General features: G+C 68.4%; 60 protein-coding genes (2 of these 60 only partly in view). 20 read left to right on the top strand and 40 right to left on the bottom strand.

The window, feature by feature from the left end; genetic code table 11:
* From tkt to G474_RS0104475, 3 genes are all read left to right on the top strand, one after another.
* Window positions 1-765: the 3' end of a transketolase gene (tkt, locus tag G474_RS0104485; protein WP_026685933.1), read on the top strand. 1,239 nt of this gene lie to the left of the window's left edge; 765 of the gene's 2,004 nt are visible here — the last part of the coding sequence; its start codon lies beyond the left edge, outside the window; it ends in the stop codon at window positions 763-765.
* Between the two features lie 57 nt (window positions 766-822).
* Window positions 823-1,851, top strand: coding sequence for a type I glyceraldehyde-3-phosphate dehydrogenase (gene gap / locus G474_RS0104480; protein ID WP_026685932.1), 1,029 nt, complete (start codon window positions 823-825; stop codon window positions 1,849-1,851).
* Between the two features lie 78 nt (window positions 1,852-1,929).
* Window positions 1,930-2,646, top strand: a complete 717-nt coding sequence (locus G474_RS0104475; protein ID WP_026685931.1) for a fumarylacetoacetate hydrolase family protein — start codon at window positions 1,930-1,932, stop codon at window positions 2,644-2,646.
* A gap of 6 nt (window positions 2,647-2,652) precedes the next feature.
* On the opposite strand, the gene G474_RS21850 is transcribed toward G474_RS0104475, so the two are convergent.
* Entirely contained in the window at window positions 2,653-3,147 is a 495-nt protein-coding gene (locus tag G474_RS21850) for a hypothetical protein (protein ID WP_051281841.1), read from the bottom strand.
* 152 nt (window positions 3,148-3,299) lie between these two features.
* On the opposite strand from G474_RS21850, the gene G474_RS0104465 reads away from it, so the two are divergent.
* The 6 genes from G474_RS0104465 (at window position 3,300) to recD (ending at window position 10,635) form a co-directional block, all read left to right on the top strand.
* Window positions 3,300-4,361, top strand: coding sequence for a type I glyceraldehyde-3-phosphate dehydrogenase (locus tag G474_RS0104465; RefSeq protein ID WP_026685930.1), 1,062 nt, complete (start codon window positions 3,300-3,302; stop codon window positions 4,359-4,361).
* Window positions 4,362-4,374: 13 nt separating this feature from the next.
* Window positions 4,375-5,559 carry a phosphoglycerate kinase gene (locus G474_RS0104460; RefSeq protein ID WP_026685929.1) on the top strand — a complete coding sequence of 395 codons (1,185 nt, stop codon included), beginning with the start codon at window positions 4,375-4,377 and terminating at the stop codon, window positions 5,557-5,559.
* A 67-nt stretch (window positions 5,560-5,626) separates the two neighbouring features.
* Window positions 5,627-6,493, top strand: a complete 867-nt coding sequence (locus G474_RS0104455; RefSeq protein ID WP_026685928.1) for an alpha/beta fold hydrolase — start codon at window positions 5,627-5,629, stop codon at window positions 6,491-6,493.
* Between the two features lie 81 nt (window positions 6,494-6,574).
* Window positions 6,575-7,210, top strand: coding sequence for a YceH family protein (locus tag G474_RS0104450; RefSeq protein WP_026685927.1), 636 nt, complete (start codon window positions 6,575-6,577; stop codon window positions 7,208-7,210).
* A gap of 222 nt (window positions 7,211-7,432) precedes the next feature.
* Window positions 7,433-8,866 (top strand): pyruvate kinase, encoded by a 1,434-nt coding sequence (gene pyk, locus G474_RS0104440; protein ID WP_026685926.1) that lies wholly within the window; start codon window positions 7,433-7,435, stop codon window positions 8,864-8,866.
* A complete protein-coding gene (gene recD / locus G474_RS0104435; RefSeq protein ID WP_051281839.1) occupies window positions 8,866-10,635 on the top strand; it encodes an exodeoxyribonuclease V subunit alpha in 1,770 nt (589 codons plus the stop codon). The genes pyk and recD overlap by 1 nt, the downstream gene beginning before the upstream one ends.
* A 13-nt stretch (window positions 10,636-10,648) precedes the next feature.
* Here recD and G474_RS0104430 read toward each other — a convergent pair whose 3' ends face one another.
* Window positions 10,649-11,023, bottom strand: a complete 375-nt coding sequence (locus G474_RS0104430; RefSeq protein ID WP_026685924.1) for a nuclear transport factor 2 family protein — start codon at window positions 11,021-11,023, stop codon at window positions 10,649-10,651.
* Window positions 11,020-12,501, bottom strand: a complete 1,482-nt coding sequence (locus G474_RS19510; RefSeq protein WP_169729490.1) for an aminotransferase-like domain-containing protein — start codon at window positions 12,499-12,501, stop codon at window positions 11,020-11,022. The genes G474_RS0104430 and G474_RS19510 overlap by 4 nt, the downstream gene beginning before the upstream one ends.
* A gap of 184 nt (window positions 12,502-12,685) precedes the next feature.
* On the opposite strand from G474_RS19510, the gene G474_RS0104420 reads away from it, so the two are divergent.
* Both G474_RS0104420 and G474_RS19505 read left to right on the top strand, forming a co-directional pair.
* Entirely contained in the window at window positions 12,686-12,961 is a 276-nt protein-coding gene (locus G474_RS0104420) for a DUF2917 domain-containing protein (protein ID WP_026685923.1), read from the top strand.
* Window positions 12,942-13,892, top strand: a complete 951-nt coding sequence (locus G474_RS19505) for an alpha/beta hydrolase family protein (RefSeq protein WP_043463201.1) — start codon at window positions 12,942-12,944, stop codon at window positions 13,890-13,892. Before G474_RS0104420 ends, G474_RS19505 begins: the two co-directional genes overlap by 20 nt.
* A 6-nt stretch (window positions 13,893-13,898) precedes the next feature.
* Here the strand turns inward: G474_RS19505 and G474_RS0104410 are convergent, their stop codons facing one another.
* From G474_RS0104410 to G474_RS0104340, 15 genes are all read right to left on the bottom strand, one after another.
* Window positions 13,899-14,321, bottom strand: coding sequence for a cupin domain-containing protein (locus G474_RS0104410; protein ID WP_026685922.1), 423 nt, complete (start codon window positions 14,319-14,321; stop codon window positions 13,899-13,901).
* 101 nt (window positions 14,322-14,422) lie between these two features.
* Complete coding sequence (locus G474_RS19500; protein ID WP_043463199.1) at window positions 14,423-15,475, bottom strand: RNA methyltransferase; 1,053 nt, start codon at window positions 15,473-15,475, stop codon at window positions 14,423-14,425.
* 67 nt (window positions 15,476-15,542) lie between these two features.
* A complete protein-coding gene (locus G474_RS0104400) occupies window positions 15,543-16,475 on the bottom strand; it encodes a DHH family phosphoesterase (RefSeq protein ID WP_026685921.1) in 933 nt (310 codons plus the stop codon).
* Window positions 16,476-16,555: 80 nt separating this feature from the next.
* Window positions 16,556-18,829: an NADP-dependent malic enzyme gene (locus tag G474_RS0104395; RefSeq protein WP_026685920.1), complete on the bottom strand. Its 2,274-nt coding sequence runs from the start codon at window positions 18,827-18,829 to the stop codon at window positions 16,556-16,558.
* 139 nt (window positions 18,830-18,968) lie between these two features.
* The gene (locus G474_RS0104390; RefSeq protein WP_084513562.1) at window positions 18,969-19,787 is read right to left on the bottom strand and encodes an energy-coupling factor ABC transporter ATP-binding protein; all 819 of its coding nucleotides are present in this window, start codon (window positions 19,785-19,787) and stop codon (window positions 18,969-18,971) included.
* On the bottom strand, window positions 19,780-20,361 hold the full coding sequence (locus G474_RS0104385) for a hypothetical protein (RefSeq protein ID WP_051281835.1): 582 nt from the start codon (window positions 20,359-20,361) through the stop codon (window positions 19,780-19,782). The genes G474_RS0104390 and G474_RS0104385 overlap by 8 nt, the downstream gene beginning before the upstream one ends.
* Window positions 20,358-21,026, bottom strand: coding sequence for an energy-coupling factor ABC transporter permease (locus G474_RS0104380; RefSeq protein ID WP_026685917.1), 669 nt, complete (start codon window positions 21,024-21,026; stop codon window positions 20,358-20,360). Before G474_RS0104380 ends, G474_RS0104385 begins: the two co-directional genes overlap by 4 nt.
* 9 nt (window positions 21,027-21,035) lie before the next feature.
* Window positions 21,036-22,034: a transporter gene (locus G474_RS0104375; protein ID WP_043463196.1), complete on the bottom strand. Its 999-nt coding sequence runs from the start codon at window positions 22,032-22,034 to the stop codon at window positions 21,036-21,038.
* The gene (locus G474_RS0104370; RefSeq protein ID WP_026685915.1) at window positions 22,031-22,489 is read right to left on the bottom strand and encodes a hypothetical protein; all 459 of its coding nucleotides are present in this window, start codon (window positions 22,487-22,489) and stop codon (window positions 22,031-22,033) included. Before G474_RS0104370 ends, G474_RS0104375 begins: the two co-directional genes overlap by 4 nt.
* Window positions 22,486-23,190 (bottom strand): DUF4198 domain-containing protein, encoded by a 705-nt coding sequence (locus tag G474_RS19495; RefSeq protein WP_051281834.1) that lies wholly within the window; start codon window positions 23,188-23,190, stop codon window positions 22,486-22,488. Before G474_RS19495 ends, G474_RS0104370 begins: the two co-directional genes overlap by 4 nt.
* Before the next feature lie 132 nt (window positions 23,191-23,322).
* Window positions 23,323-24,669, bottom strand: a complete 1,347-nt coding sequence (locus G474_RS0104360) for a PAS domain-containing sensor histidine kinase (RefSeq protein ID WP_043463195.1) — start codon at window positions 24,667-24,669, stop codon at window positions 23,323-23,325.
* Window positions 24,644-25,108, bottom strand: coding sequence for a nickel-responsive transcriptional regulator NikR (nikR, locus tag G474_RS0104355; protein WP_026685913.1), 465 nt, complete (start codon window positions 25,106-25,108; stop codon window positions 24,644-24,646). The genes G474_RS0104360 and nikR overlap by 26 nt, the downstream gene beginning before the upstream one ends.
* A gap of 15 nt (window positions 25,109-25,123) precedes the next feature.
* The gene (locus G474_RS0104350; protein WP_026685912.1) at window positions 25,124-26,566 is read right to left on the bottom strand and encodes a nickel-dependent hydrogenase large subunit; all 1,443 of its coding nucleotides are present in this window, start codon (window positions 26,564-26,566) and stop codon (window positions 25,124-25,126) included.
* Window positions 26,563-27,570, bottom strand: a complete 1,008-nt coding sequence (locus tag G474_RS0104345) for an NADH-quinone oxidoreductase subunit B family protein (protein WP_245589301.1) — start codon at window positions 27,568-27,570, stop codon at window positions 26,563-26,565. Before G474_RS0104345 ends, G474_RS0104350 begins: the two co-directional genes overlap by 4 nt.
* A gap of 121 nt (window positions 27,571-27,691) precedes the next feature.
* Window positions 27,692-29,182, bottom strand: a complete 1,491-nt coding sequence (locus G474_RS0104340) for a sigma-54-dependent transcriptional regulator (protein ID WP_026685910.1) — start codon at window positions 29,180-29,182, stop codon at window positions 27,692-27,694.
* Window positions 29,183-29,402: 220 nt separating this feature from the next.
* Here G474_RS0104340 and G474_RS0104335 point away from each other — a divergent pair, with 220 nt between their 5' ends.
* Window positions 29,403-29,609 (top strand): hypothetical protein, encoded by a 207-nt coding sequence (locus G474_RS0104335; protein WP_026685909.1) that lies wholly within the window; start codon window positions 29,403-29,405, stop codon window positions 29,607-29,609.
* A 6-nt stretch (window positions 29,610-29,615) separates the two neighbouring features.
* On the opposite strand, the gene hypE is transcribed toward G474_RS0104335, so the two are convergent.
* The 14 genes from hypE to G474_RS19485 form a co-directional block, all read right to left on the bottom strand.
* Entirely contained in the window at window positions 29,616-30,671 is a 1,056-nt protein-coding gene (gene hypE, locus G474_RS0104330) for a hydrogenase expression/formation protein HypE (protein WP_026685908.1), read from the bottom strand.
* A complete protein-coding gene (gene hypD, locus G474_RS0104325) occupies window positions 30,668-31,795 on the bottom strand; it encodes a hydrogenase formation protein HypD (protein WP_026685907.1) in 1,128 nt (375 codons plus the stop codon). The genes hypE and hypD overlap by 4 nt, the downstream gene beginning before the upstream one ends.
* Window positions 31,796-31,898: 103 nt before the next feature.
* A complete protein-coding gene (locus G474_RS0104320) occupies window positions 31,899-32,126 on the bottom strand; it encodes a HypC/HybG/HupF family hydrogenase formation chaperone (protein WP_026685906.1) in 228 nt (75 codons plus the stop codon).
* Window positions 32,126-34,513, bottom strand: a complete 2,388-nt coding sequence (gene hypF / locus G474_RS0104315) for a carbamoyltransferase HypF (RefSeq protein WP_026685905.1) — start codon at window positions 34,511-34,513, stop codon at window positions 32,126-32,128. The genes G474_RS0104320 and hypF overlap by 1 nt, the downstream gene beginning before the upstream one ends.
* A gap of 1 nt (window position 34,514) precedes the next feature.
* Window positions 34,515-35,552 (bottom strand): hydrogenase nickel incorporation protein HypB, encoded by a 1,038-nt coding sequence (hypB, locus tag G474_RS0104310; RefSeq protein ID WP_026685904.1) that lies wholly within the window; start codon window positions 35,550-35,552, stop codon window positions 34,515-34,517.
* 25 nt (window positions 35,553-35,577) lie between these two features.
* Window positions 35,578-35,919: a hydrogenase maturation nickel metallochaperone HypA gene (gene hypA, locus G474_RS0104305; RefSeq protein WP_026685903.1), complete on the bottom strand. Its 342-nt coding sequence runs from the start codon at window positions 35,917-35,919 to the stop codon at window positions 35,578-35,580.
* Entirely contained in the window at window positions 35,920-36,915 is a 996-nt protein-coding gene (locus G474_RS0104300; protein ID WP_026685902.1) for a hypothetical protein, read from the bottom strand.
* On the bottom strand, window positions 36,912-37,394 hold the full coding sequence (hybE, locus tag G474_RS19490; protein ID WP_051281832.1) for a [NiFe]-hydrogenase assembly chaperone HybE: 483 nt from the start codon (window positions 37,392-37,394) through the stop codon (window positions 36,912-36,914). The genes G474_RS0104300 and hybE overlap by 4 nt, the downstream gene beginning before the upstream one ends.
* Before the next feature lie 2 nt (window positions 37,395-37,396).
* Window positions 37,397-37,612 (bottom strand): rubredoxin, encoded by a 216-nt coding sequence (locus G474_RS0104290; protein WP_026685901.1) that lies wholly within the window; start codon window positions 37,610-37,612, stop codon window positions 37,397-37,399.
* On the bottom strand, window positions 37,609-38,487 hold the full coding sequence (locus G474_RS0104285; protein ID WP_026685900.1) for a hydrogenase expression/formation protein: 879 nt from the start codon (window positions 38,485-38,487) through the stop codon (window positions 37,609-37,611). The genes G474_RS0104290 and G474_RS0104285 overlap by 4 nt, the downstream gene beginning before the upstream one ends.
* Window positions 38,484-38,945 carry a thioredoxin domain-containing protein gene (locus G474_RS0104280; RefSeq protein ID WP_026685899.1) on the bottom strand — a complete coding sequence of 154 codons (462 nt, stop codon included), beginning with the start codon at window positions 38,943-38,945 and terminating at the stop codon, window positions 38,484-38,486. The genes G474_RS0104285 and G474_RS0104280 overlap by 4 nt, the downstream gene beginning before the upstream one ends.
* The gene (locus G474_RS0104275) at window positions 38,942-39,259 is read right to left on the bottom strand and encodes a HypC/HybG/HupF family hydrogenase formation chaperone (RefSeq protein WP_026685898.1); all 318 of its coding nucleotides are present in this window, start codon (window positions 39,257-39,259) and stop codon (window positions 38,942-38,944) included. Before G474_RS0104275 ends, G474_RS0104280 begins: the two co-directional genes overlap by 4 nt.
* Before the next feature lies 1 nt (window position 39,260).
* On the bottom strand, window positions 39,261-39,926 hold the full coding sequence (locus G474_RS0104270; RefSeq protein WP_026685897.1) for a HyaD/HybD family hydrogenase maturation endopeptidase: 666 nt from the start codon (window positions 39,924-39,926) through the stop codon (window positions 39,261-39,263).
* 141 nt (window positions 39,927-40,067) lie between these two features.
* Window positions 40,068-41,306 carry an MFS transporter gene (locus G474_RS19485; RefSeq protein ID WP_043463191.1) on the bottom strand — a complete coding sequence of 413 codons (1,239 nt, stop codon included), beginning with the start codon at window positions 41,304-41,306 and terminating at the stop codon, window positions 40,068-40,070.
* 69 nt (window positions 41,307-41,375) lie between these two features.
* Between G474_RS19485 and G474_RS0104260 the strand changes: the two genes are divergently transcribed.
* Entirely contained in the window at window positions 41,376-41,603 is a 228-nt protein-coding gene (locus G474_RS0104260; protein WP_026685896.1) for a hypothetical protein, read from the top strand.
* Here G474_RS0104260 and G474_RS19480 read toward each other — a convergent pair.
* Window positions 41,600-42,004: a bacteriohemerythrin gene (locus G474_RS19480; protein WP_043463189.1), complete on the bottom strand. Its 405-nt coding sequence runs from the start codon at window positions 42,002-42,004 to the stop codon at window positions 41,600-41,602. The two genes, G474_RS0104260 and G474_RS19480, sit on opposite strands and share 4 nt — an antisense overlap.
* A 352-nt stretch (window positions 42,005-42,356) precedes the next feature.
* Between G474_RS19480 and G474_RS0104250 the strand changes: the two genes are divergently transcribed.
* Together G474_RS0104250 and G474_RS0104245 are read left to right on the top strand one after the other, a co-directional pair.
* Window positions 42,357-43,019, top strand: coding sequence for an acetate uptake transporter (locus tag G474_RS0104250; protein WP_026685895.1), 663 nt, complete (start codon window positions 42,357-42,359; stop codon window positions 43,017-43,019).
* A gap of 123 nt (window positions 43,020-43,142) precedes the next feature.
* Window positions 43,143-44,276 (top strand): hypothetical protein, encoded by a 1,134-nt coding sequence (locus G474_RS0104245; RefSeq protein ID WP_026685894.1) that lies wholly within the window; start codon window positions 43,143-43,145, stop codon window positions 44,274-44,276.
* Here the strand turns inward: G474_RS0104245 and G474_RS22400 are convergent.
* From G474_RS22400 to G474_RS0104220, 5 genes are all read right to left on the bottom strand, one after another.
* Window positions 44,230-44,604: a HigA family addiction module antitoxin gene (locus G474_RS22400; RefSeq protein WP_084513561.1), complete on the bottom strand. Its 375-nt coding sequence runs from the start codon at window positions 44,602-44,604 to the stop codon at window positions 44,230-44,232. The two genes, G474_RS0104245 and G474_RS22400, sit on opposite strands and share 47 nt — an antisense overlap.
* A gap of 15 nt (window positions 44,605-44,619) precedes the next feature.
* The gene (cybH, locus tag G474_RS0104235; protein ID WP_026685893.1) at window positions 44,620-45,324 is read right to left on the bottom strand and encodes a Ni/Fe-hydrogenase, b-type cytochrome subunit; all 705 of its coding nucleotides are present in this window, start codon (window positions 45,322-45,324) and stop codon (window positions 44,620-44,622) included.
* Window positions 45,325-45,345: 21 nt separating this feature from the next.
* Window positions 45,346-47,142 carry a nickel-dependent hydrogenase large subunit gene (locus tag G474_RS0104230; protein ID WP_026685892.1) on the bottom strand — a complete coding sequence of 599 codons (1,797 nt, stop codon included), beginning with the start codon at window positions 47,140-47,142 and terminating at the stop codon, window positions 45,346-45,348.
* Between the two features lie 4 nt (window positions 47,143-47,146).
* Window positions 47,147-48,223 (bottom strand): hydrogenase small subunit, encoded by a 1,077-nt coding sequence (locus G474_RS0104225; RefSeq protein ID WP_026685891.1) that lies wholly within the window; start codon window positions 48,221-48,223, stop codon window positions 47,147-47,149.
* Window positions 48,224-48,444: 221 nt separating this feature from the next.
* Window positions 48,445-48,792, bottom strand: a complete 348-nt coding sequence (locus G474_RS0104220; protein ID WP_026685890.1) for a carboxymuconolactone decarboxylase family protein — start codon at window positions 48,790-48,792, stop codon at window positions 48,445-48,447.
* Window positions 48,793-48,915: 123 nt separating this feature from the next.
* Here G474_RS0104220 and rfbB point away from each other — a divergent pair, with 123 nt between their 5' ends.
* Genes rfbB through G474_RS0104195 form a run of 5 tightly spaced genes read left to right on the top strand, consistent with a single transcriptional unit; the run spans window position 48,916 to window position 53,184 of the window.
* Window positions 48,916-50,013: a dTDP-glucose 4,6-dehydratase gene (gene rfbB / locus G474_RS0104215; protein ID WP_026685889.1), complete on the top strand. Its 1,098-nt coding sequence runs from the start codon at window positions 48,916-48,918 to the stop codon at window positions 50,011-50,013.
* On the top strand, window positions 50,010-50,906 hold the full coding sequence (rfbD, locus tag G474_RS0104210; RefSeq protein WP_026685888.1) for a dTDP-4-dehydrorhamnose reductase: 897 nt from the start codon (window positions 50,010-50,012) through the stop codon (window positions 50,904-50,906). The genes rfbB and rfbD overlap by 4 nt, the downstream gene beginning before the upstream one ends.
* An 8-nt stretch (window positions 50,907-50,914) precedes the next feature.
* Window positions 50,915-51,793 (top strand): glucose-1-phosphate thymidylyltransferase RfbA, encoded by an 879-nt coding sequence (gene rfbA / locus G474_RS0104205; RefSeq protein WP_043463187.1) that lies wholly within the window; start codon window positions 50,915-50,917, stop codon window positions 51,791-51,793.
* Window position 51,794: 1 nt separating this feature from the next.
* Window positions 51,795-52,343 (top strand): dTDP-4-dehydrorhamnose 3,5-epimerase, encoded by a 549-nt coding sequence (gene rfbC / locus G474_RS0104200; RefSeq protein WP_026685886.1) that lies wholly within the window; start codon window positions 51,795-51,797, stop codon window positions 52,341-52,343.
* Between the two features lie 7 nt (window positions 52,344-52,350).
* Entirely contained in the window at window positions 52,351-53,184 is an 834-nt protein-coding gene (locus G474_RS0104195; RefSeq protein ID WP_026685885.1) for a symmetrical bis(5'-nucleosyl)-tetraphosphatase, read from the top strand.
* Here the strand turns inward: G474_RS0104195 and G474_RS19470 are convergent.
* Entirely contained in the window at window positions 53,066-53,956 is an 891-nt protein-coding gene (locus tag G474_RS19470; RefSeq protein ID WP_156919145.1) for a lysophospholipid acyltransferase family protein, read from the bottom strand. The genes G474_RS0104195 and G474_RS19470 overlap by 119 nt on opposite strands.
* 2 nt (window positions 53,957-53,958) lie before the next feature.
* Window positions 53,959-54,070, bottom strand: the end of a protein-coding gene (locus G474_RS0104185; RefSeq protein ID WP_084513559.1) for a GNAT family N-acetyltransferase. Its footprint extends 662 nt past the window's final position; the window shows 112 of its 774 coding nt (coding positions 663-774); its start codon lies beyond the right edge, outside the window — the gene reads right to left on this strand; its stop codon occupies window positions 53,959-53,961.

Below are 54,070 nucleotides of genomic sequence, written 5' to 3'. Positions count from 1 at the left end.
TACGGGGTGCGCGAGTTCGGCATGACCGCCATCGCCAACGGCATCGCCCTGCACGGCGGCCTGGTGCCCTACACCGCCACCTTCCTGGTGTTCTCCGACTACGCCCGCAACGCCATCCGCATGGCGGCGCTGATGAAGCAGCGCCAGATCATGGTCTACACCCATGACTCCATCGGCCTGGGCGAGGACGGCCCCACCCACCAGCCCGTGGAGCACATCCCCAGCCTGCGCCTGATCCCCAATCTGGACGTGTGGCGCCCCTGCGACGCCACCGAAACCGCCGTGGCCTGGGCCAATGGCATCGAACGCATGGATGGGCCCAGCCTGCTGGCCCTGTCCCGCCAGAACCTGCCCACGGTCACCGGCGCCATTGCCGCCGAGACTATCCGTAAGGGCGGCTACGTGCTCTCGGACGCCGAGCATCCCAAGGCCGTGCTCATTGCCACCGGCTCCGAAGTGAAGCTGGCCCTGGACGCCCAGGCCGCCCTGGCCGCTGAAGGCATCGCCGTGCGCGTGGTCTCCATGCCCTGTACCAGCGCCTTCGACCGGCAGAGCAAGGACTACAAGCTGTCCGTGCTCGGCAGCCACGTGCGCCGCATCGCCATCGAAGCCGCCCACGGGGACGGCTGGTACAAGTACGTGGGCCTGCACGGGGCGGTAATCAGCATCAACGAATTCGGTGCCTCCGCGCCTGCCGGCAAGCTTTTCGAACATTACGGGTTCACCGTGGCCAACGTGGTGAACACCGTGAAGGCCGGGCTCTGAGCCGGGCTGCTGATTTGACGCAAACTGAACACACATTCCAATAAAGGAGAGAAGGTCATGGCTATCAAGGTCGCCATCAACGGTTTTGGTCGTATCGGTCGCTGCACCCTGCGCGCCATCTACGAACAGGGGCTGCAGAACGAGTTCGAAGTGGTTGCCATCAACGCCTCCGGCGATCTGGCCACCAATGCCCACCTGCTCAAGTACGACACCACCCATGGCCGTTTCGGCACCTCCGTGGAAACCGAAGGTGAAAACTGCATCATCATCGACGGCAAGAAGATTCCCTTCTACTCCACCAAGGACCCCAAGGGTGTGAACTGGGCCAGCCACGGCGTGGACGTCCTGCTCGAGTGCACCGGCGCCTACACCACCAAGGCCAAGGCTGCCGCCCTGCTCGAACAAGGCGCCAAGCGGGTGCTGATCTCCGCTCCCGGCGGTGACGACGTGGACGGCACCATCGTCATGGGCGTCAACGAAGGCGTGCTGACCCAGGCCATGACCGTGGTTTCCAATGCCTCCTGCACCACCAACTGCCTGGCCCCCGTGGCCAAGGTGCTGTCCGACAACATCGGCATCAAGTCCGGCCTGATGACCACGGTGCACGCCTACACCAACGACCAGGTCACGGTGGACGTGCGCCACAAGGACCTGCGCCGCGCCCGGGCCGCTGCCGCCAACATCATCCCCACCAAGACCGGTGCCGCCAAGGCCGTGGGCCTGGTGCTGCCGCAGCTGGTGGGCAAGTTCGACGGCTTCGCCCTGCGCGTGCCCACCATCAACGTCTCCCTGGTGGATCTGACCTTCACCGCCGAGCGCGCCACCACCAAGGACGAAATCAACGCCCTGATGACCGCCGCCGCCAACGGCCCCCTGAAGGGCATCATGGCCGTGAACAACGAACCCCTGGTGTCCTCCGACTTCAACCACACCACGGTTTCTTCCACCTTCGACGCGACGCAGACGCGTGTATTGAAGGCCGAAGACGGTTCCACCCTGGTGAAGGTCCTGGCCTGGTACGACAACGAGTGGGGCTACTCCTGCCGCATGCTCGACGCCGCCCGTGCCTGGATGGCCGCCAAGTAAGCCCCTGCGGGCTGAAGCAGAAACCGCCCGGTACGCCTGGCGGTTTTTTTATGACCGGTTTTCCCCCGAGGTGCTGCCATGACTTACCTGTTTCCTCCTTCACCCACGGTTTCCCTGCCCATCGTTGGCCGGGCCGAGGGCTTTCCCGTGCGCCGGGTCTATTGCGTCGGCCGCAACTACGCCGACCATGCCCGCGAGATGGGTGCCGACACCCGGGAACCTCCCTTCTTCTTCAGCAAACCCGCCGACGCCCTGGTGCCGGTGCTCGGGGAGTCGCCCCAGCCGGTGGCCTATCCTCCCGCCACCGGCAACCTGCAGCACGAAGTGGAGCTGGTGCTGGCCATCGGTCCCGGGGTGCTGGAGCTGGGAGACCGGGGCCAGGATATTCCCGTGCCGGAGGCCCTGGGGGCCGTGTTCGGTTACGCCGTGGGCTTTGATCTGACCCGCCGGGACCTGCAGCAGCGGGCCAAGGAAAAGGCCCATCCTTGGGACATGGGCAAGGGCTTCGACCAGTCCGGGCCCATCGGCCCCATCCTGCCGGCCGAGGTGGCCGGCCATCCCGAAGCGGGCAGCATCTGGCTGGAGGTGAATGGGGAGCGGCGCCAGTCCGGCGACCTGGCGCAGATGAGCTGGAAGGTGGCCGAGGTGGTGGCCAATTTGTCCACCTACCTGCGCCTGGCCCCCGGGGACCTGATCTTTACCGGGACCCCCGCCGGGGTGTCCACCGTGGTCCGGGGCGATACCCTGGTGGGAGCGGTGCAGGGCATAGGCCGGATCGCCATTACCCTGGTCTGAAGGGGCTCAGGCCTTGAGCCCGGTTTCCAGCAGGGGGAAGCTGGGCGTCTGGCTCTGCATGTAGGACTTGAGCTGGGCCTGGGTGGCATCGGAGGTGCTGCTCAGGGTGGGGCGCACTTCATCGGCCCCTTCCTGCTTCTTGCCCAGCAGCTTTTCCTTGATCCGGTCGGCAATTTCATCTTCCATGGCGGCACGTTTTTCCGGCGGCATGGCGGCAAGTTCTTCCTCGCTGATGCCCAGGTCCTTCAGCACCTGCTCGCGCATCAGTTCAGCCGGGCTCTTCTCCATGTATTCCTTGAACTGGGCCCACAGGGCTTCATGGGCCGCTTGGGCGGCAGCAGCCTTTTCCTCCTGGGTCTGGATCTTGGCGCCGCTGCTGCTCTTTTCGTTGTCGCTCTGGCTGACGGCCCCAAGGCCGGGGAAATCCGTTTCGTTGTTACGCTTGCTGGAGCTGCTGGTGGTGTAGGCGCTCAGGCCGGTGTAGCGGTTGTCGATCTGCATGATGAGCTTCCTGGATGCCGGATGGCCTGCCTCTGCAAGCTCCATGCCACCGGCAATGACCGGGGTCCGGTCGGTGGCATCGGACCAGGCATCGGTTTTTTCGCGCCAACCCTGTAAAATCCCGCCCTTCAACCATTTCCTGACCTGGCCCCGTGACCGGCTCCTGTCGCCCCCTCCGCCTTGCCATCAACGGTTATGGCCGCATCGGTCGCTGCTTCCTGCGCGCCCTCTACGAGGCAGGCCTGGCCGGGGAACTCCAGGTGGCCGCCATCAACGAGCCGGCCGACCTGGCCAGCATCGCCTACCTGACCCGCTTCGATTCCACCCACGGCCGCTTTCCCGGCCAGGTGGAAGCCGGGGAGGATCATCTGCTCATCGACGGCCGGGCCATCCCTGTCACCCATGCCAGTGAGCCCGAGGCGGTGGATTGGGACGACCTGGGCATAGACCTGGTGGTGGAATGCTCGGGCCAGTACAGCGACCGGCCCGGCATCAGCCGCTTCCTGGCGGCCGGAGCGCCCCGGGTGCTGCTCTCCCATCCGGCCAACAGTGCCGCCGACGTGGATGCCACGGTGGTCCATGGCATCAACCAGGAACTGCTCACCGGGCGGGAGCGCATCGTCTCCAATGCCTCCTGCACCACCAATGCGGTGGTGCCCATTCTCGATCTGCTGGGCCGGGAGCTGGGGTTGGAGCAGGTGCTGCTCACCACCCTGCATTCGGTCATGAACGATCAGCCCCTGATCGACGGCTATCACCACACGGACCTGCGCCGTACCCGGTCCGCCATGCAGTCCATCATTCCCGTGTCCACCGGTTTGGCCCGGGGGGTGGAGCGCTTGCTCCCCGCCCTGGCCGGCAAGGTCCAGGCCAAGGCCATCCGGGTGCCCACCACCAATGTTTCCGCCATCGACCTGGTGCTGCAGTTCGGCCGGGAGGTGAGCGCCCGGGAGATCAACCGCCGGCTCCAGGCGGCAGCGGCGGACCGGTTCCGGGGGCTGCTGGCCTATTCGGAGGAAACCCACGCCTCCATCGATTTCAACCACGATGCCCATTCGGCCATCGTGGATGGCAGCCAGACCCGCAGCATCGGCCCCCGGCTGATCAATCTGCTGGTCTGGTTCGACAACGAGTGGGGCTTTGCCAACCGGATGCTGGACGTGACCCGGTACTGGCGGGGCCTCTGGCCCGACACTTCACACCATTCCCAATAACAGGAGACTTTCCATGCAAGTCAAGAAACTCACCGACCTGGACGTGGCCGGCAAGCGCGTCTTCATCCGTGCCGACCTGAACGTGCCCCAGGACGAAGCCGGCAACATCACCGAAGATACCCGCATCAAGGCCTCCCTGCCTTCCATCCAGTACTGCCTGGACAAGGGCGCCGCGGTGATGGTCACCTCCCACCTGGGCCGTCCCACCGAGGGCGAAGTCGGCCCCGATGACACCCTGGCCCCGGTGGCCGTGCGCCTCGGGCAGCTGCTCAAGAAGCCGGTGCGCCTGGTGCAGAACTGGGTGGACGGCGGTTTCGAGGTGAAGCCCGGCGAAGTGGTGCTGCTGGAAAACTGCCGCTGCAACAAGGGGGAAAAGAAAAACAACGAGGAACTGGCGAAGAAGATGGCCGCCCTCTGCGACGTCTATGTCAATGACGCCTTTGGCACCGCCCACCGGGCCGAGGCCACCACCCACGGCATCGCCCAGTTCGCTCCGGTGGCCTGCGCCGGCATCCTGATGGGAGGCGAGATCGACGCCCTGGGCAAGGCCCTGCACAACCCCAAGCGTCCCCTGGTGGCTATTGTCGGCGGCGCCAAGGTGTCCTCCAAGCTGACCATCCTCAAGTCCCTGGCCGAGAAGGTGGACCAGCTGATCGTCGGCGGCGGCATCGCCAACACCTTCCTGCTCGCCTCCGGCAAGCGCATCGGCGAATCCCTGGCCGAGCCCGACCTGGTCAAGGAAGCCCACGCCATCATGGACATGATGAAGCAGCGCGGCGCCGAAGTGCCCCTGCCCACCGACGTGGTGGTGGCCGACGAAGTTTCCGCCCTGGCCCGAGCCAACAAGATTTCCGTAGACGACGTCTCCGCCCATGACCGCATCCTGGACGTGGGCCCCAAGAGCGCCGTGAAGCTGGCCGAGATCATCGCCAATGCCGGCACCATCGTCTGGAACGGCCCCGTGGGCGTCTTCGAGCACGCCCAGTTCGCCGGCGGCACCAAGATGCTGGCCTCCGCCATCGCCCACTCGGAAGCCTTCTCCATCGCCGGCGGTGGCGACACCCTGGCGGCCATCGCCAAGTTCCACATCGCCGACGACGTGGGTTACATCTCCACCGGCGGCGGCGCCTTCCTGGAATTCCTGGAAGGCAAGACCCTGCCCGCCATCGCCGCCCTGGAAGCCCGCTACCAGGGCTGAGTTGCGTCGCATGGGACAAGGGGCGCCGGGCCAGAGCCGCAGCGCCCCTTTTTCATAGGGAGTTCCCGTGAGCCTGGTGCATATCGGTCCGCTGCAACTGGAAGTGGAGCGCTTCGGCCCTCCGGCGGCGCCGGCCGTCCTGCTGATCCAGGGCCTGGGTACGCCGCTCACCCGCTGGCCCCTGTCCCTGGTGCAAGCCCTGGTGGATGCCGGCTGCCAGGTGATCCGTTTCGACAATCGGGACGTGGGGCTCTCCAGCAAGCTCGACCACCTGGGGCGTCCCCGGCTCGGGGCCCTGCTGCGGGGCGAAGCGGTGCCGGTGCCCTACGGCCTGGACGACCTGGCGGCCGATGCCCTGGCCCTGCTGGATGCCCTCGCCATTACCCGGGCCCACGTGGTGGGCGCCTCCATGGGCGGCATGGTGGCCCAGCTCCTGGCCGCCCGGCATCCGGAGCGCTGCCTGTCCCTCACCTCCATCATGTCTTCCAGCGGCAACCCGGCCCTGCCGCCGCCCACGCCGGCTGCCCAGCGGGCCCTGTGCGCGCCCCTGCCCGAGTCCCGGGACGAGGCCGCCGTGGTGGAGGATGCCCTGGCCCGTCAGCGGGTGCTGATGAGCCCGGGCTATCCCACCCCGGAAGCGGAGCTGCGCGCCATGTTCGCCGCCGAATACCGGCGCAGCTTCCATCCCTCCGGCGTGGCCCGGCAGCTGGCGGCTTTGCTCCGGGGCGGTGACCGGCGTCCCCTGCTGGCCCGGCTGCGGCTGCCCGCCACGGTCTTGCATGGGGAGGCGGACCCGCTGATCCCCGTTGCTTGCGGCCGGGATACGGCCGCCGCCATCCCCGGCGCCCGGCTGCGCCTGATACCAGGCATGGGCCACGACTTCCCCGAAGCCCTGATGGCACAGTTCGCCGAGGCCATCCTCAACCCGCCCTGAAAGGGCTCCAGCCGGTCTTCCCCTCCGCCGGGGGGAGCGGAAATCTGCTCTAATTGAGGCTTCATCCGGAAAAGGCCTTACATGAGCGCAACCCTCCCCGACCTGAGCCTGATCGAAGCCCGCATCCTGGGTGTCCTGATCGAGAAGGAACGCACCACCCCCGATGTCTATCCCCTCACCGTGAACAGCCTCACCGCCGGCTGCAACCAGAAAACCTCCCGGGACCCGGTCCTGAGCCTCAAGGAGAGTGAGGTGCAGGAGGCCCTGGAGGCCCTGCGCAGCCGCAATCTGGTGCTGGAAACCTACGGAGCTTCGGGGCGGGTGCTGCGTTATGCCCACAATTTCGGCAAGACCTACGGGCTGCCCGGGCCCATGGTGCCGCTCCTGGCGGTGCTGGCCCTGCGCGGGCCCCAGACGGCCAGCGAGCTGCGCGCCAATTGCGAGCGCCTGCACAGCTTTGCCGATGCTTCGGCCGTGGAAGCCTATCTGGAAGAGCTGGCCGGCCGGGAATGTCCCCTGGCCGTGAAACTGCCCCGCCAGCCCGGCGCCCGGGAGCAGCGCTGGATGCACCTGCTCTGCGGCCCGGTGGACGTGAGCGCGCCGCTGCCCGCCGCTGCGCCCTCAGCCGGTGGGCTGGAAGCCCGGGTACAGACCCTGGAAAACCGGGTCGCCGAACTGGAGCACCTGGTGCAGCAGCTGCTGGCCCGGGGGGAATGAACCTAAAAACCTCACTACATAGATACAAAGACACAGAGAAGTTCAAAAAAACAATGGCTTGCATTATCTTCTGCGCTCACCTGGAAAGTGACCTGGCCTTCCAGGACAAGTCTTTGTTTTTCCTCGGCGTCTCTGTGCCTCTGTGGTTTAACTGAGGTTTTAAGGATGAATCAAGCCGCCGTTCCCGGACCGGGGGCGGTACAACAAGGGAGATGCAAGCAGATGAGCCGTCATACCAAGATCGTCGCCACCCTGGGGCCCGCCTCCTCCGAACCTGCCGTCCTGGAACGGCTGGTGCAGGCTGGCGTGGACGTGGTGCGCATGAATTTTTCCCACGGCACGGCCGGGGACCACATGGCCCGGGCCGGGGCCATCCGCGAGGCCGCTGCCCGGATCGGCCGGCCCGTGGGCATCCTGGCCGACCTGCAGGGACCCAAGATCCGGGTCGGCAAGTTCGAGGAAGGTCGCATCACCCTGGAGAACGGGGCGGCCTTCAGCCTCGACGCCGCCTGCCCCCTGGGCAACCAGGACAAGGTGGGCCTGGATTACAAGGACCTGCCCCGGGACGTGGTGCCCGGTGACATCCTGCTCCTGGACGATGGCCGTCTGAAGCTGCAGGTGGAGCGGGTGCGGGGCTCGGAAATCCAGACCCGGGTGCTCCAGGGCGGGGTGCTTTCCAACAACAAGGGCATCAACCGCCAGGGGGGCGGGCTCACGGCTCCGGCCCTGACCGCCAAGGACATGGACGACATCAAGACCGCCGCCGCCCTGGAAGTGGATTTCGTGGCGGTCTCCTTTCCCAAGAGCGCCGCCGACATGTACATGGCCCGGCAGTTGCTGCGGGCTGCGGGCAGCCACGCCTGCCTGATCGCCAAGATCGAGCGCACCGAGGCGGTGGCCAACCTGGAGGAAATCCTGGATGCCTCCGACGGCATCATGGTGGCCCGGGGCGACCTGGCCGTGGAGGTGGGGGACGCGGCCGTGCCGGCCCTGCAGAAGAAGATGATCCGGGCCGCCCGGGACAAGAACAAGATCACCATCACCGCCACCCAGATGATGGAATCCATGATCCATTCCCCGGTGCCCACCCGGGCCGAGGTCTCCGACGTGGCCAACGCGGTGCTGGACGGCACCGACGCGGTGATGCTCTCGGCCGAGACCGCGAGCGGCAACTACCCGGTGGAAACCGTGGAATCCATGGCCCGGGTCTGTCTGGAGGCCGAGCGTTCCGCCGAGGTGACCCTGGACCGGGAAATGCTCAACCGGGTGTTCACCCGCATCGACCAGTCCATCGCCATGGCCGCCATCTGGACCGCCCACCATCTCAAGGTGAAGGCCATCGCCGCCCTGACCCAGTCCGGCTCCACCGCCCTGTGGATGAGCCGCCTCAACTGCGGCGTGCCCATCTATGCCCTGACGCCGGACAGCAAGGCCATGGGCACCATGGTGCTCTACAAGGAGGTCTATCCCCTGCTCATGAGCCAGCAGCACACGGATCGGGATCAGCTGCTGTGGGAGGCCGAGCAGCTGCTGATCGACCAGGGGGTGGTGGAGAAGGGGGATCTGATCGTGCTCACCATCGGCGAGCCCATCGGTTCCGTGGGTGGCACCAATACCCTGAAGATCGTCCGGGTCGGGGAACACCCGCGTCCCTGATGTCCGGCGAGAATCTCCTCGCCCTGGCCTTTGCCGACCAGTGCCGGCGCTGGTCCCGGCAGCTGGGCGCCGGGCCGGAAGCCCAGCAGGCGGCGGGCCGGGCCGGCCTGGCCCTGGTCCAGGCCGAGGCCGGCGGCCATGTCTGCCTGGGGCCGGAAGAAACGGCACCGGACCGGGAAGCCCTGCTGGCCTCCGGGGTGGCCGGGCCGCCGGAGCAGGGCCAACCCCTGGTGCTGGATGGGGAAGGGCGCCTCTACCTGGCCCGCAACTACGCCGCCGAAGTGCGCCTGGCCCGCTCCCTGGTGCGGCGTCACCAGGATCTGCCGGCCCCGCCGGGGCCCGCGGCCCGGGCCCTGTTGCGCCAGCTGTTCGCCGCCCCCCCCGGGGACGGCCAGCAGCTCGCCGTGGCCCTGGCCCTGTGCCGGCGCCTGGCGGTGATCAGCGGCGGCCCGGGGACCGGCAAGACCACCACCGTGGCGCGCCTGCTCGCCTGCCTGCTGGCCGACGCCCCCGACAGCCGCATCGCTCTGGCCGCACCCACCGGCAAGGCCGCGGCCCGGCTGCAGGAATCCCTGGCCGCCCGGGCCGCCGAACTGCCGCCTGACATTGCCGCCCGGCTGCCCCGGGAGGCCGGCACCCTGCATCGCCTCCTGGGTCTGGGGCCGGAGGGGGAGGCGCCCCGTCACCATGGGGGCAACCCCCTGGGGCTGGATGTGCTGGTGGTGGATGAGGCTTCCATGCTCGACCTGGGCCTGGCCCTGCAGCTCTGTGAAGCCCTGCCGGCCGGGACCCGGTTGATCCTGCTGGGCGATCCGCACCAGCTGCAGGCGGTGGAGGCCGGGGCCGTGTTCGCCGTGCTGGCCGGGAGCGCTGCCCTGGCTCCCGCCTTCCGGGCCCAGCTGGCCGATCTGTGCGGCTGGGCTCCGGAGGTGCTGGAGACGACTCCATGGACCGCCGTTCCCGGTCCCCTGGGGGATGCCGCCGTGGGCCTCAGCCGCAGCCACCGCTTCGCCGGCGATTCCCCCCTGGGGCGCCTGGCCCGGGCCCTGGTCGCCGGGCAGGGGCGGGAGGCCCTGGCCTGTTTTGCCGCGGGGGGCGAATTGCTGCACCAGGAAAGCAGCGGCCGCAGCCTGGACGGGGCCGAGTACGCCCTGCTGGAGGCGGGCTACGCTCCCTATCGCCAGGCCCTGGCCGCCTGGCACCAGGGCCGCCATGATCCGGCGCCCCTGTTCGCCGCCTTCGAGACCTTCCGGGTGCTCTGCGCCACCCGCCAGGGGGAGCGGGGGGTGGAAGGGGTGAACAACCGCCTGGCCGCGGCCTTCCGGGGCCCGGGCGGGGCCAGTCCCACGGGCCTCCACGCGGGCCTGCCGCTGATGATCCGCCGTAACGACCCGGGCACCCGCCTCTTCAACGGGGACATCGGCCTGGTGCTGGAAGACGCCCAGGGGCTGGGGGCGTGGTTTGCCGACGGCCAGGGGGGCTACCGGCGCCTGTCGCCGGGGCGGCTGCCCGCCTGGGAGCCGGCTTTTGCCATGACGGTGCACAAATCCCAGGGTTCGGAATTCGACGCCGTGGCCCTGGTGCTGCCGGAGCGGGACAGTCCCCTGCTGAGCCGGGAACTGGTCTACACCGCCGTCACCCGGGCCCGGCGTCAGGTGCGGCTGCTGGGGCGGGGGGACCTGCTGCTCCAGGCCAGCGCCCGGGTGGTGCGCCGGGAGGGCGGTCTGGAGGATCGCCTGGCGGCGTTCCAGGCTGCGGCCTTGCCCTAAGGCGCGGTTCCGTTCAGGCGCCGGCCGGCGGCACGGCGTAATGGGCCCGGGCCTGGGCCACCCGGCCCTGGTCGTCGAAGACGAAGCTTTCCGCCGCCCAGCCCTTGGGGCTGCGGTAATAGAGCACCAGGCCGTCGGCCCCCAGCAGCACATCCACCAGTTCGAAACGCAGCTCCGGCAGCAGCTCCAGGGCCCGGGCCCAGTAGGCGCCGACGGCCCCGTGGCCGCGCAGGCAGCCGCTGGGCTCGCCGGCGAGCTGGGCGATCAGGGGGGAGTGCATCTCGAAATCTACCCGGTAGTGGGACAGGATGCGCGGCAGGTCGTGGGCGTTCCAGGCCGCCACCCATTCCTGGGCGAAGTGGCGGGCGAAGTCGGCGTCCGGTTTCATGGGGCGGATTCCTTTTGAGGCAGAGTGGCGGGCAGGGGAGCGGGCAGAGTGGAGGGCAGGGTCTGGGAGCGGGCCGCCAGGCGGCCCAGGCGTTGTTCCAGGTAGTCGAACAGCCGGCCGTCGTTGGCGGCGGCGGCATTGAAGCGCAGCCAGGGCTCCGGGGCGTGGCGCAGGAAGAACACATCCCCGGGGGTGAGCAGGAAGCCGTTTTCCAGGGCGTCCTCTACCAGCACCCGCAGCTCCACTCCGGGGGGCAGCCGGGCCCAGATGAACAGGTCCCCGTTGAAGCGTTGCAGGGGCTCCAGCCCGGCCCGGGCCAGCCCCTGGACCGCCTGGGCCCGGTGGTGGGAGAGCCGGGCCCGGAGCCGCTCCAGGTGCTTGTGGAAGCTGCCGCTGGTGAGCAGTTCGCAGACCAGGCGCTCGTCCAGTTCCGAGGAGTTGAGCACGGAGAGGATCTTGTGTTCCGTAAACAGCTGGATCAGCTCCGGGGTGGCGGCGATGTAGCCGACCCGGATGGCGGGGCTCAGCACCTTGGAGAAGCTGCCCACCAGGATCACCCGCTCCAGCTGGTCCGCCTGGGCCAGGCGCAGGGGGTTGGGGGCCGGATGCAGGTCCCCATACACGTCGTCCTCGACGATCAGTAGCTGATGGCGTCGGGCCAGTTCCAGCAGGCGGAAGGCGGTGCTGGCGTCGGTGGAGCCGCCGGTGGGGTTGTGCAGCAGGGTCTGGGTGAAGAACAGCCGGGGCCGCCAGGTGCTGCAAATTTCCTCCAGCACCGCCAGGTCCGGGCCGTTCTCCAGGCGCGGCACGCCCACCAGCTTCATGCCCAGGGCCCGCAGCTGGGCGTACAGGCCGAAGTAGGCGGGTTCTTCCACGGCCACCGTGTCCCCGGGGCTGAGCAGGCTGCGGCAGATCAGGTCCATGGCCTGGGTGGCGCCGAAGGTCAGCAGCAGCTGCTCCGGCGGCGCGGGAATGCCGGCCCGGCCCAGCTTCATGGAGAGCTGGCTGCGCAGGGGCGGATAGCCCTCGGCGGCCCCCGGGGCGGCGTAGGCCCGCTTGCCCTTGCGGGCGAACTGGGCCAGGAAGCGGGAGGAGAGCATGTCCTCCAGCCAGTGTTCGGGCATGAAGCCGCTGCCCACGGCGGTCACGTGGCTGTGGCGCTGCAGCAGCTGCTGCATCAGCCAGACGGCGTCCAGTTCGCTGCGCTGGGGGATGGGCAGGGGCATCCGTCCCGCCTGGGGCCGGTGATGGCAGACGAAATAGCCCGAGGCGGCCCGGGCCTCGATCAGCCCCCGCGCCGTGAGCCGGTCGTAGGCGGCTACCACTGTGGCCGTGCTCACCCCGGTCTGGCTGGCCAGCTTGCGGATCGAGGGCAGGCGGCTGCCCGGCGGCAGCTGGCCGTTCTGGATCAGCCCGGCCAGCTGGCTGAGCATCTGTTCCACGAGGGACAACTGGGCGTCCCGGTCCAGGTAGATCATCTTTTTCTCCTTGACCGCCACCATAGCCCAGCCGGCGCCCGCCGGGGAGGGGGCGGGCACCTGAACTGTATTGCCGGCCGGACCATTACAGTGGCTCCGGCAGCGGCAAACAGGGCGCTGGCGGCGTAGGGGTGCGGCAGCCCGGGCGGGGGCTAGGCTGGTGCCTCCCTTGAGGAGAACCGCCATGAAAACCCTTTCTTTCACCTTGGAACATGGGAAACTCCTGCGCCTGGAAGGTGCCCAAGCCTGGGAGGTCCGCTGCCAGGAGGGCGCCCTGATGCTCTCCGGCCCCTGGCCCCTGGGCGACGTGGAACTGCACCCCGGCCAGTCCTGCACCCTGCCCACCGCCGGCCTGGTGCTGGCTGAGGCCTGGGGCGCCAGCCGCTTGAGCCTGGCACCGCCCGCCGACCAACCCCTGCGCCGCTCGTTTGCCGCCGCCCATGTCTTCCAGTGCTCCTGATCCTGCCGCCAGTCCCCTGCCCATCGAGTTTCCCGCCGGGGATGGCTACCGCTTGGGCGGCTATTACTGGCCGGGGCCCGCCCGCCCCCGGGGGGCGGTGCTTATCAATGCCGCCACCGGGGTGGCCGCCCGCTATTACCAGCGCTACGGTCAGTGGCTGCAGGAGCAGGGCTTCCGGGTTCTGGCCTGGGATTACCGGGGCATAGGCCAGTCCCGGCCCGAGCGCCTGGGCCGCCTGCGGGCCACCAAGCAGGACTGGGGCGCCCTGGACTGCGAAGGGGCCCTGCAGGCCCTGCTGCAGCGGGCCCCGGGTCTACCCCTCCTGGCCGTGTGCCACAGCATCGGCGGCTTTGCCCTGGGGCTGGCGCCCAGCCTGGAACGGGTGGAGCGGGCCCTGTTCGTGGGTTGTCAGTACGCCTACTGGAAGGACTATCACCCGGCCCGGCGCCTGGGCTACCTGGCCCGCTGGCACCTGTTCATGCCCGCCCTGGCCGGGCTGCTCGGCTATTTTCCCGGGCGCCGCCTGGGCTGGCTCGAGGACCTACCCCGGGGCGTGGCCCTGGAATGGGGGCTGCGCCTGCACCCCAGCTTTCACCGCTACTACCGTTTCCTGCCCCATGCCCGCCCGCCCCTGCCGGGGCCGGCCCTGGAGGAGCGCATGGGACGCTTCCAGGGCCGCATCCTGGCCCTGGCCGACCGGCAGGACGAATACGCCACCCCCGCCGCCAGTCGGCGCCTGCTGGACTATTTCCGCCAGGGCGAACGCCATTTCGTGCAGCTGGACCCCCCGGCCCAGGGCTTGCCGGCCCTGGGGCATTTCGGCTTCTTCCACGACCGCTTCCGGGACAGCCTCTGGCCCCAGAGTGCCCGCTGGCTCCTGCATGGGGAGTCCCCCTGGCCGCCCCTGTTCAGCCTGGGCCCGGGGGCCTGAGCGGCCTCATTTTTCCAGGACCACGTTTTCCGTGCCGGCGGCGCCCATGTGCACCGAGAGAATGCGTACCGGCACGCTGCCCTGGTTGGTGCCCCGGTGGCGGGCCTGCATGGCTTCCATCAGGGCTTCCCCCTGGCGGAAGACCCGGATGCCCTGGTCGCCATAATCCACGCTGACTTCCCCTTCCAGGATGTAGGCGAACATGGGGGCCGGGTGGCGGTGGAATACGGTTTCTGCTCCCGGGGCAATGGTGACGATGCTGGCCGTCACCCGGGCCGGGCCGCTGTCCGGGTAGCGGATGGTTTCGCCCAGCACCGTGGTGCTGGTGGACAGTAGCTCCTGGGTGGGATAGGCCTGAGCCTGGGCCCAGCCCAGGGCGGGCATGCCCAGGGCGCCCAGCAGGAGGAGTGTTCCCGGCAGTTTGCGCATGATCGGTTCCTTGAGGTGGAGGGAAGCGGTGGCTGAACCCCGGCACGGGGCCCGGGCCTGCTGCACTATGCCATGTTTGTGTGCGGCCGGCAGCCCGGGGCTTACGGCCTGGATTTGCGCCGGGGCGGGGCTATCGGGGTGCCGCCATCCGCCTCCATGCTGCGGGCCCGGAGCTGGCCGCAGCCGCCGTCCACGTCCTGGCCGGCGGAGTTGCGCACCCGGGTGAGGATGCCCCGGTGGTTGAGGCTGCGCACCATGGCGACGATCCGTTCCGGGTCGGGGCGGGCGTGGCTCAGGCCTTCGTTGGTGTTGTAGGGGATCAGGTTCATCATCGCGTACTTGCCCTGGAGCAGGGTGGCGATGCCCTCTATTTCCTCGTCCGTGTCATTGACCCCGGCCAGCAGGGTCCATTGGTACTGGATCGGGTAGCCGGTGCTGCGGGCGTAGTGTTCGCCGGCTTCCACCAGGGCGGCGGGGCTCATGGCCGGCGCCTTGGGGAGCAGGGCGCTGCGGACTTCCATCCGGGTGCTGTGCAGGGAGAGGGCCAGGGCGGGCTTGACCGGGCCCCGGGGCAGGCGTTCGAAGATGCGCGGGTCGCCGACGCTGGAAAACACCAGGTTCTTGTGGCCGATGCCGCCCAGGGTGCCCAGGAGCTCGATGGCTTCCATGACGTTCTCCAGGTTGTGGGCGGGTTCGCCCATGCCCATGAACACCACCCGCTTCACCGGGCGCCGGGCCCGGGCCAGGATCACCTGGGCGAGGATTTCACTGCTTTCCAGCTGGCGCAGCAGGCCGCTCTTGCCGGTCATGCAGAAGGTGCAGCCCACGGCGCAGCCCAGCTGGGTGGAGACGCAGACCCCGTCCCGGGGCAGCAGCACGCTTTCCACGCTCTGGGCGTCGGCGAGCCGGACCAGCAGGCGGGCGGAGCCGTCGGCCCCCGGGTGTTCGGCCTGGAGGCTGGCGAGGCCGGCCAGCCTGGCCTGGAGTTCGGGCAGGGCCTGGCGCAGGGTGAGGGGCAGGCTGTGCTCGGCCGGCTGGTTCCTGGGGCCGGCGTCCAGGGGCCGGGCCTGGAGCCAGGCGCGCAGCACCCGTTCCGCGTGGGCGGGGCGGGCGCCCAGGTCGGCGAGTTGCTGGCGGAGTTGGGAGATGCGCATGGGAAGGGATGGAGGGGGCCATGAAAAAACCGGCCCGGGGGCCGGTTTTCGCGGTGCTTTTCCAGGGTCAGCCGTCGGCGTTGATCCGGGAGACCAGTTCCTTGAGCACGTCTTCCGCCTGGTCGTTGGCCACCTGGCAGGTGCCGGCAGCCTGGTGACCGCCGCCGCCGTACTTCAGCATCAGCTCGCCCACGTTGGTCTTGCTGGAGCGGTCCAGGATGGACTTGCCGGTGGCAAACACGGTGTTCTGCTTCTGCAGCCCCCACATCACGTGGATGGAGATGTTGGTCTGGGGGAACAGGGCGTAGATCATGAAGCGGTTGGTGGCGAAGATGGTTTCTTCGGCGCGCAGATCCAGGACCGCCAGGTTCTGGTGCACGGTGGTGCAGCGTTGCAGCTGCTCCTTGGCCTTTTCCGCGTGTTCGAAGTAGAGGTCCACCCGCTCCTTGACGTCGGGCAGGGCCAGGATTTCCGTGATCGTGTGGTTCTTGCAGTACTTGATCAGGTCCATCATCAGCGCGTAGTTGCTGATCCGGAATTCCCGGAAGCGGCCCAGGCCGGTGCGGGCATCCATCAGGTAGTTGAGCAGCACCCAGTCCTTGGGATCGAGGATTTCGTCCTGGACGTACTGGGCGCTGTCGGCCTTGTCCACGGCTTCCATCATTTCGTCGGAGATTTCCGGGAAGCGGGCCTTGCCGCCGTAGTAGTCATAGACCACCCGGGCCGCCGAGGGGGCTTCGGGATCGATGATGTGGTTCTTGCGCTCGCCGGTGTTGCGGATGGTCTCCGACAGGTGGTGGTCGAAGGCCAGATGGGCGGAGGCCACGTAGGGCAGGTTGGTGGTGATGTCCCGGCCGGTGATCTCGATCTTGCCGTCCTGCATGTCCTTGGGGTGGACGAACTTGATGTCGTCGATCAGGTCCAGTTCGTTCAACAGCACGGCACAGACCAGACCGTCGAAGTCGCTGCGGGTCACCAGTCGGAATTTGTCTTGGCTCATGGAGCATTCTCCGAAAAATTATTTCGGGCGTCATTAAAGCACAAGGCCGCGCAGCTGGCGCGGCCTTGTGGCAGGGGAGGTCAGCGTTCGGCCTTTTCCGTCACCACCAGGGCGGTGAGGTTCACCAGCCGGCGCACGGAGGCGGAGGAGGTGAGCACATGCACGGGCTGGGCGGCACCCATCAGGATGGGGCCGATGGTGACGCCGTCGCCGCCGGTCATCTTGAGCAGGTTGTAGGAGATGTTGGCGGCGTCCAGGTTGGGCATCACCAGCACGTTGGCCTCGCCCTTCAAGGGGGATTCCGGATCGGAGATCTGGCGGATGTCCTCGGACAGGGCGCTGTCCCCGTGCATTTCGCCATCCACTTCCAGGTCCGGGGCCTGGGCTTGTACCAGGGCCAGGGCTTCGCGCATCTTGACGGCGGAGGCGGACTGGGAGGAACCGAAGTTGGAGTGGGAGAGCAGGGCCACCTTGGGGGTGATGCCGAAACGGCGCACGTTTTCGGCGGCCATCAGGGTGATTTCCGCCAGCTGCTGGGCGTCCGGGTTCTCGTTGACGTGGGTGTCGCAGATGAACAGGGCGCGGCCGGGCAGCAGCAGATGGTTCATGGCGGCCAGGGTGTTGTGGCCGGGAGCCTTGCCGATGATCTCTTCCACCTGGCGCATGTGGTGGGCGAAACGGCCGGAGATGCCGCAGATCAGGCCGTCAGCGTAGCCCAGCTTGAGGAGCAGGGCGCCGATGATGGTGGCGTCGGAGCGCACCCGCATCTTGGCGATGTCGATGGTGACGCCGCGGCGCTTCATGAGCTGGTGATAGGTGGTCCAGCATTCCCGGTAGCGTTCGTCCGCCTCGGGATTGACGATCTCGAAGTCCACCCCGGGACGCATCTTCAGCTTGGCCTTTTCCAGGCGCATCTCGATGACCTGGGGCCGGCCCACCAGGATGGGCTTGGCCAGCTTTTCCTCCAGCACCACCTGGACGGCGCGCAGCACCCGCTCATCCTCGCCTTCGGCGTAGATGACGCGCTTGGCCGGCATCTGGCGGGCGGCCTGGAAGATGGTGCGCATGCCGGCACCGGTCTGGTAGATGAACTCGGAGAGGCGCTGCCGGTAGGCATCCCAGTCGCTGATGGGACGGGTGGCGACGCCGGAATCCATGGCGGCCTTGGCCACGGCGGGGGCGATCTTGACGATCAGGCGGGGGTCGAAGGGCTTGGGAATCAGGTAGTCGCGGCCGAATTCCAGGGGCGTGTTGGCAAAGGCCAGCGCCACTTCATCGGCCACCTCGGCTTCGGCCAGCTCGGCGATGGCGCGCACGCAGGCCATCTTCATCTCTTCGGTGATGGTGGTGGCGCCCACGTCCAGGGCGCCGCGGAAGATGAAGGGGAAGCACAGGACGTTGTTGACCTGGTTCGGGTAATCGGAACGGCCGGTGGCGATGATGGCGTCGGGACGCGCTTCCCGGGCCAGTTCGGGCATGATTTCCGGGTTGGGGTTGGCCAGGGCGAAGACCAGGGGATCGGCGGCCATGGTGGCCACCATCTCGGGCTTCAGCACCCCGGCGGTGGACAGGCCCAGGAACACGTCGGCTCCCTTGATGGCGTCACCCAGGGTGCGGGCTTCGGTCACTTGAGCGTAGCGGGCCTTGGTGGGGTCCATCTTCTCGTCCCGGCCGACCCAGATCACTCCCTTGGAGTCGCAGACGGTGATGTTTTCCTTCTTCACCCCCAGGTCGCACCACAGGTTGAGGCAGGAGATGGCGGCGGCGCCGGCACCGGAACAGACCACCTTCACGTCTTCGGGCTTCTTGCCCACGATCTTCAGGCCGTTCAGCATGGCGGCGGCGGAGATGATGGCGGTGCCGTGCTGGTCGTCGTGGAAGACGGGAATCTTCATGCGCTTCTTGAGCTGCTCCTCGATGTAGAAGCACTCGGGGGCCTTGATGTCTTCCAGGTTGATGCCGCCCAGGGTGGGCTCCATGGAAGCGATGATCTCGATCAGCTTGTCCGGGTCGTTCTCGGAAAGTTCGATGTCGAACACGTCGATATTGGCGAACTTCTTGAACAGGCAGCCCTTGCCTTCCATCACCGGCTTGGCGGCCAGGGGGCCGATGTTGCCCAGACCCAGCACGGCGGTACCGTTGGTGACCACGCCCACCAGGTTGGCCCGGGAGGTGTACAGGGCCGCATTGGCCGGATCTTCCACGATGGCATCACAGGGGGCAGCCACGCCGGGGGAGTAGGCGAGCGCCAGGTCCCGCTGGTTGGTCAGCCCCTTGGTGGGGCGGACGGCAATCTTGCCGGGGGTGGGCAGAAGGTGATATTCGAGCGCGGCCTCGCGCAGATCCTTTTCCATGCTGTTCCTCGTTATTCTGGAAATCCCGGGCCAGGGGGCGGGGGAAACCGGCAAAGATACTGCAATCCCGGGGGCAAGTGAAGCAGCAGACCCCTGTCCCTCATGCTGCTTTGCAGCAAGCCGGACCCGCTCCCGGGGCTCAAGGGGTGTCCCAGTCGTGCCCGTGCAGATGGGCGTGGGACTGGTTCCCGTGCCGATGCCGATGGCGATGGGCGAGGCCGGCCTGCTCCAGCAGCCCCAGATCTACCAGGGCCAGGCGCAGGGGGCCGTCGAACAGCAGTTGCCCGCCCTCCCCCAGGACCAGGGCGCGGCTGCCCAGCTCGGCGGCCAGGCTCAGGTTGTGGGTGCTGATCAGGGCGGTGGCCGGGGAGTCCAGCAGGGTATCCACCAGCCAGCCGCTGGCCCGGGGGTCCAGGCTGGCGGTGGGCTCGTCCAGGAGCAGCAGGCCCGGGTCCAGGGCCAGCAGGCTGGCCAGGGCCACCTTCTGCTTTTCCCCGCCGGACAGCTGGAAAGGCGGCAGCGCCAGCAGGGGCTCCAGGCCCAGTTCGTTGGCCCAGCGGGCCACCCGGGCGGGGATGTCCTCCAGCCCCAGGAGCCGGGGGCCGTAGGCGATCTCCTCGGCGACGCTGGGGTTGAAGAGCATGGCCTCCGGGTGCTGGAACAGCAGCACGCAGTCGCGCCGGAAACGCCGGGCCAGTTCCCGGCCGCGCAGCCGTTCCGGGGAGATGGGCTCGCCGCGCCAGTGGAGGCTGCCCTGGCTGATGGGCAGGAGGCCATTCAGGAGCTTCAGCAGGGTGGATTTGCCGCAGCCGTTGGCCCCCAGGAGCACCACCTTCTCGCCGGCCCCCAGTTCCAGGGAGAGGCCCTTGAAGAGGCACCGCTCCTGGCCTTCCGGGGTGCGCCAGATATGGCAGATATCCCGGGCCTGGAGCACCGGGGCGGGGCAGGATTCAGGCATCGAAAGCCCCCCGGGAGCGCAGGGCCTGGCTGGCCTCGGTGCTGGCCGCCAGGGACTTGTCCAGCAGGGTGCCGGCCTGGCTGGCGCCGTGCCGGAGCCGCGCCCCCAGGCGGGGCGGGGCCGGATGGCGGCTGCAGAAGGCGAGGCGGAAGTCGCTCAGCAGGCGCCGGTAGGTTTCGATCTGGCCCAGGGCCAGGGTCAGGATCAGGGTTGCCGTGGGCCAGGGGGCCAGGGCCTGGAGCAGGTTCACCCGGGTGAGCAGCCAGAAGCCCAGGAACACCATCAATAGCACCCGCAGGTTCATGGTCAGCAGGTAGTGGCCGGTGCCCGTGCCCAGCTTTCCCTGCCAGGCCTGCAGCAGCAGGTAACCCAGGCTGACCGAGAGGTTGAAGACCAGGGTCGCCCCCAGGCTCCGGCGCAGCAGGGGCCCGGCATCGCCTCGTGCCGCCAGCAGCACCAGGGCCAGCAGCAGGGCCAGCAGCCCGGGATGATGCAGGAAACTCAGGGCCACCAGGGCGGCACCATAGGCGGCCAGGAGCTGGCGCTCCCGGGCGGCTGGAGCGGGGCGGCTCATGGGGTGACAGGGCTCCCGGCGGCAGTCTGCACCCAGCCCCGGCGCCGGGCGTAGCGCCACACCAGCAGGGTCAGGGCCGCTTCTCCCAGGCCGATCAGGGCGTGGGGGATGAGCATGGCGGGCAGGGTCACGGACCAGGCGAAGGGAAAGAACAGGGGGCTGCCGTCGGCCCGGCTGGCTATTAGCGGCTGGGCGCCCAGCACCAGGGCCAGGAGCAGGGCGCCGGCCATGACCGAGCCCCAGGCGGCCAGCAGCACCGCCAGGCTTTCCTGGAACGGCCGCAGCAGGCGGAACAGCAGCAGGGCCACGGCGCCGCCTGCCAGGCCCATGGCCAGGGCATTGACCGCCAGGGCGGTGACGCCGCCGGCGCCGAACAGCAGGGCCTGCAGCAGCAGCACCCCGGAGTAGGCGAGAAAGGCGGGCCTGAGGCCGAACAGCAGGGTGAGCAGGGCCACCCCCAGGGCGTGACCGGAGCTGCCCCCGGGCAGGGGCACCATGATCAGCCCCAGGCCGTAGGCCAGGGCCGTGAGCATGGCCAGGCGCGGCACGGTGCTTTCATCCAGGCGTTGGCGCAGGTCCCGGGCGGCCCAGAACCAGGCCCCGGCGGCCAGGCCATAGGCGGGAATCCAGGTCTGGGGCGACAGAAAGCCGTCGGGAATGTGCATGGCTGGGGATCAGAACAGATAGGAGGCGGAGAATATCACCCGGTACTTTTCCTTGCCCTCGGCTCCCTGCTGCTCGTGGGATTCGTTGAGGCGGGTCCACACGGCCTTCTTGATGCCCAGGGCCAGGGAGACCCGGTCCACGTAGGCGCGCACCCCCGGCATCAGGTACACCATGCGGCCGCCGGTGCCGGATTCGCCCACCCCGTCGGCCTTGTCCCGGCCCAGGTGCAGGAACTGGGCTTCCAGCACCCCGTCGAGGCGGAACTTTCGGTCCGCATCGGCCAGCAGCCGGTAGTTGAGGGCCCCACTCAGGCGGTTTTCCTCGCCGAACTTGACCCGCTGGCCGTCGGCGTAGGTGTATTCCTGGAAGCGGATGGCCGAGGCTTCCAGGTTCAGGGTCAGCCTGGGCGTGAGCATTTTGGCGGCGGACAGGCCCAGGGAAAAGGAGGGCTTGCCGAAGCCCCGGGACTTGCCCGGATCGATCTCCCCGTGGGTATCCCGGGCGTTGGCATTGCCCGTCGGCAGGGTGGCGCCGCCGAACAGGGTGAAGTGCCAGTCCTCCAGATCGTCCAGGCTTTCCTGGGCCGGGGTCAGCTGCCAGCCGCTCTGGGCGTCGTAGCGGAAGCCCAGCTGGCCCATCACCGACAGGTCGGCCCAGCCCCGGGAGGTGTAGCCCCTGGGTTCGTCGGTCTTGTCGTGGTAGGGGGCGAACAGGTAGGCGGAAAACCAGGGGGTGAAGCCGTAGCCCACGCCGGTCATCCAGTAGCGGGCGTAGTCGGCCTCGGGCTCGGCGGGGGCGTATTTCTTGTACTGGGCGTGATCCAGTTTCAGGTAGGTGAGCCAGCTGCCGGCGGGCAGCACCGCGGAGCTGGAGGATTCGATGGGGGAGCCGGGCCCTTCCACGGCGGCGGCGCCCACCCCGGCCACCCCGTGGTGGGCCAGGGCCGGTGCATTCCAGCTGAGGGTGGCGAGCAGGGCCAGGGCGGGGGGAGCTAGACGGGGCTTCATGGGCTGGATTTCCGTTTTTTGCAGGTGAAGAACTGGTACAGGCCGAAACCGCCCAGGATCAGGGACAGTCCCAGGAGCAGGCGGGAAAAGCGGTCCAGCCCCTGGGCCGGGGCGGCTTCCGGGGCCGCCGCCGGCTGTTCGGGGAGCGCCACCTCAAGGCGCTGGTCGGTCCCGTGGCCGTCGGCGGCATAGGCCTTGAGGCGCCAGTCGGCAGTGCCTCCGGGCAGGAATACCACCCGGCCCTGGGCGTCGGTGCGGCCTACCTGGGCCGGTAGTTCCGCTGCACCCGGGTAGAGCTCGTAGGCCTCGAAGGCAAAGGGCTGGCCGTCGGCGTAGCTGAGCTGGATCAGGGCTGCCTGGGTGGGGCTCACCTGGACGTGAACCTCATGGGCCCCGGCCTGGCCCGCGAGGCCCAGCATGAGGATGAAGCTGAGGGCGGGGAGCAGGGCTTTCATTGGGCGGCTCCCTGGGGCAGGTCGAACTGCAGGGTGGCGGAGCGCACCAGGCGGTCGGCCTTGCCGTCGTCCAGGGGCGTTTCCCGGCTGGCGGAGATGAGCTGCACGCCCCAGTGGCGCAGGCGTAGGTTGATGCTGCCGTCCGGGCCGGTGCTGCCCCGGGTGCTGTCGCCGTAGGCCACTGCCACGTCGGCGGCGGGTTTGCCCCCGTCGAAGACCCGGACCAGGAGCTTTTCCCCGGGTTTGAGGCTGAAGGGGTCGCTGGCGGGCAGGACTTCCAGTCCCTCGCCCAGGGGCTGGGCCAGCTGCTTGTCCCAGCGTCCCAGGCGGGTCAGCCGCTCCTCCGAGCGCCAGCTCTTCAGGACCCCGGAGACCCCGGTTTTCGGCGTGTTGCGGGTTTCCCAGGGGGTCTTGGTCCAGTAGCCGCTGGAGAGACTGAGCTGCAGCCGGGGGCAGTCGCCGGCAAAACGCAGGGGATAGCTGCGGCTCAGGGGCTGGACCAGGGTGCTGCCGCAGCGGGCGCCCTGGAAGATGGCCGGGTCGTAGGGTTCCTGGTCGCTGCCCGCATGGGCCGAATGGCGGTGGCCCTGGTACAGGACCAGGGCGCCCTTTTCTGCCTCCAGCCACAGGTCGTGGGCCAGGACGGGGAAGCTCAGCAGGCTGGCGAGCAGCAGGGCGAGGGGCGGGAGCGGACGATGCATGGCGGCGGCTGGATCGTGTGATGAAATTTAGAGATCATCATACAAAAACCGTGCCGGAAACCCAAGGCCTGTTTCTACGTCATTTAGCGTAAAGGCAGTGGCAAGTTACTTGTCTGCCGGCGGCGGGACCGGTCAATCCCTTGCCAGGGGCAGGCGCAGGGTGAAGCAGGCGCCGCCAGCCGGGGCATTGGCTGCCGTGAGGCTGCCGCCGTGGCGCTCGATGATGCCGTAGCTGATGGAAAGGCCCAGACCGGTACCCTGGCCCACGGGCTTGGTGGTGAAGAAGGGTTCGAACAGGCGGGGCATGAGTTCGGCAGGAATGCCCGGGCCGTTGTCGCGGAATTCCAGCAGCGCCGCGCCGTCCTCCTGGCGGCCGCTGATCAGCAGCCGGGGCGCTGCTTCCTGGCCGGCGGCGTCGCAGGCATTCTGCACCAGGTTCATCACCACCTGCTGCAACTGGCCCGGGGAACCCACGCAGTACAGCTCCCGGGGCAGCTCCTGGTCGATGACGAAATGGGCCGGGGCGCTCTTGGCCACCCAGCGTACGGCCCGCTCCACCACCTCGGTGAGATTGACCCGCTCCGGCCGCATCCGGTCCACGGCGGAAAAACGCTTCAGGGCGTCCACGATGTCCCGGGTCCGCTCGGCCCCCTCTATCATGCCTTCGATCAGGGGCGGCATGTCCTGGAGGATGCGGTCTATGCGCAGCTCCTGGCGCCGGGCCGCCAGGTAGGGATCGGCCGCCCGGAGCGGATCGGCATGGACGTCGTCCAGGTAATCCTGAAGCCGGCCGGCGTAGCGCTTCAGGGACAGCACGTTACCCAGCACGAAGGAAATGGGGTTGTTGAGCTCATGGGCGACCCCGGCTACCAGCCGGCCCAGGGAGGCCATCTTTTCCGCATGCAGCAGCTGGCCCTGGGTACGCTTCAGATCCTCGTGGGCCTGGCGCAGCTGCTGGTAGGCCCGGCGCAGTTCCCCCACCGGCCGGCCGGTGACCACCATGCCCATCAGCTTGCCGGTCTGGGAGACCCGGGGGGTGCAGTTGAGGGAGACGGGCATGACGCTGCCGTCCCCGGCGCGCAGGTGCAGCTCGCAGTCATGCACCCCCTCCTGGCCGAACACGGCAAACAGGTGGCGGGCCCGGGCCCGTTCCTCCGGATCGGCGAACAGGTCGAACAAGGAGGTGTCCTTCAGCTCCTGCTCGTCCTTGCCGGAAAATTGCAGGAAGGCCGGATTCACCTCCTGGATGCGGCCGTTGCGGTCGCACACCACCAGGATGTCGGACATGGAGGCGATGATGCTCTCGATGAACTGGTGCGACTCCTCCAGGGCGGCGTTCTTCTCCTCCAGGGCCACTTCGTACTGGAGCAGGTCGTTATAGACCTCGTCCATCTTCTGGATCACCTGGATCCAGGCCTGCTCCCCCATGCTCTCGGGGGCGCCGGGCAGGGGCTCAGAGGCTGGGCTTGTAGTGGACATGGGGTTCCCCGTGCGCACCGTGGGCGTGGTGGTGTTCGGCCTGGAGCGGGATCAGGTTGAGCTGGCCGTGGCGCACGCCCCGTTCCGCCGTGAGGCTGTCGGCAAAGCGGCGCACGGCCCCGGTGGGGCCCTTGAGCACCACCGATTCCAGGCAGTGCTCGTGGTCCAGGTGGGTGTGCAGGGCGGCCACGGTCAGGTCGTGGTGGGCGTGGGAAATTTCCGTGAGCCGCTCTGCCAGGGTGCGCTCATGGTGGTTGTAAACATAGGAGAGGTTGGCGACGCACTGGCCGGCCGCCTCCTCCCGGGCTCGGGCTGCGCCGATGGCGGCGCGGATCAGGTCCCGCACCGCCTCGGAGCGGTTCTGGTAGCCCCGTTCCGCCACCAGGGCGTCGAATTCGGCAGCCAGGGTTTCATCGAGGGAAATGGTGAAGCGTTCCATGGGTATCTGTCCGGGTTAATGCACGGTGCATGCCATGCAGGGGTCGAAGGACCTTACCACGTGTTGCACCAGGGGGGGAGCCTCGGGCCCGGCGGGCAGGCCCTCCAGAGCTTTTTCCAGGGGGCCGGGCTGGTCGCGGCTGTCCCGGGGCGAAAAGTTCCAGGTGGTGGGGGCGATCACCTGGTAGCGGCTGATGCGGCCCCGGCGGAACTCCAGCCAGTGGCCCAGGCTGCCCCGGGCGGCTTCCACCAGGCCGGCCCCCTGGCCTTCGTTGGGCAGGGTCCCGGGGGCGCAGTAGGCTTGTCCCGGCTCCAGGGCCCGGGCCCAGCCTTCCATGGCCGGCAGTACCCGGGCCAGTTCCAGCATGCGGGCGGTGACCCGGGCCAGGATGCTGGCGCCCTGGCGGCGCACCAGTTCCTGCAGCAGGGGCTGGCCGGCCACCAACTGCCGGGCCAGGGCGCCCACTTCCAGGGGCTGGCCGGCATAGCGGGGCGCCTTGCACCAGCTGTAGGCGCCCTCCTTCTCGGCTTCCACCCGGGTCAGGCCGTTGCGCGGATGCAGGGGGCCTTCCTCGTCCACCAGCCAGGCATGGCGGCTATCCTCGCTGATCTGTTCCGGCGCCAGGGGAGTCAGCCCCTGGTCCGGCTGCCAGAAACCGGCCGGGAACAGGGGGGCGCCGTCCTCCGGATAGGCGCCGTGGCTGAGGAAGCGGTCGTAGGCCCGGCCGGTCCGCTCCAGCCCCAGGTCGGCGGCCAGGGCCAGGAAGGCGGGAAAATCCCCCGGCCGGCCGGCAGCCCAGGCCGCCAGGGCGGCGGGGGAATCCAGCCCGGCCAGGGCTTCCAGGCGGTCGCCCAGTAGGGTGGTTTCCAGGAAGGCGCGGCATTCGCGCAACTGGGCCAGGACGCGGATCTTCTCCGACGCCCCCAGGGCCCGGGTGGTGCCCCCGGGCTGCAGGCCCAGGCTGTGGGGCCACTTGCCGGCGAGAAAGCCCATCAGCTTCAACAGCCCGGCCCGGGCCGGCAGAGCCTGGCCGGCGGCACTGCCCCGGAGGGCGGCGAAACGGCTTGCCGTGGCCTCGTACCAGGGCCGCCCGGCGTAGGCCGGATGGGCAAAGTCGGGCATGAAGAACAGGTAGAAGTGGCTCAGGTGGTCGGCCAGGTTTTCCGCCGCCAGGATCAGGTTGGTGGCCCGGGCGCCGTTGGCCGTGGGGCGGATGTCCATGGCCCCGGCCAGGGCGGAGGCGGCGGCCACCGACTGGGAGACGGAACAGATGCCGCAGATGCGCGGCACGATGGCCAGGGCATCCAGGGGCGCCCGGCCCAGGAGCAGCTGTTCGAAGCCCCGGAACAGGGGGGAGTTGACCCGGGCCGCAGCCACCTGTTGCCCGGCATCCAGATCCAGGATCACTTCCAGATCCCCTTCCACCCGGTTGAACGGGCCCAGGATGCGGCGGCTCATTTCAACCCCGTCTTTTTCTGCACCGGCAGCACCCGGGGATGGTCGGCCAGGGCGTTTTCCTTGACCCGGTGCGGAGTGGCCGACTTGGACAGGGCGGCCAGGGCCACGAACCAGGCCTTCGGCATGTCCGTGGGCAGGCCGATGGGAATACCGGCCACCTTGGGGGTTTCCAGGAAGGGATGGCCGGGGTTCTCGAACTCCGGCTCGGTGCAGGCGATGCAGGGATAGCCGCCCTTGAGGCAGGAACCGGCGCCGTTCCAGGGCCGGGTGTTGCAGTCCGCGTGGGCCTGGGTGCCCTTGCAGCCCAGGTTCTCCATCAGGCAGCCCAGGTCCGAGGGCTTTTCCGCGCTGGCCTTGAACTCGTAGAACTCGTTGCGGCTGCAGCCGTGGTGCACCAGCTGGTCGGCGTACAGGCGGGGCCGCCCCAGCTCGTCCAGCTCATCTTCCACCAGGCCGCCCTGGGCCAGGGTTTCCAGGGTATCCACGATCCAGCCCGGGTGGGTGGGGCAGCCGGCAATGTTGATCACCGGCAGGCCGGCGCCGGAGCGGAACTCCCGCCCCAGCAGGCCGCCCTTGCCGTTGCCCTCGTACTGGAGGCCGCAGGCCTCCAGGGGATTGCCCGGGGTGGCGGCCGAGAGACCCCCGTAGGCGGTGCAGGAACCTACCGCCAGCACCCAGCGGGCCCGGGCCGCCAGGCGGGCGACCCAGTCGGTCATGGGCTTGCCGCTGCCGCCCAGCAGGTGGAAGCGGCCGCTGCCGGCGGGGCCCCGCAGCATGGCCCCTTCGATGCAGAGGATGTCGAAGGGCGCCGCGCCGCTGGCGGCATCCTCCAGGATCTGCAGGGCCTCGGGACCGCTGGCCGGGGACAGGCCCGGGTGCCAGAGGAAATCGATGCCGGCCCCGGCCAGTTCGGCAAACAGGGGCCGTTCGTGGCAGAGCAGGGACTGGGTGCAGCCGCCGCAGCCGCCGCTCTGCAGCCAGAGGAGTCGCAGGTTTTGGCTCATGCTTAAGGACGCATCGCAGAGGTGAGAACTAAAAAGTGGAGCGTGGTGAGTGGAGTGTCGAGAGCGGGGTTCCTCTCGACGCTCCACTCTCGACTTTTGCCTGCGCCTTCACTTTGCTTGTTCATGCTTCTTCCTCTTCCACCTCGGCCATCCCGGCCCGGGCCAGGCCGTAGCGCTGGATCTTGTTGCGCAGGCCGACCCGGGACAGCTCCAGCTCCGCTGCCGCCCGGGAAATGTTCCAGCCGTGCCGGATCAGGGTTTCCTGGACCACCCGGGCTTCCAGCCGCTCCATGCGCTCCTTGAGGCCGCCGCTGCCGCCGGCGATGAAGGCCAGCTCCGCCTCTTCGCTGGCCTCGGCGGCGCGCAGCACCCGGGGCGAGAGCTGGTCGGCGCCCAGTTCCTCGCCTTCGGAAAAGGCCAGCAGGCGCAGGATCTCGTTCTGCAGTTCGCGCACGTTGCCGGGCCAGCGCCAGGCGGCCAGGCAGGCCAGGGCCTCGTCGCTGAGCCGGGCGCCGGGCTTGCCCAGGGCCGTGGCGCTGGCTTCCACCAGGCGCCGGGCGAGCAGGGGAATGTCGTCCCGGCGCTGGCGCAGGGGCGGCACGGTGAGGCTCACCGTGGCGAGGCGGTAATAGAGGTCCTCCCGGAAGCGGCCGGCCCGGACTTCCTCCTCCAGATCCCGGTTGGTGGCGGCGATCACCCGCAGATCCACCGACAGGGGCCGGCTGCTGCCCACTGGCCGGAATTCCCCCTCCTGCAGCACCCGCAGCAATTTGACCTGGAAGGCCGGGCTGGTGTCGCCGATCTCGTCCAGGAACAGGGTGCCCCCGTCCGCCTGCTGCAACAGGCCGATGCGATCTTCCACGGCGCCGGTGAAGGCGCCCCGCTTGTGGCCGAACAGTTCCGCTTCCAGCAGGCTGTCGGGCAGGGCGCCGCAGTTTTCCACCACGAAGGGCCGGTTCGCCCGGCGGCTTTCGAAGTGGATGGCCCGGGCCACCATCTCCTTGCCGGTGCCCGACTCGCCGCTGATCAGCACCGAGATGTCGTGGGGGGCCACCTTGCGGATCATCCGGGCCACTTCCTCCAGGGGGCTGCCCGGGGCCCGCAGCAGGCCGTCCAGGCCGAACGCCTGCTTGACCCGGTCGTACTTGGAACTGACCTGGCGTTTCAGCACCGGCGCCGCCGTGCGCAGGTCCAGGGTCAGGCGCTGGTTCTCCTGCTGCAGGCGCCAGACCTCGGCGGCGCTCTTCAGGGTGTGCAACAGTTGTTCCGGCTGCCAGGGCTTCATCAGGTACTGCCAGATGCCCGCTTCGTTGATGCCGGTGATGATGTCCTCCGCATCCGTGTAGCCGGAGAGGATGATGCGGATTGCCTCGGGCCAGCGTTCCCGCACCTGGGCCAGGAACTGCACCCCGGTGGTGCCGGGCATGCGCTGGTCGCAGAGGACGATCTGGATGCCCCCTTGCCCCCCGGCCTCCTGTTCCATCAATTCCAGGGCGGCGTTGGCGGAAGATGCACAAAAGACCCGGAAATCCTCCTCCAGGGTGCGGGCCAGGGCTTCCTGGGAGCGAAGTTCGTCATCCACCACCAGGATGCCGGGAAGCTGTTTATTCAAAATGAATTTCCTTGTCTGGCAATCACTTAGGCAAAAAGCAATAGTTTAGCGATATTAGTCCGAAAGGACCTGTGGCAACGGAGATAAGTGCTACTTTCTATGCCTTTAGTCATGATTTTTCAAAAAAGCTGTGATGTATGCATAAAACACAACTTTGGTCTTATTTTTCATGGGCTTCGAATGCATTACCATGCGCACATCAGGAACCAAGGAGCCCATCATGGCAAAGCAGGCCGCCGTTCGCCGTCCCCGTCCCCAGAAGACGGGTCCCAGGGAGTTCATCGCCGCCGTCCGTCTGCTTGATGGGCGCCGGGAACTGTACCGGATTCCCAACGCCCTGGACGCCGACGACGCCCGCCAGGTGGTTCTGAACCAGGTCTTTGAAGTCGTCAATGTGGTGGTCAGCCCGCGCCACTGGAACTCCTGAAACCGTTCAACAGATCCGGGGCAACTGGTCCCCGGTGAGCCAGTCCACGATGCGCCGCCCCCCCATGGAGGTGGTCATCTGGACGAAATGGTGGGCATCTTCCACCACCGTGCCGAGCACGGCAGCCTCCCGCCCCAGGGCATGGCCCCGCAGGGCCCCCAGCACCTTCTCCACATCCGGTTCGGCGCAGATCAGCACCAGCTTGCCCTCGTTGGCCACGTAAAGGGGGTCCAGCCCCAGGAATTCGCAGGCCGCCGCCACCGCCGGGTTTAGTGGCAATGCCTTCTCCTCGATCAGCATGCCTACCCCCGACTGGCTGGCGATTTCGTTCAGGGTCGTGCCCAGCCCGCCCCGGGTCGGGTCCCGCAGCACCCGGATGTCCGCTCCCGTGGCCAGCACCGCCTCGATCAGCCCATGCAGGGCCGCCGTATCCGAGACGATGGGAGAGGCAAAGCCCAGCCCCTCCCGTTCGCTCATGATCGCCATGCCGTGGTCGCCGATGCTGCCGGACACCAGGATCGCGTCCCCCGGCCTTGCCCGCTGCCCGCCGATACGCCGCCCCGCCTGCAGGGCGCCGACCCCGGTGGTGGTGATGAACACCCCGTCCCCCTTGCCCCGCTCCACCACCTTGGTATCGCCGGTGACGATGGGCACCCCAGCTTTCCGGGCAGCGGCGGCCATGCTCTCGACGATGCGGGCCAGGTCGGCCAGGGCAAAGCCCTCTTCCAGGATGAAAGCGGCCGACAGCCACAGGGGCCGGGCCCCCATCACCGCCACGTCGTTGATGGTGCCATGCACCGCCAGGCAGCCGATGTCGCCGCCGGGAAAGAACAGGGGCGAGACCACGTGGCTGTCGGTGGCCATCACCAGCTGTTCACCGGGGGCCGGGGCGGGCAGCACCGCCCCGTCGTCCCCCTGGTCCAGCCATTCGTTGCCCAGGTGCCGGGCGAACAGCTCGTGGATCAACTGGGCCATGGCCTTGCCGCCGGCCCCGTGCGCCATGTCCACCCGGCCGTGCTTCAGATCCAGGGGACGGACGTATTGCTTGCGGGGTTCGCTCATGCTGCCAGGTCCTTGTAACGGCCGTAGGTGTAATGGGCGGCGCAGGCCCCTTCGGAGGAGACCATGCAGGAGCCCAGGGGGGTTTCCGGGGTGCACACGGTGCCGAATACCTTGCAGTCCCGGGGTTCCTTGACGCCGCGCAGGATGGCGCCGCACTCGCAGGCCTTGTGGTCGGGCACCGGGGTGTAGGGCAGGGGAAAGCGCAGTTCGGCGTCGAAGGCCGCGTATTCGGGGCGCAGTTTGAGGGCGCTGTCGGGCACCGTGCCCAGGCCCCGCCATTCGAATTCGGGGCGCAGTTGGAAGACCTTGGCCACCAGGGCCTGGGCCTTCCGGTTGCCGTCCGGGGTAACGGCCCGGGTGAATTCGTTCTCCACCTCGGCCCGGCCCTGGTTTACCTGGCGCACCAGCATCAGGATCGCCTGCATCATGTCCAGGGGCTCGAAACCGGCGATCACCACCGGCTTGCCGTAGCGCTCCGGCACGAACTCGTAGGGGGCGCTGCCGATCACCGTGGAGACGTGGGCCGGGCCCACCATGCCGTCCAGGGCCACGCCCCCCGCTTTTGCCTCCGGGGATTCGAGAATGCCGATGATGGCCGCCGGGGTGAGCACGTGGCAGCACAGCACCGAGAAATTGGCGAGGCCCAGGGCCCGGGCCTGTTCGATGGCCACGGCCGTGGGCGGCGTGGTGGTCTCGAACCCGATGGCGAAGAACACCACCTGCCGCTCCGGGTGCTTCTGGGCCAGGGCCAGGGCGTCCTGGGTGGAATAGACCATGCGCACGTCGGCGCCCCGGGCCTTGGCCTTCAGGAGCGAGAGACCGTCGGAAGCGGGCACCCGCAGGCAGTCCCCGTAGGTGCAGAGGATCACGCCGTGTTCGAGGGCCATGCGGATCGCCTGGTCCACCCGGCCGATGGGCAGCACGCAGACCGGGCAGCCGGGGCCGTGGATCATGCGCACGTTGGGCGGCAGCAGATCCGTCAGACCGTAGCGGGAGATGGCATGGGTGTGGCCGCCGCAGAATTCCATGAAGCGGTACTCCCGGGCCGGGTCGGCCTCGGCGGCGATGCTGCGGGCGATGTTACGGGCCAGATCCCCGTCCCGGAATTCGTCAATGTATTTCATAAAGTTTTTGTTGGGAGTCGAGAGTGGTGAGTCGAGAGGGGGGCTGCTCTCGACTCACCACTCTCGACTTTCCTTAGCGCCTTTGCGATGGGTTCCGAATTTTTTACTGTCTCTCGCTGGCTGCCAGTTCGGCGAACAGGGCCAGGGTCTTGGCGGCCTCGTCCGGGTCCAGCTTGTTGAGGGCGTAGCCCACGTGCACGATCACGTAATCGCCCACGGCCACGTCGTCCACCAGGGCCAGGGAAATTTCCTTCTGCACCCCGGCGAGGTCCACCAGGGCATTGTCTCCCGCCGTGAGTTCAATCACGCGGGCGGGTATGGCTAGGCACATCAGGGAGTCTCCTTGTGTAATTGTCGGGCGATCCAGGCCTGCCCCAGGGCCAGGCCCCCATCGCCGGCTGGCGCCTGCCGGGGCAGCAGGGGGTGCAGGCCCCGTTGCCGGAGGGACTGTTCCAGGCCCGTGGCCAGCAGTCCGTTCTGCAGGCAGCCGCCGCCCAGGGCGATGCTCTCCAGCCCGGACTTTGCCGCCGCCCAGGCGGCCCACTCGCTCAAGGCCAGGACCAGGGTGGCGTGGAAGCGGGCGGCGCCCCGGGCCGGGTCGGCCTCCTCGGCGAGCCCAAGCAGCAGGGGCGTCAGGTCCAGGCGCTCCTCCTGGATGAGGAAGCCGTTTGCGTCCGGTGCTGCCGGTCCGTGGCGCCAGGCCAGGGCCTCCAGTTCCATGGCGGCCTGGGCCTCGTAGCGGTTCTCGGCGCGCAGGCCCAGGAGGGCGGCGGCGGCGTCGAAGAGGCGGCCCAGGCTGGAGGTGGGCGGGCAGTTCACACCCTTGTCCAGCATGGCGAGGAGCGGCCCCAGGTCCCGGCCGGGAAAGCGCCGGGCCAGCCAGCCGGGCACCCGGTCGGCGGCGCCGGCCCGGTGCAGCAGGGCCACGGCCAGGCGCCAGGGTTCCCGGGCGGCCTTGTCGCCCCCGGGCAGGGCCAGGGGGGCCAGGTGGCCGAGGCGCTGGCAGTCGCTGCCGTGCACCCGCAGCAGCTCACCGCCCCAGAGTCCTCCATCCGGCCCCAGGCCCACCCCGTCCAGGGCCAGGCCCAGCACCGGCCCGGTGACGCCGTGCTCGCAGCAGACGGCGGCGATATGGGCGTGGTGGTGGGCGATGCCGTAGGCGGGCACTCCCAGGCGCTCGGCCAGTTCCAGGGCCAGGCGGGTGGAGGGGAAGTCCGGGTGCAGGTCGTGGGCGACGGCGGCGGGCCGCACTTCCAGGGTGGCGAGCAGATGCGCCACCGTCTCTTCGAGGAAGGTGTAGGTAGCGGCGTTGTCCAGGCTGCCAATGTGCTGGGAGAGAAAGGCCTGGCGACCCCGGGTCAGGCAGACGGCATTCTTCAGCCAGGCTCCCAGGGCCAGCACGTCGGGGCCGTCTGTGGTCAGGGGGATGGCCTCCGGGGTGTAGCCCCGGCCGTGGCGTAGTCGAGAGTGGCTAGTGGAGAGTGGTGAGTGGTGAGTCGTGAGTGGCGAGTGGGGGTTGCTCTCGACTCTCGACTCGCCTCTCACCACTGAATCATCACACCGCACCACGATGTCCCGGTCGTGCAGCCAGTAGGCGTCGGCGATGCCCGCCAGCCGTTCCAGGGCCTCGGCGTTGCCGGTGACCAGGGGTTCGCCCCCCGGGTTGGCACTGGTCATGACCAGCAGCAGTTCCTGGGGTTCGCTGGTCCAGCCGCTGCCGGCGGGACGGCCGGCGGCTTCGTGGAAGAGCAGCCACTGCATGGGGGTGGCGGGCAGCATTACGCCCAGGTGGGCGAGGCCCGGGGCCACGCCGGGGAACCGGGCTTCCGGCTCGGTCTGGGTGGGGAGCAGGACGATGGGTCGGGCCGGGCCTTGCAGCAGCTGCGTCGCGCCTGCGTCGCAACTGGCCCAGCCCGCCAGGGAGGCGAGGTTGGCTGCCAGCAGGGCGAAGGGCTTGGCCTCCCGGTTCTTCCTTTGCCGCAGGCGGGCCACGGCGGCCGGGTTCCGGGCGTCGCAGGCCAGGTGGAAACCGCCCAGCCCCTTCAGGGCCAGGATGCCGCCCTGGCGCAGCAGGGTCAGGGCGCCGGCCACCGGGTCTCCGGGCAGAGGCTGGCCGCTGGCATCCAGCAGGCGGTGGGCCGGGCCACAGTCGGGACAGGCCATGGTTTCCGCGTGGAAGCGCCGGTCGGCCGGATTGCCATATTCAGCGCTGCAGGCCGGGCAGAGGGGAAAGGGGGCGAGGCTGGTGGCGGCGCGGCTGTAGGGCAGCTGCCGGGTCACCGTGTAGCGGGGGCCGCAATGGGTGCAGGCCAGGAGCGGGTAGCGGTAACGGCGGCTGGCCGGGTCGAAGAGTTCGGCCAGGCAGTCGGGGCAAACCCCCAGGTCCGGGCCGATGGCGGTGCTGACCGGGGCGCTCCGGGGGCTTTCGTTCGTGTCGGTTGCGGCGGTGTCCAGGATGCGGAAGTCCCGGTGCGGCTGCCGGGCGGCGTCGGTCGCCTTCAGGCTGTCGATGCGGGCCAGGGCCGGGGCGGCGCCGGGCAGGCGGGTGGCGAAGTCATCCAGCACCGTGGCCGGGCCTTCCAGGTGGATGTCCACCCCGGCGGGGCCGTTCCTGACCCAGCCCGTGAGGCCCAGTTCCCGGGCCAGGTGCCAGACGGCGGGGCGGAACCCCACCCCCTGGACCAGACCCGTGACCAGGAAGCGCCGCGCTTCCTGCAACTCAGGCGCCTTTCAGCTTCGCCAGTTCCGCTTCCAGCTGGCGGATGCGGGCGCCCTTGACCTCGGCCAGGCGCTGGCGCAGCCAGTCCAGCCAGGCGTCGAAGCCCTCTCCCGTGGTGGCGGACAGGGTCAGCACCTCCAGGCGGGGATTGACCCGGCGGGCGTAGGCGATGGCCTGGTCCACGTCGAACTGCACGTAGGGCAGCAGGTCGGTCTTGTTGATCAGCATCAGGCGGGCGGCGTGGAACATGTCCGGGTACTTGAGGGGTTTGTCGGCCCCCTCGGTGACCGAGAGGATCGCCACCTTGGCGGCTTCGCCCAGGTCGAAGGCGGCCGGGCAGACCAGGTTGCCCACGTTCTCGATGAACAGCACCCCGCCCTCGGGTAGGGGGAGCTTTTCCAGGGCGTGGCCCACCATGTGGGCGTCCAGGTGGCAGCCCTTGCCGGTGTTGATCTGTAGGGCGGGGACGCCGGTGGCGCGGATGCGTTCCGCGTCGAAGGCGGTTTCCTGGTCACCCTCGATCACCGCCAGGGGCAGCTCGGCCTTGAGGGCCTCCAGGGTACGGGTGAGCAGGGTGGTCTTGCCGGAGCCGGGGCTGGAGACCAGGTTCAGGGCCAGGATCGCCGTTTCGGCCAGGCGCTGGCGGTTGGCGGCGGCGTACTGGTTGTTCTTGGCCAGGATGTCCTGCTCGATCTGCACCATGCGCGCCTGGCTCAGACCCGGGGCGTGGGCGCGGGCGGCGCCGCTGCCGTAATCCAGGTCGGCCTCCCCGTGCGCGTGGGCCTGGTCGTCATGGCTGTGGCTGTGCCAGGTTCCGTCCTCGTGCTGGTGCCAGTGGCCTTGTCCATCCCCGTGGCTGTGGCCGTGATCGTGGCCATGGTGATGGTGTTCGTGGGCGGTGCCGTGACCATGCTCGTGCTCATGGTCGTGGGGGTGGCTGTGGCGGGTGCCGTCCCCGTGCTGGTGCTCATGCTCGTGGCCCACGGCCTGACCTTCGATCCTGGTTTCGCCGCTGGCGCAGCCGCAGGTTGTACACATGTCCGTCTTCCTTCCGCTCAAACGACTAGTCGATCTCGATTTCCTTGACCCGCATTTCCGTGCCGGCCGTGGGCTGCACCTGACAGCTGCCGCAGCGGGGGCAGATGCCGTAGCGTTCTTCCAGGGGGATGGTGGCGCCGCAGGGCAGGCACCAGCCGGCCCCCTGCACCGGGTGGATCTCCAGGGCGGCGCCTTCCGCCAGACTGCCCCGGGTCACCGCGTCGAAGCAGAAGCGCAGGGCCTCCACCTCGACGCTGGCCAGGGTGCCGATCTCCAGCACCACGGTCTTCACCCGCCGGGCGCCCTCGCGCCGGGCCGTGTCTTCCACCAGTTGCAGCACCCCTTCGGCCAGGGACATTTCGTGCATTCAGTTCTCCGTCCAGTCAATCCCGTAGGGGACGCAGGGGTCCAGGGCCAGGATGGCCAGCTCCAGGGCCCGCCGGGTGGCGCCGGCATCTTCCGGGGCCAGGGCTTGCAGCAGCCGGGTCAGGGGCGCGGCATCGGCGAACAGCCGGTCCGTGGGGGCCCAGATCCGGTAGCAGCCGACCCGGTCGCCGGCTTCCAGTACCGCCTCGTGCAGCAGCAGGCCCCGGGCCGTGCGGGTCAGGCCCAGGCCCTGTCTCCTGTCCGGGCGGGCGGCGCTGCGCAGCGGATAGGGCTGTTCCGTGCCCAGGGCCTGCCAGGCCTCCAGGGCCTGGAGCAGGCGCCGGGCATAGGCTAACCCCGGGCCGGGGGGCGTGGCAATGCGGCGGGAGTTGGCCCCGTCTGCCGCTGCCGTCTCCTGGCCGCTCATCCCGGCGGCCGGGTCCTGGTCGTCGGCCAGCCAGGGGGCCGGGTCCGGCAGGGCGTCGTCGTCGTGGGCAGGCAGGGTGAGTGGGTGCTGCAGCTGGCTCAGGCAGCGGGCGGCCAGGCCTTCGGGGCGGGGCTGGCCCGTGCCCGGGTCCAGGCCCAGGGCCCGTTCGAATAGTTGCCGGGTGGCGGCCGCGAAACTGGCCGGGTCGGCCTGACGGCATTTGCGCCAGATGGCGAAGGCTTCCCGGGGGGCTTCCAGGCCCAGGGCTACGGGCCAGTCCAGCAGTAGACGCCACAGGTGCTCGTGCAGGGCCTCCAGCCACAGGGCCCGGGTGCAGGCAGGAGAAGGTGTCCAGTTGGCCTCGCCCCGGGCGGCGGCCAGGGCGGCGCCAGCAGCCAGGCCCTGGGCCTGGCTGCACAGGCTGTAGAACAGGGGCGCGCTGGCCTGGACCTGGGCGGCTGGCTGGCCCTGAAAGAGCGACGTCACCGCCGGGCGCTGCAGTTCTACCTGGAGAGGCTCCAGCCGCCCGGCGGCCCAGCGGGCCTGGACCCGCAGCGCGCCGGTGTTCACCGGCCCAGCCCCAGGAAGGCCCGCCGGTTCGGGGGCGGCGGCGCGCTCCGGTCTTCCTCGCCGCCTCCTTCGAGCATCAGGGCGGCGAGCACCGCGTAGGCGGTCTGCCGGGCTTCCTCCTGGGCATCGAATTCGGCCGGGGGGGAAAACAGGGAGCAGAGGTGGTAGGTGCCCAGGGCTTCTTCCCTGGCCACGGTGAATTCGTAGTCCCCGGAGGGAAAGTGCCAGGTGTGCTTGGCGCCCGGAGCCGGGTCCGGCCAGGGGGCGCCCGGGGCGGGCAGGAGCAGCAGGTTGATGGCCCAGGGGGTGATCAGCACCCCCAGCCAGTGGCCGCTCTGTTCGTAGCGGCGGAAGGCCACGGCCTCCACTTCCAGCATGGCATTGGCGATGGGCAGCCCTGCCATGCGGGTGGCGGCGATGTGGCGGAAGGCTGCTTCCAGGGCGGGGGCGGGATTCTGGTTCCAGGCCGGGGCGGGCATCTTCAGTCCTGCAGCACCATGAACTTGTGCCGGGGGGCCTCGCACTGGGGGCAGACCCAGTGCCCGGGCAGCTGGGCGAAGGGGGTGCCGGGGGGGATGCCGCCCAGCGCGTCGCCCTGGGCCGGGTCATAGACCCACCAGCAGATGCCGCATTCCAGCCGGTCCCCGGGGGCCAGGCGGCTGGCGTCGCCGCCGTAGGAGCCTTCGAAGCCGTTCATTCGCTCTCCAGCATGGTCAGGTAGTCCCGCAGGCGTTCCAGAGTGTCCTCGAAATCCTCCACGGCGGCCAGGGCCACTTCGGGCATGTCCACCACCTCTATGGTGTTGAGGATCAGGGCGTCCATGGTGTTGAAGTACTGGACCCACCAGACATGGGCAAGCCGGGTGCTGGTGATGCGGCAGTTGCCGTAGCCCCGGGAGAGGATGGAGACCTCCCGGTGGCCGAGCCAGCCGTAGAGGGTGTCCAGGTCCGCCTCGCTCACCGGCAGCAGGGTCAGGTTGATCACGTGGGCCGGCTGGCCGGGCTGGTAGGCGGCGGCCTGGCGGCGCAATTCCTGCACCAGAGCGGGGGCGTTCATGGTGCCCGGCGGATAGGCCGGGGGTTCCAGTTCCCGGCTGCTGGTGGCGGCCATGGCTTCCTCCAGCACTGGCGGCATGGCCCCGGCCTGGAGTCTGTCCTCGATGATGGCGCCCCGTTCATCCAGGCCCAGCACCCGCCACAGGCTGGCAAAGGCGGTTTCCTGGACGCGCCAGTGGCGCGGGGCCACCGTGTAGGCGCTCACTTCGCCGAATCCCAGCAGCTGGCCCAGGGCTTCCCGTTCCGCCGGCGGCAGGGAGGCCAGGTCCTCGCTCACCGTGGCGGCTCGGGCAAAGCCGGCGGCGGCCATGCGGTCCAGGAGGCCATGCAGGCGGGCGGCCACCGCCGTCAGCACGGCGGGGTCGGCCGTCTCGGGCAGGCGCGGCGCGGCGAAGGTGTCCATGCCCTGGGGCATGGGCAGGTAGCAGGGGGTTTCATCCTCCTGGCTGCCGGGGCCCATGGCCACCACGGGAATGGGGAAGCCCCGGGCAAAGGGATGATCGGAAGGCAGGCTCATGGGCAGGTTCCCTGGCTGATGACGGGGATGGAAATGGGTTTGGGCTGGGCCGGGCCGGCCAGCAGGCGCGTCACTTCGGCCTGGTATTCGCCCCAGTCGCGGATGCCGTTCAGGCTGCCCAGGTATTGGCCGTCCCGCAGGAATACCACGGCCGGGGCCCGGGGGGCGCCATAGGCGGGGCCCAGGGCGGCGCTGGCAGCGGGGTCGGCCACCAGGCAGCGGGGCGCCGGGGTCTGGCCTTGCACGGCTTCGGGCAGGATCACGGCGGCATCCAGCACTTCGGGAAAGCGCAGGGGATCGTCGGTCAGGAGCAGCAGGGCCGGGCCTGCCTGAGGCAGATCGCCGGCATCGTGGCAGCGCTGGAAGCCGTGCCGGCTCTCCAGGCGGCGGATCGCCTGCTCCAGCCGTTCCAGGCCGGTGGGGGCGGCGCTCAGGGTGAATTCGGTGACAGGGCTCATGGGCGGTCCTTCTTGAGAAAGTCGGGGAGCTGGGGTTCCCGGTCCACCAGATCGGCGAAGCAGGCGTCCAGGTCGGCGGGACTCAGGGGGGCGCCGGCCTGGAGCCGTTCCAGGGCTTCCAGGGCGGCGTCGATGGCGGCGGCCCGTTCCGGTTCCAGCACCTCCCGGGCCGCGTCCAGGAAGGTCAGGACCCAGCTGCCCGGGGGCTGGGTGCCCACCAGGCGCATGTCTATCCAGGCCTCGCCGTTCCTGCCCCGGCAGCGGGACTGGAATTCGCCGGTTTCGATGACCTGCATGGGGATGCCCAGGCACATCTCAGGACTCCTCCGCCTGGTCGCGGATGTTGAGGAAGCGGGGGTCGCCGACGCGCCAGGCGGCCAGGGCGTCCGGGCGTTGGGCCTCGTAGCAGTCCATGGCCAGGGCCGCATCGCCCAGGTAGGGGGCGGCGGCGCCGTCGGGAATCTCCCCGGGCGCCCGGGCTTGAGGCTGGGCGCCCCAGCGTTCGAGCCACTGCAGGGCCAGCTCCAGGGCGGCGGGAATGCGTGCCTTGACCAGGGGCCGCAGGCTGCCGCCGTAGTCTTCCAGCTCTTCCGGCTGGACGCCTATCAGTACCAGCTCCCGGGGCAGCTGCCCGGTGAATCCGGCGGCGGCGATCACTTCCTGGAAGCCGGTCTGGTGCAGGCTCATCTTCTTGGCGCCCATGAAGCGGGGCACCTGGTCGCCAACCACCTCGCGCAGGGTGCCGGGCGGGTCGCCGTAATCCACGGCATCGAAAACCAGCAGGCAGTCGGCCTCCTGGACGTAGGGGAGCAGGTACAGCCCCTGGGTGCCGCCGTCCATCAGGGTGACCTGGGGCGGCAGTTGCCAGCCCTGGTGCAGGGCCTCGACGCAGCGGACGCCAAAGCCTTCGTCGGCCCAGAGCAGGTTGCCTATGCCCAGGACCAGGATCTTCGGTGCGGCGGGATGGAGTTCAGCGGACATGGGAGCTTCGTGTAACGGGGTCCGTTACATATTCAAGAGCCGTGCCAGGGCGGGGGCAGTCCCGCCGGCCCCGGCCTGGCGGGGGGGGCGGGCGGTGACCGGCTCTGCAGGGGTGGAAAGCAGGTTTGCAGCCGGTGGCTGTTAGCGGGAAGCCCCTTGGCTCCCGGGCTGGGCCGGCAGGTAGCGCCCCACCCCCAGGGCGGTGAAGATGGCCAGGCCCTGGAGCAGGGCGATGCCCACCAGCACCCGGCTTTCCTGGCCCCCGTCCATGAAGGCGCCGAAGATCAGCGGCGCCAGGGCCAGGCCCGCATCCAGACCGGAATAGACGAAGCCGTAGATGCGGCCGTAGGCGGCCTCGCCGAAACGGCCCACGGCGGCCCGGCGCACCAGCAGGTCCCGGGAGGGGCCGGCCACCCCGGTGAGAAAGCCGATGCCCGCCATCAGCACCGGGATGCTCCAGGCGGGCGGCCAGCCCGTGGCCAGCAGCAGGGCCAGCAGGGCGGCGCCACCGAGCATCAGGGCGATGATCCGGTCGTGCTCCCCCTTCTTTGCCAGGAAGCCTCCCAGGGCGATGCCGCCGGCCCCGCCGAGCAGGTAGGCCGAAAGACTGCCGGCCGCCAGGGGCCGGGCCAGGCCGTAGAGGTGTTCGATGATGGGGGCGGCGTAGTTCTGGATGGCCCCGAAGGCGGTGGTGATCAGGAAGAAGAAGGCAAAGCACATCCATACGGGCAGCACGGTGAGGAAGGCCAGGGGATGCTCGCCCTGGGGCGCGGCCTTGCGGCTGTGACCGGGCGGATCGGCGAGCAGGTGGCGGAAGGACAGCAGCAGGCCCAGGGCCAGCACGGCCAGCAGGGCGGCAGCCAGGGCGGCGACACGCCAGCCCGCCAGGGTGGCGATGCCGGTCATGAACACCGGCGCCAGGGCCCAGCCCAGGTTGCCCGACAGGCCATGGACGGAGAAGGCGTGGCCCAGGCGGGGCGAGGAGACGTGCCGGTTGAGCACGGTGAAGTCGGCCGGGTGGAACACCGCGTTGCCCAGGCCGGCCAGGCCCCCGACCAGCAGCAGTACCGGGAAACTGGCCGCCGTGGCCAGCAGCAGGGCGGCGAGGATGAAGCAGGTGATGCCGCCGGCCAGCACCCGGGCTGCCCCCCAGCGATCCACCAGGAAGCCCGCCGCTGCCTGCCCGACCCCGGAGACCACGAAGAACACGGTCATGGTCAGGCCGATGCGGGTGAAGGAGAGCCCGAACTCCCCCATCAGCCAGGGAAACAGGGGCGGCAGGAGCAGGTGGAAGAAGTGGGATACCCCGTGCACGGCACCGATCAGGGTGATCACGGCCAGATCGCGGCGGGGCGGGGTATCCAGGGCGAGGGTGCTCATGGGCAGGGGCGGGCAAGGAAACGGGCTGCCAATTTACGCTTTTAGTCGTATTCAGGCGAGAATTACCCCATGCTCAGTCAATCCTCCTCCCTGCGTCGTTGCGCCACCTGTCAGCGCTGGCAGGGCTGGCGCCGTCCCCTGCCCGGGCAGCCGGACAGTATCGAATACGATCCCGAGCAGGACCGGGGCCTGTGCCAGGGCGGTCCCTGGGACGGGGATAGCCGCAGTGTCCGGAACGCCTGCGGCCGCTGGATGCTGTGGGAGCAGCTGACGCCGGTGGATATTTTCAAGCTCTAGCCCGGGGCGGGCTGTCCGCCCCCGGTGCCGCAGGTCTTGAGGTGGGCGGCCAGGGCTGCATCCTGTTTGGCCGTATGGTCCCGGAACCAGCCCGGCAGTTCTCCGGCCAGGGCCCGGGCCGGCGCCGCCAGACCCTTCTCCAGCAAGCGCCGGGCGCTGGCCAGGGTGGCCAGCAGGCGCTTGTGCTCCTGGATGTGGCTGGCGCTGGCGGGAAAGCGGCTGGCCGCCATCCATTCTTCCTCGGCGGCGAAGTGCTCGATGCTGTGTTGCGCCAGACGGGCAAGGCAGGGGGCCAACTCCCCCTGGCGCAGCGTCGACAATTCTGTCACCAGGTCGACAAATTCCCTGTGCATGGCATCCATGGGCCCATGGCCCAGAACGTAGCGATCTTCCCAATCCATGGCATGACTCCGGTGCCGGGGCGAGTCCCGTGGTGGTGCGAGAAGCAAGCCCCGGGCCTGTTGGCCAGAAACCACGATTTTCCTGTTCGGGGAATTTCTGCGCTGAAGGGGCTGGGGGGCCGGCTTTCCCCCTGGTGGAGTGGTTTTCCTGGCAGCTGTCGGGCTTTTTTGTGAGAAATGACGTTTTACATCAGACAATGAATTCACTTGGTTTGATGTAGATCAGTCTTTCTTTTCATTGAGCCCCCAGAATCTGCCGGTCCGAATATTCCAAGGTCACGGGCTGGACCCGGAGACCCATAAACCGCAGCGGGCGCCTCATTTCTTTTTCTGTTTTCTGGAGAGACTCAGCATGCAGCAGCAGGCACCGACTGAAACCAAGATCGTCATGTCCGATCCCACCGCCCTGGGGGTGTTCGGGCTATCCATGGTCACCTTTGTGGCCGCCTCCGCCAAGATGCACTGGACGGAAGGGGTCACTTACCTCATTCCCTGGGCTCTGTTCCTGGGGTCCATTGCCCAGATCTGGGCTTCCGCCGTGGACTTCAAGAAGAACAACTACTTCGGCTCCATCGTTCTGGGCGCCTACGGTCTGTTCTGGATTGCCGTCGCCATGCACTGGGCCATCAGCCTGGGCTGGCTGGGTGCTTTCGATCCGGCCAAGGCCGACGGCAAGCAGCTGGCTGTGGCCTGCATCGGCTATTTCATTTTCTCCCTGTTCATCATGGTGGCCGCCTTTGAAGCCAACAAGGTGTTCGCCGCCATCCTGGTGTTGATCAACGTCCTGCTGCCTTCCCTGGCCCTGTCCATCCTCGGGGTGCAGCCGGCCCTGTTCGGTAGCCTGGCCGCCTGGTCCGAGCTGGGTATCTCCCTGCTGGGTTTCTACGCCGCCGGCGCCATCTTCCTGAACAACTTCTTCGGCCGCACCATGCTGCCCCTGGGCGCGCCCCTGGGGCTGATTCGCAAGGGTCCGGCCCTGGTGCCTGCCGACAGCAAGCTCAAGGCTGCCGCCTGAGCCTTTCTCCTGTCTCTCCCCTCCCCGCCGCAGGTTCCCTGTGGCAGGGAGGGTCCTGTCTGGCGGGGCTCCGTATGCCCCAATAGCGAGGAGGCGCTCGCAGCATCGCGGCACCGGGAGTGGATGCAGCCCGGGCAGGCCTGTCGCGCGCTTGCCTGCAACAACGCCGGGGAGTCCTTGATGAATCTCAGCCTTAGCCTTCGTTTGGTCCTGGGGGCGTTCCGCCTGGTGTGCACCTTTGTCACGCTGGCGTTGCTCCCCCTGCAGGCCCATGCCGATGATAAGTTTGCCTGGGAAATCGAGTCGGACCTGCACGAAGATTTTGCCCGCGAGGATGTCACGGTCAGTATCGATGGCCGGCGGCATTCCCGTTTGCAGACCCGGCAGGCCCATGAGGCTACCAATGTTCGGGTGCCCTACCGTCCGGGGCCCGGGCCCCACTTCTACGAACTGTCCGGGACGTCCCAGCCTGCCGCCAGAGGCAGGAAAGCCCGCCGGATCACCGGCAAGGGCTGGCTGTATGCCCAGCAGGAACTGGCAGCGGATTTTGCCCGGCTGGCGCCCCTGCCCGTCCTGCAGCGCATCCAGCGTATCCATGAGCAATGGCGGCCGCGCCTGAAAAAGACGGGCGGCGGCGCGTTGGTGACATCGGAGCGCCATGGGGCGGCCTCGGCGGCCAGCATCGCAGCGGCAGAGGCTAGGCTGGGCATGAAGCTGCCCGAGGCATATGTCCAGGCCGTCAGCCAACCCTACATGGCTTACCAGCCGGAGACTGCCGACAGGTCGGCGCGACCCGGGCTGTTTCCTCCCGAGGCCATCGTCAGTGTTTACGAATTCCTGGGAAAACCCAAAGGGGATACCTTGAAAGGTGAGCGCGCTTTCAAGCGGATGCGGCGCCACTTCTTGCTGGCCGGGGATGAAACTGGATTCCTGATTGCCCGGGATGACGTGCCCGATGCGGCTTCACGGGCGGCATCGCCTCTTTTGCAAGAGGTGGGCCTCAACGATGAAACGGCTACTGAGGACAGTGATGCCTACGATTTTTACCCGTTTCACCATCCCGGCAAGCGTCCCTCGACGGTAGGTGCTTTTGTGGAGGCTGCGGCTCTGTCCGAGCTGAAGCGCAGTCTGGCCCGGGCCGGGGTGACACTGCTGGGCGAGGGCAGACTCGTGCGCTTGTGGCGTCTGGAAATGGACGATGAGGCCCTGCTCATGGAGCTCCGCTACATTTCCTACGACGAGGTGGAGACGGATTGAGGGCAGGCGGCCCGGGGGGGGATTTCGGCGCTTCCCCGTCACCTGTCCGGCCCAGTTCCAGGCGGGCCTGGTGCAGGTCCCAGGCGGTTTGCAGGCCGAGCCAGAATTCGGCGGCGAGGCCGAAGCGGAGGGCCAGGCGCAGGGCCGTGTCCGGGGTGAGGCCCCGCTTGCCGCGCACCAGTTCATTGACCCGGCGGCGGGAGATGGCCAGGGTGCGGGCCAGGGCTTCCTGGGAGACCCCCAGGGGGCCGAGAAAGCGGGTCTCAAGAAAACGCCCCGGGTGCATCGGTGTGCGCCCCGGGGCCAAGAGATGATGATCGTTGTACATGGGGCCTTGCGGCGCTCAGTCCTTGAACATGCGCCAGCCGGAAACCATGGTGGAGATCAGCGACTGACGGCTCATGATGTCCTCGCGGATGGCCGCATAGACGTGCAGCAGCACGAAACTCATCATGATCCACATGCCCAGGCGGTGCCAGCTGTGGGTCTGCATGGAGCCGCCCAGCAGGGGCAGGACCCAGCCGAACAGGCTGTCGCTCCAGGAACCCAGGCCGGCGCCTTCCGAGTAGAGGGCGAAGCCGGTGACGAGCATGCCGAAGGCCAGGATGGTGAAAAAGAAGAACATCATCAGCTGGGCCATGGGGTTGTGGCCCACGTACTTTTTCGGGTGCTTTTCCAGGAACAGGTACCAGCGCAGTTCGAACAGCACCTCGCTCCACCAGGCCTTGTTGCTGATGGGCAGCATGAAGATCTGCCTGGCGTGGTGGTTGCCGACAAAGGCCCAGTACACCCGGGCCACCAGGCCGATGGCGAACACGTAGCCGGCGGCGAAGTGGGCGAAGCGGAGGTAGCCGAGCAGGAAGTTGTCGGCGGCTTCCCCGGGCACCGTCGGCAGGGGTTTGCCGATCAGGTAGCCGGTGACGGCCAGCACCACCATGGCGGCGGCGTTGATCCAGTGCCACAGGCGTACCGGGGCTTCATAGACGTAGATCGAGCGTACCTGCCTGCCGTGCCGTTCGGCCTCCAGCATGTCCTGTTGGGATAGCATGGCTTTCTCCTTGGCTGGGGGTTAGCGGACCTTGACCGAGGTCATTTCCTGACCGTCCGGGCTCATGACGTGGGTGGAGCAAGCCAGGCAGGGGTCGAAGGAATGCAGGGTACGCAGGATTTCCAGGGGCTCGTCGGCCTTGGCCAGGGGGGTGTTGAGCAGGCTGGCCTCGAAGGCGCCGATCTGGCCCTTGGGGTCCCGGGGGGAACCGTTCCAGGTGGTGGGCACGACGCACTGGTAGTTGTCGATCTTGGTGTCCTTGATCTTGATCCAGTGGCCGAGGGCACCCCGGGGCGCTTCGGTGAAGCCGGCGCCCTGGGCTTCCTTCGGCCAGGTGGAGGGTTCCCACTTGCTGATGTTGGCGGTGTTGAGATCGCCGGCCTTGAGGTTGGCCATCAGGCGGCCGAACATCTCCTGCTGCAGCTTGGCGCAGTAGAGGGTCTCGATGCCCCGGGCGGCGGTGCGGCCCAGGGTGGAGAACAGGGCGGTGAGGGGCACGTCGAGCTGCTTCAGGACCATGTCGATGGTGTCCTTGACCATCGGGTAGCGCTGGGGCTGCAGGTAGGCCATCACCATGCGCGGCAGGCAGCCCACTTCCATGGCGTGGCCGCGCCAGCGGGGCGCCTTGAGCCAGGAATACTTGCCGCCCTCGTCGAAGGCCTCGACCCGGGTCTTGGTCCCCTTGGTGTTCTGGCCCAGCACGAAGTTGGGTTCGGTGATGCCGTCGAAGGGGTGCAGGCCCTTGGTCTCGTCGGGATACTTGTACCAGGAGTGGGTGACGAATTCCTGGATCTGCTCGGGATCCTTCAGGTCCACCTCGTGGATCTTGGTCAGGTCGCCATTGATGATGGCGCCCCGGGGCAGCAGCAGGTTGCCGGCCGAGTAGTCGTTGGCCTTGTCCGGGATGTCCCCGTAGGAGAGCATGGCCTGGGAGGAGAGGCCGCCGCCGTAGCCCCAGCCCTTGTAGAAGGAGGCGATGGCGAGCAGGTCGGGGATGTACACCTGTTCCACGAATTCGGCAGCCCGGTCGATCACGTGCTTCACCAGGTTCAGGCGTTCCATGTTCACCGCGCCCACGGCCCCGGTGCCTTCCAGGTTGATGGCGCAGGGCACGCCGCCCACCAGCCAGTTGGGGTGGGGATTCTTGCCGCCGAAGATGGTGTGTACCTTGACGATTTCCTTCTGGAAATCCAGGGCTTCCAGGTAGTGGGCCACGGCCATCAGGTTGGCTTCGGGGGGCAGCTTGTAGGCCGGGCTGCCCCAGTAGCCATTCATGAAGGGGCCGAGCTGGCCGGATTCCACGAATTTCTTCAGGCGGTTCTGCAGGTCGCGGAAGTAGCCGGGGGAGGACAGGGGCCAGGAGGAAATGCTCTGGGCCAGTTCCGAGGTCTTCTTGGGATCGGCCTTGAGGGCGGACACCACGTCCACCCAGTCCAGGGCGTGCAGGTGGTAGAAATGCACCAGGTGATCATGCACATACAGGTTCAGCTGCATGATGTTGCGGATCAGGTGGGCGTTTTCGGGAATCTGGATGTTGAGGGCGTCTTCCACGGCGCGCACCGAGGTCAGGGCGTGGGTGCCGGTGCACACGCCGCAGATGCGCTCGGTGAAGGCCCAGGCGTCGCGGGGGTCGCGGCCCTTGAGGATGACTTCGAGACCGCGCCACATGGTGCCGGTGGACACGGCGTTGCGGATCACGTTGTTCTCGTCCAGATTCACTTCCACCCGCAGGTGGCCTTCGATGCGGCAGACCGGGTCCACGACCACGCGTTTGCCGGAGTTGTCGAGCTTGAAGCCTTGGGTTTCGTAAGCGCTCATGGGCTTATTCTCCGTTCGTTTCGTTCTTGTTGCGGGCCCGGGCCAGGGCGGTCACGGCCGCGTGGGCGGCGATGGCAGCGCCGGTGACGGCGGCCACGGTGCCGCCCACCTGGTCGGCGTTGGATTCCACGCCGAACTGCTTGATGTCGGTGACCCGGTCATAGAAGCTGCCCTTGTCCCAGAAACCGTCCTCGGAACAGCCGATACAGCCGTGGCCGGACTGCACCGGCCAGCTGACCCCGCCGTTCCAGCGCATGGACGAGCAGGCGTTGTAGGTGGTGGGGCCCTTGCAGCCCATCTTGTAGAGGCAGTAGCCCTTGCGCGCGCCCTCGTCGTCCCAGGCCTCGGCGAACTGGCCGGCGTCGAAGTGGCCGCGCCGGTAGCACTTGTCGTGGATGCGCTGGCCGTAGAACATCTTCGGCCGGCCCTGGCGGTCCAGTTCGGGAATGCGGTCAAAGGTGAGCATGTAGGTGACGACGCCGGTCATCACCTCGGCGATGGGGGGGCAGCCGGGCACGTTGATGATGGGCTTGCCGGTGATCACCTTGTGCACCGGGGTGGCCCGGGTCGGATTGGGCTTGGCGGCCTGGACACAGCCGTAGGAGGCGCAGGAGCCCCAGGAGATGATGGCCTTGGCGTCGGCGCAGGTTTCCTTCAGCTTGTCGATGAAGGGGCGGCCGCCCTGGATGCAGAACATCCCGTCCTCGTTCAGGGGCGGGTTGCCTTCCACGGCGACGATGTAGTTGCCTTTGTACTTCCGCTTGATCTCCTCGATGATGGCCTCGGCCTGGTGCCCGGCGGCGGCCATCAGGGTGTCGTCGTAGTCCAGGGAAAGCATGGACAGCACCACGTCCTTGGTGAGCGGATGGGCCGAGCGGATGAAGGACTCGGAGCAGCAGGTGCATTCCAGGCCGTGCAGCCAGAGCACCGGGGTGCGGGGCTTGTTCTCCATGGCATGGGCGATGCGGGGCGCGGCGGCAGCCCCCAGGCCCAGGGAGGTAGCGGTCAGGCTGCAGAATTTCAGGAAGCTGCGCCGGGTGATGCCCTGGCGGCGCAATACGTCGTAGAAGGTCTCGGTCATTGTCTGGTCCTCGGGGTGCGTGCCACCAGGCGGTGCCCGGCGCAGGGTTCCAGGGCGTTCAGCAATGGCCGTGCCAGTCAGGTCCGTGTGCCTAACGTGATGATTTGCAAGGATTGTGTAAAAACAAAGGGCGCCCTGACGGGCGCCATGGGGTAAGCAGCTTGTCGCTCAGAGGGTGGAGTGGAAAGCGGCTTTGCAGCTTTCCGTCCGCCTCCGGCCGCTTACTTCTCGGCGGTGAATTCCTCGTAGGCGCGGATGGCCTCGGCGGCGTACATGAGGGCGGGGCCGCCACCCATGTAGGTGCAGATGGACAGGGTTTCCATCAGTTGTTCCCGGGTCACCCCCAGGCGCACCAGGGCCTTGACGTGAAAGCCGATGCAGCCGTCGCAGCGGGCGGTGACGCCGATGGCCAGGGCAATCAGTTCCTTGTCCAGCTCGGACAGGACGCCGGCCTTCATGGCCCCCTGGGACAGGGCGTAGAAGTTCTGCATGGTTTCCGGGGCTTCCTTGCGGAAGGTGCCCAGGGCCTTGGAAAGGTCGTTGGTGATGGTGCTGAAGGACTTGCTCATGGGGCTGTGCTCTTGGTTTATTAGAAAACGCTGATTATAGGGGCTGGCGGGGCGCCCTCCAAGCCGGCGGGCGTTCATGGCCGCTCTGGCATAAAATGGGGCTCCAATCCTGAAGGGGCTGACGTGATCCTGGTAACTGGCGGTGCCGGCTTTATCGGCGCCAACTTCGTCCTCGACTGGCTGGCCGCCAGCGCTGAGCCCGTGCTCAACCTCGACAAGCTCACCTATGCGGGTAACCTGGAAAACCTGGCAGCCCTGGAGGGCGATGCCCGCCACATCTTCGTCCAGGGCGACATCTGTGACCGGGCCCTGGTGGATCGCCTGCTGCAGCAGTATCAGCCCCGGGCCCTGGTGCATTTTGCTGCCGAGAGCCACGTGGACCGCTCCATCCATGGTCCCGGCGAATTCATGCGCACCAACGTGGAGGGGACCTTCACCCTGCTGGAGGCCGCCCGGGCCTACTGGTCCGGGCTGAGTGGCGAGGCCCGGGACGCCTTCCGTTTCCACCACGTCAGCACGGACGAGGTGTACGGCAGTCTGAGCCCGGAAGCTGCCCCGTTTACGGAAACCCACCCCTACGAGCCGAACAGCCCCTATTCGGCCAGCAAGGCCGCCTCCGACCATCTGGTGCGGGCCTGGCATCACACCTACGGGCTGCCGGTGAGCACCAGCAACTGCTCCAACAATTACGGGCCCTTCCATTTCCCCGAGAAGCTGATTCCCCTGGTCATCGTCAATGCCCTCGCGGGCAAGGCTCTGCCCATCTACGGCGACGGCCGGCAGGTGCGTGACTGGCTCTACGTGGGCGACCATTGCGCTGCCATCCGGCGCATCCTGGAGGCCGGCCGGCTCGGGGAGACCTACAACGTGGGCGGCTGGAACGAGATGACCAATCTGGAGATCGTGCATCAGGTCTGCGCCCTGCTGGACGAATTGCGGCCCCGGCCCGACGGGCAGTCCTACGCCAGCCAGATCACCCACGTGGCCGACCGCCCCGGCCACGACCGCCGCTATGCCATCGACGCCCGCAAGATCGAGGCGGAGCTGGGCTGGCGGCCGGCGGAAACCTTCGCCTCCGGAATCCGCAAGACCGTGGCCTGGTACTTGGCCCATGAGGAATGGGTGCGCCACGTGCAGAGCGGCGCCTACCGGGAATGGGTGCTGCGCCACTACGAAGGGGATGCGGCTGCAGCAGCCGGAACGGCCGGGGTTGCGTCGTGACGCTCCGTCCCATCCTGATCACCGGCTGCCATGGCCAGGTGGGCTTTGAACTGCAGCGCGCCCTGGCGCCCCTGGGGCCCTTGCTCGCCCTGGACCGGCAGGCCTGCGACCTGGCCGATCTGGCGGGCCTGGGGCAGCTGGTGCGGCAGGTCCGGCCCCGGGTCATCGTCAATGCTGCGGCCTACACGGCCGTGGACCGGGCCGAAGGGGACCAGGACCTGGCCAGGCGCATCAATGGCCAGGCCCCTGGCGTCCTGGGCGAGGCGGCCCTGGCGGTGGGGGCCGCCGTGGTGCATTACTCCACTGACTACGTGTTTGACGGACGTGCCACCCAGCCCTACCGGGAAAGCGATCCCACCCATCCCCTGAGCGTCTATGGCGCCACCAAGCTGGCTGGCGAACAGGCCCTGCAGCAAAGCGGGGCGCCCTGCCTGATCTTGCGTACTTCCTGGGTGTTCGGCGCCCATGGGGGGAATTTCGCCCGCACCATGCTGCGCCTGGGGGCGGAGCGGGAAAGCCTGAACGTGGTGGCCGACCAGTGGGGCGCCCCCACCTCGGCAGCCCTGATTGCCGACGTGACCGCTCAGCTTCTGGGGCGTCACTTGCAGAATCCGGCGTCCCCCTTCCCCTGGGGCCTCTACCATCTGGCGGCCGCCGGGGAAACCTGCTGGCACGATTACGCCGCCCACGTCTTCGCGGCGGCGCGCCGGGCCGGATATCCGCTCCGCCTGGCAGCGGACGGCCTGCGCCCCATCCCTGCCAGCGACTACCCGGTCCCGGCGCCCAGGCCCGCCAGTTCCCGGCTGGACACCGCCCTGCTGCGCCAGACCTTCGGCCTGCACCTGCCGCCCTGGCAACAGGGGCTGGACCATGTACTGCAACAAATTCTCTGAGGTTCTCCATGCGTAAAGGCATCATCCTGGCCGGGGGTTCCGGCACCCGCCTCTACCCTGCCACCCTGGCTGTGTCGAAGCAGCTTCTGCCGATTTTCGACAAGCCCATGATCTATTACCCCCTGTGCACCCTGATGCTGGCGGGAATCCGGGACATCCTGATCATCTCCACGCCCCAGGACACGCCCCGCTTCGAGCAACTGCTGGGGGACGGAGCCCAGTGGGGGATCAACCTTTCCTACGCGGTGCAGCCCAGCCCCGACGGCCTGGCTCAGGCCTTCATCATCGGCGCGGACTTCATCGGCCACGGCCCGAGCGCCCTGGTGCTGGGGGACAACATCTTCTACGGCCACGAGTTCCACAAGCTGCTGGCGACGGCCGATGCCCGGGACAGCGGCGGCACCGTGTTCGCCTACCACGTGCAGGACCCGGAACGTTACGGGGTGGTGGCTTTCGATGCCCAGGGTCAGGCCACCAGCATCGAGGAAAAGCCTCGGGAACCCCGTTCCAACTATGCCGTCACAGGTTTGTATTTCTACGACAGCGAGGTGGTGGACGTGGCCCGCAGCATCCGCCCCTCACCCCGGGGGGAGCTGGAGATCACCGATGTGAACCGCCACTACCTGGAAGCCGGCAAGCTCCAGGTGGAAATCATGGGCCGGGGCTATGCCTGGCTGGACACGGGCACCCATGAATCCATGCTCGACGCCAGCCAGTTCATTGCCACCATCGAACAGCGCCAGGGCTTGAAGGTGGCGGCCCCCGAGGAACTGGCCTGGCGCCAGGGCTGGATTTCCTGCGCGGAGCTGGAGGTTCTGGCCCAGGCCCTGGCCAAGAACGGTTATGGCCAGTATCTGCTGCGCCTGTTGAACGAAAAAAGGATCTGACGTGCAAGTACAGCCTCTGGCCATACCCGAAGTGCTGCTGCTGACCCCCAGGGTATTCGGGGACGAGCGGGGCTTCTTCTTCGAAAGCTTCAATGCCCGGGCCTTTCGCGAGGCCACCGGACTGAGCCTGGATTTCGTCCAGGACAACCACTCCCGCAGCGTGCGCCATGTGTTGCGGGGGCTGCATTACCAGGTGGAGCAGGCCCAGGGCAAGCTGGTGCGGGTGGTCCAGGGGGAGGTGTTCGACGTGGCCGTGGATATCCGCCGTTCCTCGCCCACCTTCGGGCAGTGGGTGGGGGCCCGGCTCTCAGCCGAGAACAAGCAGCAGCTCTGGGTACCGCCGGGCTTTGCCCACGGCTTTGTCACCCTGAGCGAGAGCGCCGAATTCCTCTACAAGACCACCGACTACTACGCGCCAGCCCACGAACGCTGCATCGCCTGGAACGATCCGGAGATCGCAGTGGACTGGCCCCTGGAGGGCAACACCCCGCAGGTCTCGGCCAAGGATGCCCAGGGGCTGTCCCTGGCCAGCGCCGAGCTGTTCCCCTGAGCCGGTCATGAGCATTTACGCCATCGGTGACATCCAGGGCTGTTTCGGCTCCTTCATGAGCCTCCTGGAGCGTTGCCACTTCGATCCGGGCAAGGATCGCCTGTGGCTGGTGGGGGATCTGGTGAACCGGGGGCCCCATTCCCTGGAGACCCTGCGCTACGTGAAGGCCCTGGGACCGGCGGCGGTGACCGTGCTCGGCAACCACGACCTGTACCTGTTGATGGTGGCCGAAGGCAAGGTGGCGAAGCGGGGCAAGGACGATACCCTGCAGGCCGTTCTCGACGCTCCTGACCGGGATGAGCTGCTGGCCTGGCTGCGCACCCTGCCCCTCTGCCATGTGGAGCATGGCCACTGCCTGGTCCATGCCGGCCTGCTGCCCCAGTGGAGCCTGGCCCAGGCCAGGGCCCTGGCCGCCGAGGTGGAGGCGGAGCTGCAGGGTCCCGGTTATCGCAATTTCCTGGGCAGCCTGTGGGGCAGCAAGCCGGCGGCCTGGTCCAACAAGCTGAAGGGGGCCGAGCGGCTGCGGGTGATCGTCAATGCCATGACCCGGATGCGCTTTTGCACCCTGGCCGGGGAGATGAACTTCGAGGCCAAGGGCAAGGTGGAGAACGCCCCCAAGGGCTGTGTGCCGTGGTTTGAACTGCCCGGCCGCAAAAGCGCCGGCCAGGTGCTGGTGACCGGCCACTGGTCGGCCCTGGGGCTGCGGGTGCTGCCCCGGCTGCTCACCCTGGATTCAGGCTGCCTGTGGGGAGGGCATCTGTCCGCCGTGCGTCTGGAAGACCGGCAGGTGTTTCAGGTGGATTGCTGCGCCGGGGAAGGCCAGCCCCTGAAGGAAGACTGAATCCAGGCTCCGGCTCCGGATCGGTCTCCAGCCCCAGGGCCTGGGTGATGGCGAGCCGGGCGCTCCGGGCCATTTCCCGGCGCTGGGCCTGTTCCGGCTGCAGGGCCGGGCAGGCCTGGATGCGTGCCACCAGACCTGGGCAGGCCAGGATGCTGGCCAGACTGGCGCCGACGCTGATGTCCCCGTCGTAACGGGGCGCCAGGCAGCGCTGCCCGTCCTGGTCCTGGTAGCTGAGCGCCAGGGGAACCACCGGACAGCGGGCCTCCAGGGCCGGCTGCAGCAGGGCGCCGTGGAAGTGCAGGACCCGGGTGCCGTCCGTGGTGGTGCCTTCCGGGAACAATACCACCCGCTTGCCGGCCGCCAGCCGGGCGCCGATTTCCTCATTGATCAGCCGGGCATGGCCGCGGCTGCCCCGGCGCAGGAACACGGTGTCGTTGACCGCCGCCAGCCAGCCGATCAGGGGCCAGTGGCGTACTTCGGCCTTGGAGATGAAGGCGGCCGGGAAAGCGGCATTGATGACGAAGATGTCGAGCCAGGAAATGTGGTTGGCCACCACCAGGCTGGCCGGGCTGAGCGCCTCCAGCCGGGGCTCCAGACGCACCCCCAGGGCATTGAGCATGGCGGCGGACCAGCGCTGCTTCATGACCATGCGGCGGGCGTCGGAACTCCAGGGGTAGAGCAGCAGCACGGTGAGGGCGCCCCGGAGGAGCAGGGCGCCCACCCACATCAGTCGTAGCCCGCGCAGCAGGCGCGGCCGGGAAGCTGGGCCCATATTCAGTCCCGGGACCCCATGAAGTGCTTGGCGTAGCGGCTGTCCACCCGGGCCATGGAGAGCAGGATGGGCAGGTCGGCGGTGTTGAAATCAGGGTCCCAGGCGGGTTCGCCG

The organism is Azovibrio restrictus DSM 23866, assembly GCF_000429665.1.
GTDB lineage: Bacteria > Pseudomonadota > Gammaproteobacteria > Burkholderiales > Rhodocyclaceae > Azovibrio > Azovibrio restrictus.
The sequence above is the reverse complement of the archived record's forward strand: the minus strand, read 5'-3'. Positions and strand labels throughout refer to the sequence as shown.

Coding starts and splice junctions, on each gene's coding strand:
- G474_RS0104275 (WP_026685898.1), bottom strand. CDS start 39,259: ATGTGCCTGGGCATCCCCATGCAGGTCATCGAAACCGGCGAATTCCAG.
- G474_RS0104450 (WP_026685927.1), top strand. CDS start 6,575: ATGAGCGCAACCCTCCCCGACCTGAGCCTGATCGAAGCCCGCATCCTG.
- G474_RS0104220 (WP_026685890.1), bottom strand. CDS start 48,792: ATGAGCAAGTCCTTCAGCACCATCACCAACGACCTTTCCAAGGCCCTG.
- G474_RS19470 (WP_156919145.1), bottom strand. CDS start 53,956: ATGGGCCCAGCTTCCCGGCCGCGCCTGCTGCGCGGGCTACGACTGATG.
- rfbA (WP_043463187.1), top strand. CDS start 50,915: ATGCGTAAAGGCATCATCCTGGCCGGGGGTTCCGGCACCCGCCTCTAC.
- hybE (WP_051281832.1), bottom strand. CDS start 37,394: ATGCCCGCCCCGGCCTGGAACCAGAATCCCGCCCCCGCCCTGGAAGCA.
- G474_RS0104420 (WP_026685923.1), top strand. CDS start 12,686: ATGAAAACCCTTTCTTTCACCTTGGAACATGGGAAACTCCTGCGCCTG.
- G474_RS0104335 (WP_026685909.1), top strand. CDS start 29,403: ATGGCAAAGCAGGCCGCCGTTCGCCGTCCCCGTCCCCAGAAGACGGGT.
- G474_RS0104285 (WP_026685900.1), bottom strand. CDS start 38,487: ATGAGCCTGCCTTCCGATCATCCCTTTGCCCGGGGCTTCCCCATTCCC.
- hypE (WP_026685908.1), bottom strand. CDS start 30,671: ATGAGCGAACCCCGCAAGCAATACGTCCGTCCCCTGGATCTGAAGCAC.
- G474_RS19495 (WP_051281834.1), bottom strand. CDS start 23,190: ATGCATCGTCCGCTCCCGCCCCTCGCCCTGCTGCTCGCCAGCCTGCTG.
- G474_RS0104360 (WP_043463195.1), bottom strand. CDS start 24,669: ATGTCCACTACAAGCCCAGCCTCTGAGCCCCTGCCCGGCGCCCCCGAG.
- gap (WP_026685932.1), top strand. CDS start 823: ATGGCTATCAAGGTCGCCATCAACGGTTTTGGTCGTATCGGTCGCTGC.
- G474_RS0104395 (WP_026685920.1), bottom strand. CDS start 18,829: ATGGAAAAGGATCTGCGCGAGGCCGCGCTCGAATATCACCTTCTGCCC.
- G474_RS0104475 (WP_026685931.1), top strand. CDS start 1,930: ATGACTTACCTGTTTCCTCCTTCACCCACGGTTTCCCTGCCCATCGTT.
- G474_RS0104430 (WP_026685924.1), bottom strand. CDS start 11,023: ATGAAACCGGACGCCGACTTCGCCCGCCACTTCGCCCAGGAATGGGTG.
- G474_RS19505 (WP_043463201.1), top strand. CDS start 12,942: ATGTCTTCCAGTGCTCCTGATCCTGCCGCCAGTCCCCTGCCCATCGAG.
- G474_RS0104345 (WP_245589301.1), bottom strand. CDS start 27,570: ATGAGCCAAAACCTGCGACTCCTCTGGCTGCAGAGCGGCGGCTGCGGC.
- G474_RS19510 (WP_169729490.1), bottom strand. CDS start 12,501: ATGATCTACCTGGACCGGGACGCCCAGTTGTCCCTCGTGGAACAGATG.
- G474_RS0104400 (WP_026685921.1), bottom strand. CDS start 16,475: ATGAGCCAAGACAAATTCCGACTGGTGACCCGCAGCGACTTCGACGGT.
- G474_RS0104195 (WP_026685885.1), top strand. CDS start 52,351: ATGAGCATTTACGCCATCGGTGACATCCAGGGCTGTTTCGGCTCCTTC.
- G474_RS0104260 (WP_026685896.1), top strand. CDS start 41,376: ATGCTCAGTCAATCCTCCTCCCTGCGTCGTTGCGCCACCTGTCAGCGC.
- G474_RS19480 (WP_043463189.1), bottom strand. CDS start 42,004: ATGGATTGGGAAGATCGCTACGTTCTGGGCCATGGGCCCATGGATGCC.
- G474_RS0104370 (WP_026685915.1), bottom strand. CDS start 22,489: ATGAAAGCCCTGCTCCCCGCCCTCAGCTTCATCCTCATGCTGGGCCTC.
- G474_RS0104375 (WP_043463196.1), bottom strand. CDS start 22,034: ATGAAGCCCCGTCTAGCTCCCCCCGCCCTGGCCCTGCTCGCCACCCTC.
- hypB (WP_026685904.1), bottom strand. CDS start 35,552: ATGTGTACAACCTGCGGCTGCGCCAGCGGCGAAACCAGGATCGAAGGT.
- G474_RS0104270 (WP_026685897.1), bottom strand. CDS start 39,926: ATGTCCGCTGAACTCCATCCCGCCGCACCGAAGATCCTGGTCCTGGGC.
- hypD (WP_026685907.1), bottom strand. CDS start 31,795: ATGAAATACATTGACGAATTCCGGGACGGGGATCTGGCCCGTAACATC.
- G474_RS0104350 (WP_026685912.1), bottom strand. CDS start 26,566: ATGAGCCGCCGCATCCTGGGCCCGTTCAACCGGGTGGAAGGGGATCTG.
- G474_RS0104280 (WP_026685899.1), bottom strand. CDS start 38,945: ATGAGCCCTGTCACCGAATTCACCCTGAGCGCCGCCCCCACCGGCCTG.
- G474_RS0104320 (WP_026685906.1), bottom strand. CDS start 32,126: ATGTGCCTAGCCATACCCGCCCGCGTGATTGAACTCACGGCGGGAGAC.
- G474_RS21850 (WP_051281841.1), bottom strand. CDS start 3,147: ATGCAGATCGACAACCGCTACACCGGCCTGAGCGCCTACACCACCAGC.
- pyk (WP_026685926.1), top strand. CDS start 7,433: ATGAGCCGTCATACCAAGATCGTCGCCACCCTGGGGCCCGCCTCCTCC.
- hypA (WP_026685903.1), bottom strand. CDS start 35,919: ATGCACGAAATGTCCCTGGCCGAAGGGGTGCTGCAACTGGTGGAAGAC.
- G474_RS0104245 (WP_026685894.1), top strand. CDS start 43,143: ATGCAGCCCGGGCAGGCCTGTCGCGCGCTTGCCTGCAACAACGCCGGG.
- cybH (WP_026685893.1), bottom strand. CDS start 45,324: ATGCTATCCCAACAGGACATGCTGGAGGCCGAACGGCACGGCAGGCAG.
- G474_RS22400 (WP_084513561.1), bottom strand. CDS start 44,604: ATGTACAACGATCATCATCTCTTGGCCCCGGGGCGCACACCGATGCAC.
- G474_RS0104250 (WP_026685895.1), top strand. CDS start 42,357: ATGCAGCAGCAGGCACCGACTGAAACCAAGATCGTCATGTCCGATCCC.
- G474_RS0104290 (WP_026685901.1), bottom strand. CDS start 37,612: ATGAACGGCTTCGAAGGCTCCTACGGCGGCGACGCCAGCCGCCTGGCC.
- G474_RS0104230 (WP_026685892.1), bottom strand. CDS start 47,142: ATGAGCGCTTACGAAACCCAAGGCTTCAAGCTCGACAACTCCGGCAAA.
- G474_RS19500 (WP_043463199.1), bottom strand. CDS start 15,475: ATGCGCATCTCCCAACTCCGCCAGCAACTCGCCGACCTGGGCGCCCGC.
- G474_RS0104385 (WP_051281835.1), bottom strand. CDS start 20,361: ATGAGCCGCCCCGCTCCAGCCGCCCGGGAGCGCCAGCTCCTGGCCGCC.
- G474_RS19485 (WP_043463191.1), bottom strand. CDS start 41,306: ATGAGCACCCTCGCCCTGGATACCCCGCCCCGCCGCGATCTGGCCGTG.
- G474_RS0104410 (WP_026685922.1), bottom strand. CDS start 14,321: ATGCGCAAACTGCCGGGAACACTCCTCCTGCTGGGCGCCCTGGGCATG.
- G474_RS0104460 (WP_026685929.1), top strand. CDS start 4,375: ATGCAAGTCAAGAAACTCACCGACCTGGACGTGGCCGGCAAGCGCGTC.
- G474_RS0104390 (WP_084513562.1), bottom strand. CDS start 19,787: ATGCCTGAATCCTGCCCCGCCCCGGTGCTCCAGGCCCGGGATATCTGC.
- G474_RS0104225 (WP_026685891.1), bottom strand. CDS start 48,223: ATGACCGAGACCTTCTACGACGTATTGCGCCGCCAGGGCATCACCCGG.
- nikR (WP_026685913.1), bottom strand. CDS start 25,108: ATGGAACGCTTCACCATTTCCCTCGATGAAACCCTGGCTGCCGAATTC.
- recD (WP_051281839.1), top strand. CDS start 8,866: ATGTCCGGCGAGAATCTCCTCGCCCTGGCCTTTGCCGACCAGTGCCGG.
- G474_RS0104380 (WP_026685917.1), bottom strand. CDS start 21,026: ATGCACATTCCCGACGGCTTTCTGTCGCCCCAGACCTGGATTCCCGCC.